This window comes from Micromonospora sp. NPDC000121 (assembly GCF_042899165.1).
Lineage (GTDB): Bacteria > Actinomycetota > Actinomycetes > Mycobacteriales > Micromonosporaceae > Micromonospora.
In genome coordinates this window covers 457,692-511,893 of sequence record NZ_JBIAZP010000005.1, presented here as the reverse complement: position 1 = coordinate 511,893, position 54,202 = coordinate 457,692, and the positions used below count along the sequence as shown (strand labels likewise).

Here is a 54,202-nt window from a genome sequence, read left to right as displayed (position 1 = left end):
TTGGCGGATGTGGCGTACACGTTGCAGGTGGGTCGTCGGCATTTCGAGCGGCGGCGGGCGGTGGTCTGCCGCGACGCCACCCAGGCCGCGGCGGCGCTGACCACGCCCCCGACCGGCGCCGTCGACTTCCGGCCCGGCCGTAAGGTCGCCTTCCTCTTCCCCGGCGGCGGCAGCCAGTACGTCGGCATGGGCCGCCAGCTCTACGCCACCGAGCCGGTCTTCGCCGAGCACCTCGACCGCTGCGCCGACCTGGCCCTCGCCCGGCTCGGTTTCGACCTGCGCGACGTGGTCCGCGCCCCCGACGGCGACCGCGCCGTCCAGGAGTTCCTCGGCACGTCCGCCGGGGTAACCACCGCGCTGTTCGCGGTGGAGTACGCGCTGGCCAAGCTGTGGGAGTCGTGGGGCGTGCGCCCGGACGCGATGCTCGGGCACAGCAGCGGCGAGTACGTGGCCGCCTGCCTGGCCGGCGTCTTCGACCTCGCCGACGCCATCGACACCGTGGCCCTGCGCGGCCAGCTCATCGACCGGCTGCCCGGCGGCGCCATGCTCGCCGTCTCGCTGCCCGAGGAGGAACTCGCCGCGCGGCTGGGGCCGGAACTCTCCATCGCCGCGGTGAACGCCCCCGGCCAGTGCACCGTCTCCGGCCTGGTCGAGCCCGTGCAGGAGCTGGCCGACCGGCTCGCCGCCGACGGGGTGGACTTCCGCCGGCTGCACGTGCAGACCCTCGGCCACTCGGTGGCCATGGAGCCGGTGCTCGACGAGTTCCGCGCCCACGTCGCCGGCCTCACCCTGCGCGAGCCGACGCTGTCGTACGTCTCCAACGTCACCGGCACCTGGATCACCCCGGCCGAGGCCACCGACCCCGGCTACTGGGTGCGGCACCTGCGCGGCACCGTCCGCTTCGCCGACGGGGTGCGGACCCTGCTCGCCGGCTCCGCCGACCGGATGCTGGTCGAGGTCGGCCCCGGCACGGTGCTCGGCGCGCTGGTGGGGGCGAACGGCGACGACGCGGCCCCGCCCGTCCTGCCTTCCGTCCGGCACCCCCGCGACTCGCAGCCGGACCAGGCGTTCCTGCTGGCGACCCTGGCGCGGCTCTGGGAGTCCGGCGTGGACGTCGACTGGGAGTCGTTCGCGGCCGGCCAGCCCTGCCGGCGGGTGTCCCTGCCGACCTACCCGTTCGAGCGTCGCCGCTACTGGATCGACGTGCCGGAGGACGGCCCCGTGCCGGTGCAGGACGACTCGCTCGCCCTGCGCCGGGCGCCGGAGCCGGTGGACGCCGGCCCGACGAGCCTCGACGTGGACCTCGGCAGCACCCTGCACCAGCGTCCCCACCTGACCACCGACTACGTCGCGCCCCGCGACGACCTGGAGGAGTCCATCGCCGCCGCCTGGCGCGAGCTGCTCGGCTTCGAGACCGTCGGCGTGCACGACAACTTCTTCGCCCTCGGCGGCAGCTCTCTGCTGACCACTCGCCTGGTCACCCGGCTGCGGGAACGCTTCGCGGTGGACCTGCCGCTGGAGGAGCTGTTCAAGGCGCACACCATCGCCGCCCAGGCCACCATCATCCGCGCCCTCCAGGACGCGGACCCCGCACCCGGGCCGGACGGCGGCGACCCCGACGGATCCCCCGGGGCGGACGGCACCCCGTCCTCCGCAGGCGACGGCGATGGGGCCGCGCGATGACCGTCGACGAGCAGCGCGGGGCGCGCCCCGCCCAGGCGTTGTCCCCGGCGAAGCAGGCGCTGCTGGCGGCCTGGTCCAAGGGGCGGCGCGGCAACCGCGACGAGATCCCCCGCCGGGGCGACGACGGCCCGGCCCCGCTCTCCTTCTCCCAGCAGCGCCTCTGGTTCCTCGAACGGATGGTGCCGGACAGTCCCGCGTACAACACGCCGATGGCGGTCGAGCTGCGCGGGCCGCTGGACGTGGCGGCGCTGCGGGACAGCGTGCAGCGCATCGTCGACCGGCACGAGGCGCTGCGCACCACCATCTGGGAGGCCGACGGCGAGCCGGTGCAGGTGGTCTCGCCGCCCGCGGCCGTCGACCTGCCGGTGACCGACCTGACCGGGCTGAGCGAGGCCGAGCGCGACGAGCGCGTACGCCAGGCCCTCCAGGAGGAGGCCCGGCGGATCTTCGTGCTGGCGGTCGGGCCGCTGGTCCGGTTCGGGCTGTTCCGGCTCGCCCCGGACCGGCACGTCTTCCTGGTCAACTGGAGCCACCTGATCGCCGACGGCTGGTCGGGCCGGGTGTTCTCCCGCGAGCTGGCCGAGTGCTACTCCGCGCTGGTCACCGGCGGCACGCCCCGGCTGCCCGAGCTGAAGCTCCAGTACGCCGACTACGCGGTCTGGCAGCGGGCCCAGATGTCCGGGCCCACGCTGGCCCGGCAGGTGCGCTACTGGCGGGACCGTCTCGCCGGAATCCCGGCGCTGCTGGAGCTGCCCACCGACCGGCCCCGGCCCACCGTGCAGAGCTTCCGCGGCGACACCCTCCGGTTCACGGTCGACGAGCGGCTCACCGGGCGGCTGCGCGCCCTCTGCGCCGGCACCGACAGCACGCTGTTCATGGTGCTGCTCGCCGCCTTCACGGTGGTGCTCTCCCGCTGGTCGGGGCAGCCCGACGTGGTCGTCGGCACGCCGGTCGCCAACCGCAACCGCCCCGAGCTGGAGGACCTGTTCGGCTTCTTCGCCAACACCCTGGCGCTGCGCACCACGGTGACCGGCGACCCGACCTTCCGGCAGTTGCTGACCCGGGTCGGCGCCGACGTGTCCGCCGACTTCGCCCACCAGGACCTACCGTTCGAGAAGCTGGTCGACGAGCTGCAGCCCGAGCGCAGCACCAGCCACAACCCGGTGTTCCAGGTGATGCTCGCGCTGAACAACACCCCGCCGCCGCGCGTCGACCTGACCGCCGACACCCAGCTCGTCGGGCTGGTCGAGGGCGACACCGGGTCGGCGAAGTTCGACCTGTGGCTGTCCCTGGCGGACGCCGGGGACACGCTGCCCGGCGGGCTGGAATACGCCACCGACCTGTTCGACCGGGACACCGTCGAGCGGATCCTGGCCAGCCTGCTGCGCCTGCTCGACCAGGTCTGCGCCGACCCCGACGCCCCGCTGTCCCGGCTGGAGCTGACCGACGACGAGGAACGCGACCGGGTCCTGCGGGCGTGGAACGACACCGCCGCCCCGGAACCCGCGCCGCGCGTCCTGCACGAGCTGATCGCCGAGCAGGTCCGGCGCACCCCCGGGCACGTCGCCGTCCGGCTCGACGACCGGTCGCTGACCTACGCCGAGCTGGACCGCCGCGGCAACCGGCTGGCCCACCGGCTGCGGCGGCACGGGGTGGGACCGGACAGCCGGGTCGCCGTCTGCCTCGACCGCTCGCCGGAACTGCTGGTGGCGCTGCTGGGCGTGCTCAAGGCCGGCGGCTGCTACGTGCCGCTGGACCCGGAGCACCCGCCCGCGCGGCTGGCGTACCTGCTCGCCGACTGCGGCGCGGAGATCGTGCTGACCGGCGACGGCGGGCGGGACGTGCTGCCCGCCGACGCGCCGCCCGTGATCGACCTGCACCGCGACGACTGCGCCGACGAGCCCGAGCACGCCCCGACCAGCGGCGTCACCGAGGACGACCTGACGTACGTCATCTACACCTCCGGCTCCACCGGCATGCCGAAGGGGGTGATGAACAGCCACCGCGCCGTGGTGAACCGGCTGCGCTGGATGCAGCGCCGCTTCGAGCTGACCGCCGGCGAGGCGGTGCTGCAGAAGACCCCCGCCAGCTTCGACGTCTCGGTGTGGGAGTTCTTCTGGCCGCTGCTGGTCGGCGCGACCGTCACCATGGCCCGCCCCGACGGGCACCGCGACCCCGGCTACCTGGTCGACCTGATCAACGACCAGCGGGTCACCACCGTCCACTTCGTACCGTCGATGCTGCGGCTCTTCCTCGACGAGCCGCGCTCGGCCACCTGCACCGGGCTGCGCCGGGTGGTGTGCAGCGGCGAGGCGCTGCCCCGCGACCTGGTCCGCCGCCTCCAGGAGCGGCTGCCCGCCCGGCTCGACAACCTGTACGGCCCGACCGAGGCCGCCGTGGACGTCACCGCCTACCGGTGCCCGCCGGGGGAGGACACCACCGACGTGTCGATCGGCGCCCCCGTCGACAACACCAGCATCTACGTGCTGGACCCGGCCGGCCGGCCGGTGCCGGTCGGCGTGCCCGGCGAGCTGTGCATCGGCGGCATCCAGGTGGCCCGCGGCTACCAGGGCCGGCCCGCGCTGACCGCCGAGCGGTTCGTCCCCGACCCGTTCACCGACCGCCCCGGCGCCCGGATGTACCGCACCGGCGACATCGTCCGGTGGCGGCCCGGAGGCACCCTGTCCTACCTGGGGCGGGAGGACCTCCAGGTCAAGCTCGGCGGCATCCGCTTCGAGCTGGGCGAGATCGAGGCGGCCCTGCGGGAGCACCCGACCGTGCGGGACGCGGTGGTCACCGTGCGCCGCGACGCCGCCGGCGGGGAGGCCGGCGAGGGCCAGCTCGTGGCGTACGTGGTGCCCCGCTCCGCGGAGCACCCGGAGCCGGCCGCGCCGGCGACCCCGGACGGGTCCCCGGCGACCGGCGACGCCGACGGCACCGTGCAGCAGTGGGCGCGGGTCTTCGACGACGCGTACACCGAGCCGGAGAGCGCCGACGCGGCGGACAGCAACTTCTCCAGCTGGAACAGCAGCTACACCGGCGACCCGATCCCGGCCGACGAGATGCGGCGGTGGGTCGACGAGACCGTCGCCCTGGCCCTGGCGGAGCCGCCCGGCCGGGTCCTCGAGGTGGGCTGCGGGCTCGGCCTGCTCCTGCTGCGCATCGCGCCGCACGCCGCGTCGTACCACGGCACCGACATCTCCCGGTTCGCGCTCGGCCAGGTCCGCGCCGAGGTCCGGGCCCGCGGCCTGGCGGGCGTGACCCTCGACGAACGGGCCGCGCACGAGCTGGCCGACCTGCCCGCCGGGTCGTTCGACACCGTGCTGTTGAACTCGGTCGTGCAGTACTTCCCGGACGTCGACTACCTGCGGGAGGTGCTCGCGCAGGCCCGCCGGCTGGTCGCCCCGGGCGGCCGGATCGTCGTCGGCGACGTCCGTAGCCTGCCCCTGCTGGCCGACTTCCACCGCTCGGTGGAACTGCACCGGGCGGACCCGGACGCCGACCCGGCGGTGGTGCTCGCCCGGGCGGCCGCCCGGACGTGGCAGGAGGAGGAGCTGGCGCTCGACCCGGCGCTGTTCGCCTCCCTCGGTGACACCCTGCCCGGCGTCGCCGCCGTCGAGGTGCGGCTCAAGCGCGGCGGCTACGACAACGAGCTGAGCCGGTTCCGCTACGACGTGGTCGTCCGCGTCGCCGCCGACCCGGCGGCGGACGGCCCGGCCGCGCCGGAGCCGGCCGCCGACCCCCTCGGCTGGGAGGGCGACCTGGCCGGCCGGCTGCGCGACCGGCTCCGGGAGGAACCGGTGGTCGCGGTGACCGGGATACCCAACGGCCGGCTTCGCGAGATCGCCGCCCTGCGGGCCGGCGACGGCGCCTGCCGGACGGTGGGCGAGCTGCGCGCCCGGGTCGACCGGGAGCCGGCCGGCGTCGACCCCGACGAGCTGTACCGGCTCGCCGACGAGCTGGGCGTGGGCGTCGTCGTCGCCCCGTCGGTCGCCGACCCGACCCGGATCGACGCCCTGTTCCACCGCGCCGACGTACGCCCGTCGTGGCCCCCCGCGCCGCCCGCGCGCGGCGGCGCGCTCGCGAACTGGCCCCGCCAGGCCCGGCTGATGGGCGAACTCGGCCCGCGCTGGCGGGCACACCTGAAGGACCGGATCCCGCGCTACGCCGTGCCGGCGGTGTTCGTCCCGGTGACCGGCATCCCGCTGAGCCTCAACGGCAAGGTGGACTGGTCGGACCTGCCGGCGCCGCCGCCGGCGGCGGCCCGGGACCGGGGAGCGCACGTCCCGCCGGCCGACGGCACCGAACAGCTCGTCGCCGACATCTGGGCGTCCGTCCTCGGCCTGGAACGGGTCAGCGCCACGGCCAACTACTTCGAGCTGGGCGGCGACTCGATCCGGGGGATCCGGGTGATGGCCCGGGCCAACGGGGCCGGCCTGCCGCTCGTGCCCCGCGACCTGTTCGCGCACCCGACGGTGGCGGAACTCGCGGCGGTCGCCGACGCCCGGCTGGCCGAGGGCGGCACCGTCGACGGGCCCGCCCCGGAGTCGCCGGGCGACTGGGGGCTGTCGGAGCGCGACCGGGCCCACCGGGAGCGGCTGCTGGCCGACGCCGACGTGGAGGAGGTCTTCCCGCTGGCCCCGTACCAGGCGCACATGCTGCGCCGGCTGGTCGCCGACCCGCGACCCGGCGAGTTCCTGGTGCAGCGCGTCGACACCCTGCGCGGCCCCATCGACGTGGACCTGCTGCGCCGCTGCTGGGCGGGGCTGGCCCGCCGGTACGCCCTGCTGCGGACCATGTTCGTCTGGGCCGACCTGGACGAGCCGCTGCAGGTGGTGCGGCGCGACGTCGAGCTGCCCTCCCGGTACGAGGACTGGACCGGGCTCACCGCCACCGAACAGGACGCCGCGCTGGCCCGCTTCCTGCGCGAGGACCAGGTGGTGGGCTGCGCCCCCGACGACCCCGCCGGCATCCGGCTGTTCCTGGCCAAGGTCGACGAGGACGCCTACCGGACCGTGTTCAGCTTCAGCTACCTGCGAATGGAGGGCTGGAGCCTCAGCGTCTTCCTCAGCGACGTCATCGGTGAGTACCATCGCCTGCTCGCCGGCGAGACCCCGCAGGCCGGCACGGACGTGCCGTTCAGCCGCTACGTCGACTGGCTGCGCCGCCGCGGCGTACCGGCCGACACGCCGGCGTTCTGGCGGGACATGTTCGCCGGCGGGTGGTCGCCGACCCCGCTGGCCGCGTCCGCCCCCGACAACCGGCCCGGAGACCGGCACGGCTACGCCCGGCAGCACCTGCACGTGGACGCGCGCGTCACGGAGGCGCTGCGGGACACCGCCCAGCGGCTGCGGATGCCCCCGAACACGCTGGTCCAGGCCGCCTGGGCGGCGCTGCTCGCCCGGTACGCCGGCCGCGACGAGGCCACCCTGGGGGTCTTCTTCAACGGCCGTCCGGCGGACCTGCCGGGCGTCGAGGACCTGACCGGCCCGACGATGAACGTGCTGCCGATGCGGGTGCGGCTGCCCGAGCCGGACCGGCCCGTCGTCGACCTGCTGTCGCACGTGATGACCGTCGGCGCCGACGCCGCCCACCACCAGTACGTGGCGCCGGAGCGGGTGGCGGAGTGGGCCGGCTGGCCGGCGGACGAGCCGATGTTCGACGCGTACCTGGTCTTCCAGAACCTCGACCCCACCCTGTTCGGCTCCACCGAGCGGGTCCCGACGTTCTTCAGCCGGCTGGCCGAGCCGTTCCGGCTCGACGTGATGCCGGGGGTGGAGCTGGGACTGATCCTGTCGTACCACCGCGACCTGCTGACCGACGAGGCCGCCGGCCGGGTGCTCGACGACCTCGTGGCGACGCTCGCGGCGATCACCGCCGACCCGAACCGGCCGGTCGCCGAGGTGCTCCGGCCGCCCGCGCCGCCCGCCGCCGCCAAGGTGCTGCTGGTGGAGGGCGAGCTGGGCGGCCACCAGATCAAGGACACGCCGTTCCCCGTCCCGGCGGCGGTGGAACCACGGTGACGGAGGTACCCATGTCCTGGATGGTGCCGATCGGCGCCGCCGACGCCGACGGGCTGCGCCAGCTGGCCGCCGAGGCGGCGGACCGGCTGGACGCCGGGGCGGAGCCGACCGCGCAGGGCGCGCCGGCGGGCGCCGCGCACCGGCTGGTCGCCACCGGAGGGGACCGGGCGGCGCTGGTGGCCGCCCTGCGCTCCGCCGCCGCCGGGGAGCACACCGACGGGGTACGCACGGCCACCGGCACCGACGTCCCGCGCCTGGCGATGGTGTTCTCCGGCGAGGGCACCCAGTGGCCCGGCATGGGCGACGGGCTGTCCGGATGCGCCCCGTACGCCGACGCCCTGGACCGGTGCGACGCGGCCGTCCGGGCGCTCGGCGGCTGGTCCGTCACCGAGGAGATCCGCCGGCCGGCCGGGGCGAGCCGGCTGACCGAGACCGCCGTCGCCCAGCCGGCGATCGTCGCGGTGGAGATCGGCCTGCTCGCGCTGCTGGACAGCCTCGGCGTACGGCCCGACGTGGTGATCGGGCACAGCCTCGGCGAGATCACCGCCGCGTACGCCGCCGGGGCGCTCGGCGTCGAGGACGCCATGGCGGTCGCGTACCACCAGGGCCGGATGTTGCAGCGGGCGACCGGCGGCGGCGGGATGCTCGCCGTCGGCCTCTCCGCCGACCAGGCCACCCGGCTGCTCGCCGACCTGCCCGCCGGGCTGTCGCTGGCGGCGGTCAACGGCCCGGCGAGCGTGGTGCTGTCCGGGGAGCGGTCCGCCCTGGACGCCGCCGTGGCGCGGCTGGCCGCGGACCGCGTGTTCCACCGCGACCTCGGCATCAACTACGCCTTCCACAGCCCCCAGATGGAGCCGTTCACCGACGAACTGGTGGCGGACCTGCGGCCGCTGCTGCGCCACGGGCCCACCACCACCGACATGGTCTCCACCGTCCACGGCGACCTGGTCACCGGCGACCGGCTGGGCGCGGAGCACTGGGGGATGCTGTCCCGCCGCCCGGTGCGCTTCCTCGACGCGGTGGGCCGCGCCGACGCCGCCGTCCACCTGGAGATCAGCCCCACCCCGGTGCTGCGCACGGCGTTGCTGCAGTGCCTGGGCGGGCGGCCCGGCACCAGCGTGCTGGGCTCGCTGCGCCCCGACCGGGACGCCGCCGAGGCGGTCCACGCGCTGGCCGCCGACCTCTACCTCGCCGGCCTGCCCGTCGCCTGGGACGCGCTGCCGGCCGTGACCCGGGCCGCCGGCACCCCGGCCGCCGAACCGGAGCGGGTGTCCGTCGGGTCGTCGGTCGTCGACCGGCTCCGCGCCGGCAACCCGGCCGGGCTCGGCCACCGGGTCCGGGAGTACGTCGTGGACCGCGCGGCGGAGGTGCTGGGCCGCCACCGCTCCGAGATCCCCGCCGACGCGGGCCTGTTCGCCCTCGGCTTCGACTCGCTGACCGCCGTCCGCCTCGCCGAGCGGCTCGCCGCCGAGCTGCGCCCGCACGTCCCGGTGGGGCCGACGGTCGCGTTCGACCACCCGACCGTCGCCGACCTCGCCGCCCACCTCACCGCCCGGCTCGGCGGCGGCGACGCGGACCGGCCGGCGACCGTTCCGGCGGCGGCCCCGGCCCGCACGGGCCGGGTGCCGGCGGCCGACGAGCCGATCGCCGTCGTCGGCATGGCCTGCCGGGTGCCCGGCGCCGACGGCCCGGACGAGTTCTGGCGGCTGCTGCGCGACGGCGTCGACGCCACCGGCCCGGTGCCCCGCGACCGATGGGACGTCGACGCGCTGCACGGCGACGACCCCCTCGAACCCGGCACCATCTATGCCCGCCGCGGCGGGTTCCTGCCCAGCGTGGACACCTTCGACGCCGACTTCTTCGGCATCTCCGCGGTGGAGGCGGAGAGCATGGACCCCCAGCAGCGGCTGCTGCTGGAGGTGGCCTGGGAGGCGCTGGAGCACGCCGGGATGCCGGCGGACCGGCTGCGCGGCACCCGCGGCGGCGTCTTCGCCGGTCTGTCCATCGACGACTACAAGGGACTCCAGATCGCCGACCCGGCCCGGATCGACGGCTACACCGGCACGGGGAACCTCTTCTGCGTGGCGGCCGGCCGGCTGTCGTACGTGCTGGGGCTGCGCGGGCCGTCGATGGCGGTCGACACCGGCTGCTCGTCGTCGCTGGTCACCGTGCACCTGGCCGCCCAGGCGCTGCGGGCCGGCGAGTGCGACCTCGCGCTGGCCGGCGGCGCGCATTTGATGCTTGCCCCGGACATCACCCTGTTCCTCTGCCGGGCCGGCGCGCTCGCCCCGGACGGCCGGTGCAAGACCTTCGACGCGGCGGCCGACGGCTACTCGCGGGGCGAGGGCGCCGGGATGGTGGTGCTCAAGCGGCTCTCCGACGCGATCGCCGACGGCGACGACATCCACGCCGTGCTCGCCGGGTCCGCCGTCAACCACGACGGCGCCAGCAGCGGCCTGACCGTGCCGAACGGCACCGCCCAGCAGGAACTGCTGACCGACGCGCTCCGCGCCGCCGGTCTCGCCCCGGCCGACGTCGGCTACCTGGAGGCGCACGGCACCGGCACCCCGCTCGGCGACCCGATCGAGCTGCGCGCCGCCGCGGACGTGCTGGGCCGGGACCGGCGCGAACCGCTGGTGGTGGGCTCGGTGAAGACGAACATCGGTCACCTGGAGGCGGCGGCCGGGGTGGTCGGCCTGATCAAGACGGTGCTGGCGCTGCGGCACCGGTGGATCCCCGCGCACCTGAACTTCCGCACCCCGAACCCCCGCCTGCCCTGGGACGACCTGCCCCTGTCGGTGGCCACCACCGGCCGACCCTGGCCGGCGGGCCCGGACGGTCGGCCCCGGGTCGCCGGGGTCAGCTCGTTCGGCATCGGCGGCACCAACGCGCACGTGCTGCTGGCCGAGCACCGCCCCGCGACCGCCCCGGCCGCCCTGGCACCGGCCACCCCGGCCGGTCCCGGCACGGCGGACCGGGCCGTCCCGGGCGACGCGGTCGACCACGCCGACCCGGCCGGGCCGGCTCGCCAGGCCGGTCCGGACGGCGGCGACGGCAGCGGCGACGCACTGTTGCTGCCGCTGTCCGCCGGGTCGCCCGCCGCGCTGCGGGCCCTCGCCGGCCGCTACGCCGCTCACCTCGACCGGCACCCGGAACTCCCCGCGCCGGCCGTCTGCGCCGCCGCGGCCCGGTTCCGCGCCCCGCTGCGGCACCGCCTGGCCGTCACCGGCGCCGACCGGGCGGAGCTGCGCCACCACCTCGACCGGTACGCCCGGGGCCGGGCCGACGACCTTGTCGAGGGCGAGGTTCGCGGCGTCCCCCGGATCGCGTTCGTCTTCCCCGGCCAGGGCTGCCAGTACCCGGGCATGGGCCGGGCGCTGTACGACACCGAGCCGGTGTTCCGCGCCGCCCTGCGCGAGTGCGCCGACATCCTCGGCGAGCACCTGGGCGACGACCTGCTCCGGGTGCTTCACGACGACGGTGAGCTGCTGCACCGCACCGGCTGGACCCAGCCGGCCGTCGTCGCCGTCGAGTACGCCCTGGCCCGGCTCTGGGGCTCCTGGGGCCTGGCGCCGGCGGTCGTCCTCGGCCACAGCGTCGGCGAGTACGCCGCGGCGTGCGTGGCCGGCGTGCTGCCGCTGGAGGAGGCGCTCCGGCTGGTGGCCGTACGGGCCCGCCTGATGGACGCGCTGCCCGCCGGCGGCCGGATGCTCGCCGTCGCGGCCGACGGGGCGGCCACGGAGGCCGTGCTGGCCCGGCACCCCGAGGTGTCCGTGGCGGCGTACAACGGCCCGGCCGAGACCGTCGTGTCGGGCCCGGCGAGTGCCGTCGAGAGCGTGGCGCGGACCCTGGACGACGCCGGTGTCCGGCACCGTGACCTGCGGGTGTCGCACGCGTTCCACTCGGCGCTGATGGACCCGGCCCTGGACGGTCTCGCCGCCGAGGCGGCCCGCGTCCGGCCCGCCGAGCCGCGCGTGGACGTGGTCTCCACGGTGACCGGGCGGCTGCTCGACGGGCTGATGGACGCCGACTACTGGCGCCGCAACGCCCGCGAGCCGGTCCGCTTCGCCGAGGCGGTGGGCCGCCTCGGCGAGCTGGACTGCGGGCTGGTGCTGGAGCTGGGCCCCGACCCGGTGCTGGGCACGCTGGCCCGCCGCGGGGCGCTCGTGCCGCGGGGCGCCCGGTGGGTGCCGGCGATGCGCCGGGGCCGCGCCGACCGCGCCGTGGCCCGGGACGCGCTGGGCGCCGCCTTCTGCGCGGGCGCGCCGGTGGCGTGGGAGCGGGTGCACCCGGACGCCCGGCGGGTGCCGTTGCCGACGTACCCGTTCCAGCGGCGTCGCTTCTGGCGCGACACCCGCCTCGGGGTGGCCCGGTCCGCCGACACCGGCCCGCTCGGGGAGCGGCTGCGCTCACCCGCTCTCACCGGGAGCGTCTTCGAGCAGGTCGTCGGCCCCGAGCTGCCGGAGCGGCTGACCGACCACGGCCTCTTCGGCGCCACCGTCGTCTCGGCCGCCAACCACCTCGCCGCGATCCTCGCCGCGACCGCCGCCGACGGGGAACCGACCGCCGAGGTCACCGACGTGGCCTTCCCCGAGCCGCTCACCCTGACCGCCGGCGAACAGGCCCGGGTGCAGGTGCTGCTCGGCGCCCCGGACGGCCCCGGGCGGACCGCCGAGGTGGTCAGCGCGACCGGGACCGACCCGGCGCGCTGGCGGGTGCACGCCACCGGCACCGTGCGACCGGCCGGCCCGCCGCCGGCCGAACCCGCCCGTCCCCGCGACAGCGCCGGCACCGAGGTGGTGGACCTGGAGGACCGGATGCGGGCCGCCGGCTACCGGCTCGGCCCGCGCTACCGGTGGCTGGAGTCGGTCGTACGGCACGGCGACGAGGTCGACGCCACGCTGCGCCGCCCGCGCGTCGTACCGCCGTCCACGCAACCGGAACCCGGCCTGCTCGACTCCTGCCTGCGCCTGGTCCTGGCGCTCGCCCCGCAGGCCCTGGCCGCCGACGGCGGCGGGCTGGCCGTTCCGGTCGGCGTCGACCGGCTCGCCTGGTACGCACCCGGGCCGACGGCCACCCTGGACGACGACCTCACCTGCCGGGCCCGGCTGCGGTCGGCCACCCCCGACGGCGACGACCTCGTCCTCGACGTCACCCTGCGCGCCGCCGGCCGGGTCCGCCTGGTCGTCGACGGCCTGCGGCTGCGCCGGGTCCGCCGGGACGCGCTGCTGCGCGGGGCCGAGAACGGCGACCGGCTGCGCCACCGGATCGACTGGCGTCCCGCCGACCCGGCCCCGGACCGCCCGACCGACACCACCGGCCGCTGGCTGCTCCTGGCCGACAGCGGGGGCGTCGCCGACCGGGTCGCGGCCGCCGTCCACGACGGCGGCGGGACCTGCCGGACGGTCGGGCCGGCGACGGTCGCCGAGCACCCCGGCGGCCTGCCCGCGCTGCTGGCGGAGCCCGAGCCGCTGCGCGGTGTCGCGCTGCTGTGGCCCCTCGACGACGGCCCCGGGGTGCCGGGCGGCGCCGGGGCGCTGCACGAGCGGCAGGCCCGCGGCGTGCACGCCGCGCTGCACCTGCTGCACGCCCTGGCCGACCGGCACCCGACGGCCCGGCTGGTGCTCGCCACCCGGGGCTGCCAGCAGACCGACGACACCGGACCGGTCGACCCCACCCACGCCGCCGTGTGGGGGCTGGGCCGGGTGGCGATGACCGAGCGGCCGGACGCCGACGTCGTCCTGCTCGACCTGGCGCCCGACGGCGACCCGGCCGCGGACGCCGCCGCCGTGCTCGCCGCGCTGGCCGCCCCGGCCCCGCCGCCGCAGCAGGCCGCCCGCCCGACAGGGACGCTGGTGCCCCGGCTCCTGCCGGCGCCGGCCGACGGGCCGGAGACCCTGCCCGTGCACCCGGACGGCAGCTACCTCGTCACCGGCGGCACCGGCGGCCTCGGCCGCCGGATCGCGGCCTGGCTGCTGGAACGGGGCGCGGGCCGGGTGTGGCTGCTGTCCCGGGGCGCCACGGCCGTCGAGGGCGCCGAGCCCCTTCCGGGGGAGGACGACCGGGTGCGGACCCTGGTCTGCGACGTCACCGACCCGGTCGCGCTGGACCTGGCGGTGGCCGAGGCGCGGCGCACCGGCCCGCCGCTGCGGGGCGTGGTGCACGCCGCCGGCGGCCTCGACGACGCCCCGCTCGGCGCGCAGACGCCCGACCGCCTCGACATCCCGCTCCGGCCGAAGCTGGCCGCCGCGCACCTGCACCTCGCCACACTCCACGACCAGCTCGACTTCTTCGTGCTGTTCTCGTCGCTGGCCGGGGTGGTCGGCACCGCGGGCCAGGCCGGGTACGCCGCCGGGAACGCCTTCCTCGACGCCCTCGCCGGCCACCGGCGCGCCCTCGGCCTGCCGGCGGTCAGCATCGCCTGGGGCCCGTGGGCGGAGACCGGGATGGCGGCGCGGCTGGGCGCCCGCGAGCGGGACCGGCTGACCGCGTTCGGGCTGCACCCCCTCGACCCGGCCGCCGGGCTGGACGTGCTGGCCCGCTCCGCGTCCGGGCCGCCGTGCCTGGTGGTCGCGGACGCCGACTGGTCCCGGCTCGCCGGGCACCTGCCGGAGCGGTGGCGGCCGGGCCTCTACGCCGAACTGGTCGACGCCACCCCGGCGGCGACCCCGGCCGCCGGGCCGGACACCGGCCGGCCCCACCAGGCCCCGGAGAGCCCGCGCGAGCAGATCCTCGCCGAGATCTGGGCGGAGATCTTCCGGGTCGACCGGGTCGGCGTCACCGACAACTTCTTCGACCTCGGCGGCGACTCGATCCTCAGCCTCCGGCTGGTCGGGGCCGCCCGCCGGGCGGGCCTGCGCATCGCCGAGGCCGACGTCTTCGCCCACCCGACCGTCCGGGACCTCGCCGCCGTCGCCACCGACGACCGGGACGCCGAGGGCGAGGGGGCCGGGGGCCGGGGGCCCGGCGGGCGCGCGGACGCCGACACCGCGCCGGGGCCCGGCCGGCCGGGCGGGGAGCGGGCGCCGGCCGGGAAGGGCCGCCGCACACCCGCCGATCTGGCGGCCTTCGCCGACGCCGAGCTGGACGCGAGCGACCTGACCGCGCTGGCCGCGCAACTGGCCGGGGCGAGTTCCGGCCGCCCGAACGGACGTCCCACCGCACCCGAGACGCTGAGGAAGGACAATCCGTGACCGTTCCCGGAGTCGACAACATCTACCGGTTGTCGTACATGCAGGAAGGGCTGCTGTCGCACAGCCTCGCCGACCCCCGGGCGGCCTTCTACGTCGACCAGGTCGAGTACCGGCTGCACGGGCCGGTCGACCCGGACCTGCTGCTCGCGGCGTGGCAGGCGCTCACCCAGCGGCACGCGGTGCTGCGTACGTCGTTCCACTGGGAGGACATCAAGCAGCCCGTCCAGGTGGTCCGGGACCACGTCGAGGTGCCCATGGAGACCCTCGACTGGCGGGACGTGCCCGCCGCGGACCTGCCGGGCCGGCTGGAGGAGCGGCTGCGCGCCGACCGGCTCCAGGGGTTCGACGTCCAGCAGCCGCCGCTGGTCCGGCTGACCCTCATCCGCACCGGCGAGGAGGACTACACGTTCGTCCTGCGCTACCACCACCTGCTGCTGGACGCATGGTCGGCGCTGATGGTGCTCGACGAGGCGTTCGCCAACTACGACACCCTGGCCGGCGGGCGGCCCCTGGAGACCAGGCCGGCTACCTCCTTCCACGAGTACGTCGGCTGGGTGCGGGCCCAGGACCTCGACGCGGCCGGGCAGGCGTGGCGGGAGGCGCTGCGCGGCGTCACCGACTCGACCACCCCGGCGTGGATCCGCCCTGCGGACGGCAGCGCGCCGGAGCCGTCGGGTCGGGACAACCCGGAGCAGGTGCTGCACGTGCCGGCGGAGACCGTGGCGGCCCTGCGGGAGCTGGGCCGGCGCCGCGAGGTCACCCTCGGCGCGCTGCTGCAGACCTGCTGGGCGCTGGTCCTGCGGGCGCACAGCGGGCGCGACGACGTCGTGTTCGGGGGCACGCTGTCCAGCCGCCCGTCGGACGTGCCGGGGGTGGAGCACACCGCCGGCCTGTTCATCAACACGCTGCCGGTGCGGGTCCGCTTCGACCCGGCCCGCTCGGTCCTCGCCACCGCCGTCGCCCTGCAACACGAACAGGCGGCGTTGCGCCGGTACGACTTCAGCCCGCTGGAGCAGGTGCAGCGGTGGAGCGAGGTGCCCCCGGGCCTGCCCCTGTTCGACACCATCATGACCGTGCTCAACCTGCCCGGGGTGGGTGTGCTGCACCGGCGCAGCGGCGCGGTCGAGATCCGCGACGGGCAGTACCGCTACCGGACCAACTATCCGCTGTCCGTGCTGGTGATCCCCGAGGGCGAGCGGCTCGCCGTCCGCGTCGGCTACGACCCCCGACGGGTCGGCCACGACGCCGTCGCCCGGCTGCTCGGGCACCTCGCGACGGTGGTCGACACCGTGGCGACGCGGCCGGACACGCCGGTGCGTGACGTCGACGTGCTGACCGGCGCCGAACGCGCCCTGGTGGCCGGCTGGAGCGGGACGTCCGCGCCGTACCCGGACGGGACGACGGTGCACGGGCTCGTCGAGGAGCAGGCCGACCTGGGCGGCGACCGGGTCGCGCTGCGCGCCAGCGGCGAGTCGGTCACCTACGGGGAGCTGGACCGCCGGGCCAACCAGATCGCCCGGCACCTGCGCGACCTGGGCGTGCGCCCGGACACGCCGGTCGGGCTGTGCCTGGGGCGTACCCCGGAACTGGTCGTGTCGATGCTCGCCGTGCTCAAGGCGGGTGGCTACTTCGTCGCGCTGGACCCCGACCACCCGCCGGCCCGGCTGGCCGACATCCTCGCCGACGCCGGTGTGGCGGTGGTGGTCAGCGACCGGCGCCACCGCGCCGGCCTGCCGCGCGCTGGGGTGGAGACCGTCCTGCTGGACGCGCACCGTAACCGGTACGCCGACCTGCCCGACGACCGGCTGCCCGCCGTGGCCGGCCCCGACGACCTGGCCTACTCCATCTACACCTCCGGGTCGACCGGCCGGCCCAAGGGTGTGCTCGTGCCGCACCGGGGGCTGTGCAACGTCATCGCGGCCCAGCGCGCGCTCTTCGGGCTGGGCCCGGACGACCGGGTGCTCCAGTGGGCGTCGCCGACGTTCGACGCGTCGGTCTTCGACGTGGCCATGGCCCTCGGCGCGGGCGCCACGCTGCACCTCGCCCCGGCCGAGCGGGTGGCCCCGGGGCCGGACCTGCGGGACCTGCTGGCCACCGAGCGGATCACCGCGCTGACCATCACCCCGTCGGCCCTGGCGGCCGTGCCGGTCGCGGCCCTGCCGGAGTTGCGCACCCTCGTCCTCGCCGGCGAGGCGCTGCCCGCGTCGCTGGTGCGGCAGTGGCGGGTTCCCGGGCGTCGGGTCTTCAACGCGTACGGCCCGACGGAGGCGACGATCTGGGTCTCGGTGCACGAGTGCGGCCCCGAGGACGAGGCGCCGCCCATCGGCCGGCCGATCCCGAACGTCACGGTCCGGGTGCTGGACGCCTCGGGCCGCCCGGTCGGCGTCGGCATCCCCGGCGAGCTGCACGTCGGCGGCGCCGGACTGGCCCGGGGCTACGCGGGTCGTCCCGAGCTGACCGAGCAGCGGTTCGTGCCGGACCCGTTCGGCCCGCCCGGTGCCCGCCTCTACCGCACCGGCGACCTGGTGCGCTGGACCGAGGACGGCGCGCTGCGCTTCCTCGGCCGCACCGACCAACAGGTCAAGGTGCGCGGCCTGCGGATCGAGACCGGCGAGGTGGAGGCGGTGCTGCGCCGGCACGACGACGTCGCCGAGTGCGCGGTGGTGGCCCGCGCCTCGGACGGCTCGGACGGCACGCCGGACACCCTGGTGGCGTACGTGGTGCCGGCCGGCGCGGCGCGGGTGGACGCGGAGAAGCTGCTCGCGCACTGCGCGCAGGTGCTCCCGGAGTACATGCTGCCCGGCGCCGTCGTGCCGCTCGACCGGCTGCCGCTGACCAGCAGCGGGAAGCTCGACGTGCGCGCGCTGCCGTCGCCGCGCGACCTGGCCCGCGAGCAGGAGGCGCAGGCCGAGATGACGGTCACCGAGCAGGCGGTGGCGACGCTCTGGGGCCAGGTGCTCCAGGTGGAGGGCCTCGGCCCCGACGGTGACTTCTTCGCGCTCGGCGGGACCTCGATCAAGGCCACCCAGGTGGTGTCGCGGGCCCGCCGCGCCTGGCAGGTCGACCTGCCGATCCGCAGCGTGTTCGAGAACCGCACGGTGACGGCGTTCGCCGCCGCCGTGGAACAGGCACTGGCCGCCCAGATGGATGACGACGATCAGGAGGTGCAGGATGGCGACGACCAAGGCGTGGGTGCTGCATGCCACTGAACCGGGGAGCGAGCCGACCCGGGGACAGCTGACGCTGGAGCAGATCCCGGTGCGCCGGCCCGAGGAGGGTGAGGTCCTCGTCGAGCCGCTGGTGGGCTGCTGGGAAGCCAACATGGAGCACGCGATCGCCCGGCACCCGGTGGACGTGGCCCGGCAGCGGGGCGACGACAAGATCGTCCTCGGCACCTGCGGGGTGGTCCGGGTGCTCGCGGCCGGGCCGGGCGTGCGGGGCCTGCGCGAGGGGCAGGAGTGCCTGTGGATCCCGTTCGGGGTGATCGACCGCAACGGCTACGCCGAGCGGATCTGCGCGTACGACGCCCCCGGCTCGCCGGGGCTGTTGTCCGGGCGGTTCGTCACGGAGGCGCGGCTGATGGTGCCGCTGCCCGAGCAGAGCCGCCACCCGATCGAGCGCTGGGCGCCGTTCGCCCGGTACTTCACCGCCTGGGACAACTGGCGGGTGGCCCGGCGCTGCTGGGAGGCCCAGGTCGACGACCACTGGGACGAGCCCCCGCTGGTCCTCGGCTGGGGCGGCGGCGTGGTCTGGGCACAGCTCGAGCTGGCCCGCCGGGACGGTTTCCGGACGGCCATGGTGTCCGGTCGGGACAGCCGGCTGGCCGCCATCGCCGCCACCGGCGCCGCCGCGATCGACCGGCGGGAGTTCCCGGACCTGGACTACGACGTGGCGAAGGCCTCCGGCGACCCGGACGCGCTGGACCGGCACAGGGACTCCAAGCGGCGCTTCGTGGAGCGCGTGATGGAGCTCAGCGGCGGCCAGGGCGTCTCCATCTTCCTCGACAACATGGGCGGTGGGCTGCACCGGGTGACGTTGCAGTCGCTGGCCCGGGAGAGCGTGCTCGCCACCGTCGGTTGGAAGCACGGCATGCGGCTGTCGAACCTGCGGGCGGTGGAGTGCATCGGCCGGCACATCCACGTGCACACCCACGCGTGGCGGTTCCAGGACTGCCGGCGGATCCGGGACGTGCAGGAGAGCACCGGCTGGTTGCCCGAGATCAACGAGCCGGTGGCCTCCTTCGACGCCATCCCGCAGTTGGCCGACGCCTACTCCCGCGACGCCTTCGACAGCTACTTCCCGCTGTACGAGGTGACGCCCCGGTGAGTCACGGCCGCCGGACGATCAGCCGGTAGGTCACCACCAGCCCGACGAGGCACCACGCGCCCATCACGAGGTACGGGGTGCCGCTGATGCCGCCGACCAGCGCCTCGCGTACGCCCTGCGCCATGTACTGGAACGGGAGCACGACGTGCACGGCCTGCAACCAGCCCGGTAGCCGGTCGACGGGGAAGTTGACGGGGGAGAACATCAGCGTGACGAAGACGACGAGCTGGGTCACCAGGCCGACCGCGGCCGGCGGGAGGGCGTGGGCCAGCCCGTAGCCGAGCGTGGTGGCGGTCAGGGCGACGAGCAGGGCGGCGGGGATCACCAGCGGACTCGGGTCCAGCCGCAGGTCGAAGCGGAACGCGGCGACCACCAGCGACAGCACGAGCCCGGGCAGCGCGCCCAGGATCCACACGGTGACCCCCGCCGCGACCGAGGCCAGCGGTGGGACGGGCAGCGTCTGGTCGAACTCGAAGCTGCCCTGCAACTTGCTCTGCGCCACCATGTTCGGGGCCATCACCAGCCCGACGGTGATCAGCCCGATGGTCGGGCCGCCGGTGGCGAGGAACGCGGCGCTGGTCGCGTCGACGTCGGGCAGCAGGTACGCGAAGCCGACGATGATGCCGACGGAGAGCCCGGCGGAGACGATCGCGAAGAGGGGGAGCAGGAAGCGCAGCCGCAGCGCGTTCCAGCGCAGCAGCAGGGCGTAGCTACGGAGCCACGACATCGTCGACCTCCTCGTGGGTCGGCTGGTGCTCTTCGAGGGCGAGGTAGATGTCCTCGACCCGCATCGGGTACAGCGAGAAGTCCTCGATCGTGCCGGCGGCCTGCATGCGGGCCGCCCACTCGGTGGCGGCCACCGCGTCGGCGGTGTCCAGGGCGTACGCGAGCCGTTGCCGGTCCCGGCGCGGGGGCTGCCCGGCGAACGGCGGTGGCGCGGGTTCGTCGCTGCCGGCCGACAGTCCGACGTCGAGCCGCAGCGCCGGGCCGGCGCCGGCGCGCAGGTCGGCCACGGTGCCCTCGGCGACCACCCGGCCGTGCGCCAGGACCGAGAGCCGGTCGAGGATCCGCTCGACCTCGGTGAGGTTGTGGGTGACCAGGAGGACGGCCGCCCCGTCGTCGGCCAACGACCGGACCTGCTGCCACAGCAACCGCCGGCGCACCGGGTCCACGTCGTTGCTGGGCTCGTCGAGCACGATCACCTGGCCCGGCCGCACCGCGGCCAGGCAGTACGCGGCGAGGCGGCGGACGCCGCCGGAGAGCCGCTCGGCCGGGGTGTCGGCCCACTCGGTGATGTCGAGGGCCTCGAGCAGCCGCTGGGTGGCGGCGGCCGCCTCGGCCCGGCCCGCCCCCCGGATCCGGGCCACCAGGGTGATGGCCTGGCGCGGCGTCACGCCCATCAGCGGCACCTGGGCCTGCGGCTGCACCGAGCAGACCCGGTGGGCGAACCCGGGGTCGGCGACCGGGTCGCCGTCGCCGATGCGGATCGTGCCGCTGGTCGGCCGGATCAGCCCGGCGACCTGGTTGACCAGCGTGGTCTTGCCGGCGCCGTTGTGGCCGAGCAGGCCGTAGACCTGCCCGGCGTTCACCCGGATGCTGATGTCGTCGTTGGCCCGCACCCCTCCGCGATACTCCTTGCAGACATGGTCCACGCGCAGCACCATGACATCTCCGATACTGGTCGGTATTCAGATACCGCCGAGTATGCGTAATGTGGAGATTCTGGTCAAGCGGAACGACGGGAGAGTCGCCTGATGGAACGGATGGGGCGCCAGGAGCGGCAGCGGCACAACCGGAACCGCCTGCTCGACGCGGCGCAGCGGCTGCTCGCCGAGCGCGGGCCGGCGGCCTCCCTGGACGACATCGCGGCGGCGGCCGGGCTGACCAAGGGCGCCGTCTACTCCAGCTTCCGCAACAAGGAGGACATCATCCTCGCCCTGCTGGACCGGCAGTTGGACATCATCGGCACCGACCTGACCCAGGTCAACGCCGGTGAGTCCGACATGGTGCAGGCGTTCGCCGCCCTCAGCTCGGCCAACTCGACCGGCGACCGGGCCGGGGAGAACGCCGACTTCGCGCTGCTGATGATGGAGTTCTGGATCGCCGCCATGCGCAATCCGCGGGTGCGTCCCCGCTACATCGAGGCGCTGCGCCGCACCCGCGCCGGGATCGCCGCCCACCTGGCCGCCCGGGCCGACGGGCCGGACCCCGCGCTGGTGGCGCGTACGGCGACCCTGCTCCTCGGCCTGGACATCGGGCTGAGCATCCAGCGCCTCGTCGACCCCGAGTCGGTGCCGGAGACGTGGTACGCCGAGGCGTTCGAGCTTCTCGTCCGGCCGCTGTCGGGCGACGCGCCGGACCCTGACGGCAGCGGGAGCTGAGCGTTGGCCCGCCCGGGCCGGGCTGCCGCCGGCGCCGGCAAACCGTGTCGCCGGCGGCGCCGGATCGAGTGAAGGTTGTCGTTGCCCCCGGCTGCGCCGGCTGGATAGGGTCGTGCGGTACCAGTGATCCACAGTGACCGGTTCGTGACGGGGAGACGCGGGATGAGTTTCGAAGCGGAGCAGTACGTCGTCGTCCGCAACGCCGAGGAGCAGTACTCGATCTGGGCGGCCGACCGGCCGGTGCCGGACGGGTGGCAGGCGCTGGACGTCCGCGGCTCTCGCGAGGAGTGCCTGACCCACATCGAGAGCGTCTGGACGGACATGCGCCCGGCCAGCCTGCGGACGGCCGGAAGCGCGGCCTGACCGGGCGCCGCCACCCCGGCCCGCCGACACCGGGTGTGCCGGGGTGGCGGCGAATCGCCGCAGTGCTTCCGTCGCGGTCGGGTCGGCCGTCGCCGACGAGTCGCCGTCAACTGGAGGTTGACGACCGAGGGTCGTCAACCTATCGTTGACGCATGACCGAACCAGTGCAGATGAGCAACCCGGTCCGGCTCGACGACCTCATCCAGGCGATCAAGAAGGCGCACACCGACGCCCTCGACCAGCTCGCCGACGCGGTCATCGCGGCCGACCACCTCGGCGAGATCGCCGACCACCTGATCGGCCACTTCGTGGACCAGGCGCGGCGCTCCGGCGCCTCGTGGACCGACATCGGCCGGAGCATGGGCGTCAGCAAGCAGGCGGCGCAGAAGCGCTTCGTGCCCAAGGCCGCCGAAACGCCGCTCGACCCGCAACAGGGCTTCAGCCGGTTCACCCCCCGCGCCCGCAACACCGTGATGGCCTCGCAGAACGAGGCGCGGGCCACCGGGCACGCCGAGATCCGCCCCGAGCACGTGCTGTTGGGGCTGCTCAGCGAGCCGGAGGCCCTCGCCGCGCAGGCGATCGTCGCGCAGGGCGTGCCGCTGGAGCGGGTGCGCGAGGTCGCGACGGCCGCGCTGCCGCCGTCCTCGGCCGAGGTCCCCGACCTGATCCCGTACGACGCGCAGGCCAAGAAGGCTCTGGAGCTGACCTTCCGCGAGGCGCTGCGGCTGGGGCACAACTACATCGGCACCGAGCACATCCTGCTCGCCCTGCTGGAACTGGAGAACGGCACCGGGGTGCTGGCCGACCTCGGCGTCGACAAGGCCACCGCCGAGTCGACGATCCTCGCGGCGGTCGCCGCCGCCGCGAAGAGCGTCCAGGGCTGACGGGAGAGCCGGCGCTCGTCGCGGCGGTCGGGGGACGCCGCGACGAGCGTCCGGCGCGGCGCGTCGGCGGCGACGTGCCGGCGCCCGCCGGCGGGCGCCGGCACGTCGGTTGCCGCGACGGCGACTCAGGAAGCGGTGGGGAAGCCGTACCGGGTGGCGTGCTCCGGGTCGGCGGGATCGATCTGGCGGATCCCGGCGTCGGCGAGGCGCTTGTTGACCTCGTCGAGTTGTTCGCGCACCAACCGGGCCTCCTCCTCGGTGACCCGGCCCCGGTGCGGCTTGCCGGCGTGCTCGATCGTGCCGTAGTCGACCTTCTCGGCGCTCTTGCGGGCCTTCGGCGGGCGGACCCGCTCGGCGGTCCGGAGCAACTGCGCCATCGGCACGTCGGTGGCCATCGCGTCGAACTCGCTCGCCGTCAGCACCACCCGCCGGGGCTCGCCGCCGCCGTGCCGGTCGTGGATCTCGACGACCGCGACGTCGAGCGCGGCGTCGTCGATGCTCTCCACCTCGACCGGGGTGGCATCCAGTTGCACGGGCCCGGCCACCAGGTCAGGGTGCTCCAGGACGACGACGCGGACCACCTCGTCGTCGGGCTGGATCACCGTGCCGCTGAAGTCGGAGACGTGGATCGTCTTCTTGCCCATGCGCGATGTTTCTCCTGTCGTGGGCCGGGTTCCGGACCACAAGAAATTACCCGACAGGTGTGCGAAAGCCATCGCTGGACCGCCCCGGGTGTGTCGTTGCCCCGGCGTGGGCGGTCGGGTCAGCGCGGGTTGAGGTTGCGGCGGGTGGAGGTCCCGGCCGGCAGCTTGTTCAGCTCTCCCCAGGAGAGCGTCTCGGTACGGGTGACGCCGCGGTTGCCCCGGTACGGCGGCTGCGCGGGAAACCGCCCGGCGGCCCCGGGCGCGCGCCAAAGCCGCTCGGTCTCCTGCTGGTACCGGTCGTTCGGCTGATTCGGCATGACGACTACCGTCCCAAACAAAGTTGTACATGTATGGAAATGAATATGACGGCCGATCGATGTCCCGGGTTCCCGCGCCCGCGAGCGATCTCGAGGCGGCCTCCATCGACGATGTCCTGCACCTGTACCCGCCCGCCCTGCGCTTGAACCGGCGTCGGCGCCCTGTGGTGCCGGAGCCCGGCGACGAGGTCGGCGGCCGGGTCGACCCGACGTCCCGCGGGCCGGGTGCGCGCCCGGGGCGCCCGCCGGGCGTCGCCGACCTGCGGCGCCCGGCACCGGTCGCGGGAGGGTGGTCGACACCCCTTGATGAGATACCCCCTGGGGGTATATGGTCGGGGCATGACGAACGCGAATCTCACCCGGCTGGCGATCACGGCGACCCTGCACTGCCTCACGGGCTGCGCCATCGGCGAGGTCCTCGGCATGGTCATCGGCACCGCCCTCGGCTGGTCCGACCTCGCCACGATCGCGCTCGCGGTCGGCCTGGCGTTCCTCTTCGGCTACTCGCTGACCATCCGGCCGGTGCTGCGTTCCGGCGTCCCGCTGCGCACCGCGATCAAGGTGGCGCTGGTCGCCGACACGGTGAGCATCGCGGTGATGGAGGTGGTCGACAACGGCGTCATGCTCGCCATCCCCGGCGCGATGGAGGCCGGCCTGACGAGTTGGGTGTTCTGGGCCAGCCTCGCCTTCGCCCTCGCGGTGGCCTTCGTGGTCACCGTGCCGGTCAACCGGGCGCTGATCGGGCGCGGTCGGGGCCACGCGGTTACCCACCGGTACCACGCCGGCCACGGCACCGGGGCGACCCACGCCGGCCACGGCACCGACGCCACCCACGCCGGCCACGACGCCGGGTCGACCCACGCCGGGCCTGCTGGGCACGAGGGCGGCTCCGTCGGCCACGCGGTGCACGAGGCCGGGGGCGGGGAGCACCGGCCGGGCCACGCCGGGCACGCGGGTCGCGCCCACCATTGATCGGATCCGTACGCCGGGCGGCAACCGTCCGGCGTACGGTGATCGGCGGACGGGCCGGGGTGCGAGCCGCGCCCCGGCGAGCGCGGCGAGCGGCCCCGGCGGCGTTCGCCCGGGCGGCTGCCGTGGGTCGGCCGCGGGGGAGGTGACTCGATGCTCGACCGGCGGCTCCACCTGCACCTGTCGACCTGGCTGGGCCAGTGGCCGGCGGGCCCGGGGCTGCACGTGGTCGGGTCGCACCGGCGGGCCCGGCCGGCCTGGGACGGTCGGCTGCGGCCGGCGATCGCGGTCGCGGCCGGGGCGAGCACCGTGCTCTCCGTACCGCCGGAGCGGGTGGAGGCGGTCCGCGAGTTGGCCCGCCGGCGGGTCGGGCGGTTGCTGCCCGGGCTGCCCGCGGCGGTCGGTCGGCCCGGCTGGGCGGTCCACGACGACGTGTTCCGGTGGAGCGTCGCCCCGGCCCCGCTGCCCGACGTGGGGGACTGGGTGTCCCCGGCCTCGCCGGGGCTGCCGTCCTGGCTCCGGCTCTTCGACCGGCCCGTGCTGGTGGTGCGCGACGAGCGTGGCCGGTACCTGTCCGGGGTGGGGGTGAAGCGGCACGACGCGTACGGCCACGAGTTGGCGGTGGGGACGGTGCCGGCGGCGCGGGGGCGGGGGCTGGCCCGGCGACTGGTCGCGCAGGCGGCCCGCCGGGTGCTCGACGAGGGGGCCGTTCCGACCTACCTGCACGACCGCGCCAACGCGGCCTCCGCGCGGGTCGCCGAGGCGGCCGGCTTCCCCGACCGGGGCTGGCGATCGTTCGGGGTGTACCCGCCGTGAGCAGGCGGTGGGGGGTGGGGCGCGGACCGTGGATCCCGGGCCGGATCCACGGCCCGCAGCCTCCCCCAGGTCCCCGTGCCCGCGACGGGCGTTGCGGGGCCGGTCGCCGTGCGTGTCGACTACGCTACGTATTGACGGGCGGTTCGGCAAGATGTCGCCGGGTGGTTGGGACTGTCCAGAAGTGGACTTGACCTGGGGCGGAGCGTGTCGAGGCGGCCCGACGGGTCAGTGACGCAGCGTGCGAATGAGGTCGAGCACCTGCCGGGTGACCGGGCGTAGCACCCGCAACCGGGACAGCCCCACCAGCCGGTCGACCAGCGGCACCGCGCCGTCGATGAGCTGTCGGGTCTTGGCCTGCCCGGGGGACCGGTCGTGGACCCAGTAGAGGACCACCCCCATGTACGCGAGCCACAGCAGCTCGGGCAGGTGGGGGCGCAGCTCGCCGTCCACCTTCGCGGTGGAGCCGTCGAGGACCTCGGCGAAGAGGCCGACGGCCGCCTGCCGGGGAGCGGACGACTCCGCGGAGAACGGGCTGAGCGGTGACGTCGGCTCCGCCGCCGTCTTGAAGAAGCTCGCCGCGAAGTCGTGCGAGGGGGTGAGCACGTCGATGCCGGCGTGCAGCACCCCGGCGAGCCGGGCGGCGAAGTCGGACTCCCGGTCGAGCACCGGCTGCGCCGCGGCCCGGTGCTGGACCTGCGCGCGGGCGTAGAACTCCTGGATCAGGTGGTCCTTCGAGCCGAAGTAGTAGTAGGCGTTGCCCACCGCCACCCCGGCCTCCTGGGCGATGGCGCGCATGGTGGTCCGGGCGTACCCCCGCTCCTGGAACAGCCGCATCGCCGTGTCCAGGATGAGCTGCCGCGTCTGCTCGCCCCGGGCGGTGGCCGGCTCACCCGCAGCGGTCGTCGGCGCAGTCTGCTCGGTCATCAGAGTTGCGGCGTGGATACCCGGCCGTTCAGGGCCGGGAGGAACGCCGCTGCCTCCCCTCAACGGGTCGTGTAACACAATGGACTGATAGCTTGTGAAATGTGGGTGGGGTGGTGAAGCGGGCATACAAGTACCGCTTCTATCCCACCGGTGAGCAGGCTGAACAACTCCACCGCACCTTCGGGTGTGTGCGTCTGGTCTACAACAAAGCCCTCGAGATGCGGACCCGCGCATACGCCACCCAACGCCGCTCGATCAGCTACGCGGAATCGTCGGCGGCCCTGACCGAATGGAAACGCGGAAAGGAGTTGGCGTTCCTCAACGAGGTGTCCAGCGTTCCGCTGCAACAAGCGCTGCGGCATCTGCACGCCGCCTACACCGCGTTCTTCGCCAAGCGCGCCGGATATCCCCGTTTCAAGTCTAGGAGGAAGTCCCGGGCCAGTGCCGAGTACACCCGGTCGGCGTTCCGCTGGCGGGACGGGCAGCTCACCCTGGCCAAGCAGGCGCAGCCGCTGCGCATCGTGTGGTCGCGTCCGCTGCCCGACGGCGCTGTGCCGTCCACCGTCACCGTGTCTCGAGACGCGGCGGGCCGCTGGTTCGTGTCCCTGCTCGTCGAGGACCCGACCGTCCAACCGCTCCCACCGGTGGACACGGCGGTCGGTGTCGACGCGGGGCTGACCAGCCTGGTGACCCTGTCCACCGGGGAGAAGGTCACCAACCCCCGTCACGAGCGGGCCGACCGGCGGAGGCTCGCCAGGGCCCAGCGGGAACACGCGCGCAAGGAGAAAGGCTCGGCCAACCGGGCCAAAGGCCGACTCAAGGTCGCCAGGATTCACGCGCGGATCGCCGACCGGCGACGGGACCACCTGCACAAACTGTCGACTCGACTCGTCCGCGAGAACCAAACGGTCGTGATCGAGGACCTGACTGTGCGCAACATGCTGCGCAACCACCGGCTGGCCCGCGCGATCTCCGACGCCGCCTGGTCGCAGTTGCGGGCCATGTTGGAGTACAAGGCCGCCTGGTACGGGCGCACCCTGGTGACGGTGGACCGCTGGTTCCCCTCGTCCAAGCTGTGCGCGGACTGCGGGCGACTGACCGAATCCCTGCCGTTGACCGTCCGTGCGTGGCAATGCTCCTGTGGTGTGACCCATGACCGGGACGTCAACGCAGCGAGGAACCTTCTGGCCGCCGGGCTGGCGGACAGGTAAAACGCCTGTGGAGCTGGTGTAAGACCTCAACGGACTCCCCTCCGGGCGGGCAGTCGGCGATGAAGCAGGAAACCTCACGGGCGACCGGGGGAATCCCGGCCCTTCAGGGCCGGGAGGATGTCAACGGGGTCACCGTATCCCGCCGCCGCCGGGGTCGTCGGCCGGCTCCGCCCACGGATCGCGGACGCGCTCGCGTACCGACGAGGCGGCGGCGACGATCCGGCGGGCGAGCGGCAGCAGGTGCGGGCGCGCCAGCCGCTCGGCGGTGCCCCGGTGGTCGGCCAGCGCCCACAGGCAGGCGAACCAGGCGCCGTCGCCCGCGTACACCTCGCCGGTGTCCGCGACCACGGTGAGGTCGCGCAGCGTCGCGTCGTGGTCCAGGGCGGGGAAGCGCCGCCGGGCCTCGGCGGAGCCGGCCGGCACGAACTCCAGGGGTACGAGTTGCGCGCGGGACGCCAGCCAGCGGCGGGCGGCCCGGCAGAGCGGGCACTGCGCGTCGTAGAGGACCGTGAACCCCCGGACGCCACCGTCCCCGTGCGCGGTGGCGTCCGGGACCCCGCCCGTCCCGTCGTGGGGCGGGACGGTCATCGGGCCGGCGGGGCGCCGGGGCCGGCCTCCGGCCGGGCGCCGGTCGGGCCGGCGGGGTGCTGCGGGCCGGCGGGGTGCTGCGGGCCGGCGGGGTGCTGCGGGCCGGCGGGCTGCGGGTTGCCGGGGTGCAGGCCGGTCGCGGCGGCCGGGTGGGGACCGCGGGGCGAAGGCGGCATCGGCAGCCGGCCGACCGGGGCGAGCGGCGGGTGGGTGGCGAGCTGGCGCAGCCGGCCCCGGCGGTACCGGCCGAGCGCGAAGACGTTGAAGAAGTGCAGCGCGCCCAGCACCAGCAGCACCAGGCCGATCTTGAGGGAAAGCTCCTCCATTGCCTGGGCGGTGGACCCGATCGGGTCGGGATGCTTCATCGCCACCGTGACGTAGCCGAGGTTGAGCAGGTAGAAGCCGACCACGAGCAGGCTGTTCACCGCCCGGGCCAGCCGCTCGTCGGCGAACACCTCCTCGAGGAAGACCAGCCCGTTGCGGGAGAGCGCCCGGGCCACCCACACGGTCAGCCCGATGCTGACCGCCAGGTAGACCAGGTACATCCAGACCTTGGTGTCCATCGCCGACGCCCTTCTTGAACGTGTTCAAGTTCCTCGCCCCGAGGGTAGGGCACTTTTTGAACGTGTTCAAGACCGAGTGGTGCGGCTTCCGCATGGCCCTGCCGGGAGGGGGCCGGTATGGTCGACCCCGCGCCGGTCTCGGTGCGTCTTCCTACGGTGAGGCGGGCCCATGGACCTGCATGTGCGGGACCCGGAGCCGGACCGGGTGGTCCTGTGCCCGGCCGGCGAGGTCGACATGGCCACCGCCGACGCGCTCGGCGCCGCCATCACCGACGCGCTGGGCCGGCCCGGCGTCCGGGAGGTCCTGGTCGACCTCGCCGACGTCGGCTTCCTCGACTCCAGCGGCGTACGCGTCCTCGTGCACGGCGTCGCCCTGGCCCGGGAGCGCGACGTGACGCTGCGGGTGGCGAACCCGCAGCCGGTGGTGGCGCGGGTCCTGCGGATCACCGCGGTCGGTGCGCTGCTCGGGCTGCCCGACGACCACACCGAACGGCCCGCCGCCCGGGGCAGGCGCGGGCTGGGCTGACCCGCTCAGGGTTCCGTGTTGACGGCCGCGTCGGCCGACCACTCGACGAGCATCAGGGTGGCGTCGTCCTGGTGGGGCCCCGCCTGGTGCTCGATCACCGCGTGGCTCAGCCGGCGCAGGATCTCCGGCGCGGGCAGGCCGGCGCCGATGTGCCGCTCGGCGAGGTCGGCCAGCCGGGGCAGCCCGAACATCTCGCCCGCCGGGCTGCGCGCCTCCGTCACGCCGTCGGTGTGCAGCAGCAGCCGGTCACCGGGCTCCAACCGGGTCCGTGCCACGTCGACCCGGCCGTCGGGCAGGCCGAGCGGGAGCCGCCGGCCCCCGTCCAGCGCCCGCACGGCCCGCCCCCGACGCAGCAGTACCGGCGGCGGGTGCCCGGCGTTGACGTACCGCAGCGACCCGGTGACGGTGTCGAACTCGGCGAGCACCGCGGTGACGAACCGGGCGTCCCGCCACTGCCCGGCGATCGCGGCGTCGACCGCCCGCACCAGGCCCGGCAGGTCCGCGCCGCCGCGCCGGGCCGCCCGCAGCGCGGCCAGCGCGACCGACGTCGTCACCACCGCGGGCAGGCCGTGGCCGACCCCGTCGAGGATCGCCAGCGCCACGATCCCGCCGTCCACCGCGTAGTCGAAAGCGTCCCCGCCGACCGAGTAGCAGGGTTCGAGCAGGGCGCTGACGGCGGCGTGCGAGGTGGCGAAGGTCAGCGGCGGGAGGAGCTGCCAGAGCAGCTCGGCGGAGACGGCCATCGGGCGGCTGCGCCGGGCCCGGTGCAGGATGTCCCCGTACGCGTTCTTGCTGGTCACCAGGTGGCCGACGAGGCCGCAGACGAGCCGGCAGCCGTCGCGGACCGCCTCGTCGGCGAGGTCGGTCCCGGCCGGCGGGAACACCTCCAGCAGCCCCAGCCGGTCGGTGCCGTTGACGATCGGCACCCACAGCCGGGGCGGCGGGCCGTGCCCGGCGTGCACCTCGACATGGGTGAAGGCGCGACCGGCCAGGCTGCTGTCGATCGGCAGCGGGTCCGGCGTCGGCCGACCCGGCTCCGGCAGCGGGCGCAGGTCGCGCTGCTCGGCGTCGACCAGGTACGTGGTGGCCGTCACGCCCAGCGGCCGGAGCGCGACGTTGACGGCGACCGGCAACTCGTCCGGGGCCAGCCGGTGCGACCGGGACACGAGGTCGGCCAGCGCCCGGAGCCAGGGGTCGGTGACGGTCATCCTGATGGCATACCCCGCGCCCGCCCCGTCAAGCCGCCGACCCGCGCCCGGGTGCCGCCGACCGGACGCCGGCCGGACCGGCGGCGCCCGGGTCGACCGGGACGGCGACGTCGGCTGGCGCGCGGCGTCCGGCCACCGGCGGCCCGAGCACCACCGGCGGCGGCCCGACCACCGGCGGCGGCCGGGCCGCCGGCGCGTGCCGCCCGCGTCAGCCGGCCAGACCGAGCACCTCGGCCGCCGCCCGGCCGTTGGCGTGGCTCGCGCCGTACGTGGTGACGAACGCCCGTACGCCCGCCGGCCGCCACCGGGCCGGCCAGCCCATCTCGACCACGGTCACCGGGTGCGCGGCGGCCAGCGCGGCGATCAGCTCGGGGCCACCCGGCAGGCGGTGCAGGTGGCGGCCGACCAGCACGATCGGCCGGTCCCCGGCGAGCCGGCGCAGGGCGGCAGGCTCGGCCTCGGCGGCGACCACGCGCAGCTCCTCCACGCCGTCGAGGTGCGGGCCGAGGCCCCACGGCACCCGTCCCTCGGCGATGGTCGAGGCGGTGTGCAGCTGCACGACCAGCGGGCGGTCCAGGTCGGACAGCGCCCCCTCCACCCGGACGGCCCGCCGCGCCGCGGCGTACCCGAGCTCGGCGGACGCGACCGAGGTCGCGCCGGTGGCCCGGGTCCACGCGGCGAGCGTCGCGACCCGGCCGGCGGCCTCCTCGACCCGGGCCCGGTCCAGCCGGCCGTCGGCGAGCGCGCCGACGATCTCCGTGACCACCCGCTCGACCAGCTCGGCGTCGACCTTGGCGCCGACGCAGAGCAGGTCGGCGCCCGCGGCGAGGGCCCGTACGGCGGCGGGCCCCACCCCGCCGGCGGCCACGGCGGCGCCCTTCATCTCCAGCGCGTCGGTGATGACGGTGCCGGTGAAGCCGTACTCGCCGCGCAACAGGTCGACCAGGACCGCCCGGCTGAACGTGGCGGGGCCGTCGCCGGTCAGCGCCGGCACCCGGATGTGCGCGGTCATCACGGCCTGCGCGCCGGCCGCCACGACCGCGGCGAAGGGCGGCAGGTCGCGCTCGCGGAGCACGTCGAGCGGCACGTCCACGGTGGGCAGCTCGTAGTGGGAGTCGGCGACCGTCGCGCCGTGCCCCGGGAAGTGCTTGGCGCAGGCGGCCACCCCGGCGGCCTGGAGGCCGGCCACCGCCGCGGCGGAGTGCGCGGCGACCCGCACCGGGTCGGCGCCGAACGAGCGCGTGCCGATGACCGGGTTCTCGTCGGCGCTGTTGACGTCCACGGTCGGCGCGAGGTCGACGGTGATGCCGAGGCCCGCCAGCTCCGCGCCGATGGCCTCGTAGACCCGGCGGGTCAGCGCCACGTCGTCGATCGCGCCGAGCGCGGCGTTGCCCGGGTACGGGCTGCCGGTGGCGTGCGCCAGCCGGGTGACGTCACCGCCCTCCTCGTCGATCGCGATCAGCACGTCCGGCCGGCCCGCGCGCAGGGCGGCGGTGCTCGCCGCCACCTGCCCCGGGTCGTGGACGTTGGTGCCGAACAGGGTGTGCCCGGCGAGCCCCTCGGCCACCAGGTCGACCGCCCAGTCCGGCGGGACCGGCCCCGGGTACGCGGCGAGCAGCGTGCCGAGCGCGAGCCGGCGCAGTCCTGGATCGAGCCCCACGTGATCTTCCCCTTTCGGTGCCCGAGGGCACGGATGTCGTACCGGCGGCGGTCGGCGACGTACCGGGTCGGCCGAGCGTCCCGGTCCCGGGCGGCCGATACGCTACGGCTACCCGTTTGCAGGTCCGTTTACAGTTAGCAAGGTTTAACAAAACTAGAGGACGTGGCATGAGTTCGACCCGGCTGCCCGGCACCCCCCGTCTGTTGCGGGCGCTCAACGACCGCGCAGCGCTGGAGCTGCTGCTGGAGCAGGGGCCGCTGACCCGGGCCCGGCTCGGCGAGCTGACCGGGTTGTCCAAGGTCACCGCCTCCCAACTGGTCGAGCGGCTGGAGGAGCGGGGGCTGGTCACCCGGGTCGGCGAGCAGGCCGGCGGGCGGGGACCGAACGCCCAGCTCTACGCCGTGCGGCCGGGCAGCGCGCACGTGGTCGGCGTGGACGTCGGCGCCGACCGGGTTGTTGCCGCCTGCGCGGACATCACCGGCGCCGTGATCGGCCGCGTCGAGCAGTCGACCCGGGACACCGACGACCCGGTCGGGGTCGTGCACAACGCGGTGGTCCAGGCCGCGAGCAGCGCCGGCGCGCAGTTGTCGAGCGTGCGGCGGGTCGTGCTGGGCACCCCCGGCCTGGTCGACCCGGGCACCGGCGACATCACCTTCGCCTTCAACCTGCCGCGCTGGCACAGTGGCCTGCTCGCCGCGCTCCGGGAGGACCTGCACACCCCGGTGGTCTTCGAGAACGACGTCAACCTGGCGGCGGTCGCCGAGGCGCAGTCGGGGGCGGCGCGGGGGCTGACGGACTTCGTGCTGGTCTGGGTCGGCGCGGGCGTCGGCCTGGCGATCGTGCTGGGCGGCCGGCTGCACCACGGCAGCAGCGGGGCCGCGGGCGAGATCGGTTACCTGCCGGTGCCCGGGGCGCCCATCCCGCGCGACGTCTCCCGCCGGGCGAAACCGGCGTTCCAGCAGCTGATCGGCGCGGAGGCGGTCCGCGAGCTGGCCCGGGCGCACGGCTACCCGGACGACAGCGGCGCCTCGGCCGTGCGGGCCGCGGTCGCCGACGGCACGGCCGGGGGCCCGATGCTCGACGAGGTGGCCCGCCGGCTGGCGCTCGGCGTGGCGAGCACCTGCGTGGTGCTGGACCCGCCGCTGGTGGTGCTCGCCGGTGAGGTCGGCCAGGCCGGTGGGGCGGCGCTGGCCGAGCGGGTGCAGCACGAGGTCGCGGCGATCACGCTGGTCCGGCCCCGGGTGGTGCCCACCGGCCTGACCGAGGAGCCGATCCTGCGCGGCGCGCTGCGTACGGCGCTGGACGCGGTCCGCGACGAGGTCTTCGGCTCGACGGTCGGCTGACCGCCGCCGACGGCGGGGTCGGGGTCGGCCGCGCGTCATGTGAAGGAATATTTCATCACCGGCCCCGGTGCTGCAAGGTCTTGACGCACCGGGGCCGGATGACGCCGCAGGTCACATCAGGTCGCGTCGACGGAACACGGCGAAGGCCGCCGCGGTCAGCGCCCCCGTCAGCCCGAGCAGCAGGATCAGCGACGGCTGCCAGGTCAGCGGGTAGTAGCCGCTGCACGACTCGGTGATCCCGCCCGGGCACGCCCGCATCTCCCAGAACTCCACCTTGCCGTTCAGCCAGGCGGCCAGGTAGCTGGAGAGCATGTACTGGTCCACCTTGACCACGTCCAGGATCTCCAACACCAGCCGGGCCCCCAGCTCCCACACCACCAGGTAGGCGGCGATCGCGCCGAGCGCCGCGGAGGTGTGCCGGCCCAGGGTGGCCAGGGCGAAGCCCGTCGCGGTGAACAGCAGCACCAGCACCATGCCGCGCCCCCACAGCGCGCCCAGCGACCCCCAGAACTCCCCGTCGAGCCGCCCGGGCCGACCGGCGAGCTGGGCGATCAGCCAGAACGCCGCGAGGTACGCCGCCGAGGCGACCAGCGACAGCAGCGCCGTCGCGCCGAGCAGCGTGCCCAGCTTGGCGCCGAGCACCGTCAGCCGCCGGGGCCGCCAGAGCAGCAGGTTGACCACCCCGCCGGAGTTCAGGTCCGCCCCGATGTAGGAGGCGCCGACCAGGAACCCGAAGAGCACCAGGAAGGCGATGAGGAAGTAGAGCAGCGGCCGGGCCTCCTCGGCGAAGGTGAACACCCCCGTCAGGTAGTCGCCGGCCACCGGCGCCCGCTCCATCCGGGCCGGGTCGACCTCGCTGCAGTCGTCCGGGAGGTATTCGTGCACCTCGTCCACCCGGATGACGCCGCGCTGCCGATCCAGGCAGAGCTGGTGGATGCGCTCCATCTCGGCGCGCGCCGCGGCGGCCTGCTGCTCGGCGTCGAGGATCTCCTGGGCGGTGGGCCGGTGGGAACCGGCGAGGGTGGTCGCCGCGGTGACGCCGAACGCGAGCACCAGCAGGACGACCATGAGCTGCACGAAGCGCCGGGCGCCCAGGCGCTCCAGCTCGGCACGGACCAGATTCACGCGTCCACTCCGCTCGCGTCGAGGTCGATCACCGGTTCCCGGGGCCCACGGTCGGGCAGCACCGAGTCGTCCACCTGGCGGGGGACCGTCGGGTGCGCCGCCGTGCCGGTCAGTTCGAGGAAGACGCTCTCCAGGTCGGGCCGCAGCGGGGTCAGCTCGCGCACCCACAGGCCCGCCTCGCCCAGCGTGCGGGTGACCGTGGCGGCGTCGTCCACGTCGCCCACCACCAGGTGGTCGTCGCGCCCGGTCACCACCATCCCCGCCGCCGCCAGCAGCTCGGCGGCCCGCTCCGGATCGTCCACCCGCACCAGCAACTCGTGCCGGTCGAAGCCGGCGAGCACCTCGTCGACCCGCCCGGCGGCCACCCGCCGGCCCTGCGAGATGATCGTCACGTGGTCGCAGATCAGCTGGATCTCGGCCAGGATGTGGCTGGAGACCAGCACCGTCACGCCGGCGTCGGCCAGCGAGCGCATCAGGTCCCGCATCTCCCGGATGCCGGCCGGGTCCAGCCCGTTCGCCGGCTCGTCGAGGATCAGCAGCTCCGGGTCCTTGAGCAGGGCCGAGGCCACCGCCAGGCGCTGCTTCATGCCCAGCGAGTAGCCCTTGACCCGCTCGTCGCCCCGGTCCCGCAGGCCCACCTGCTCCAGCACCTCGTCGACCCGGGCGACCGGCACGCCGCCGGCCCGGGCGAGCAGGCGCAGGGTGCGGTGGCCGGTGAAGTTGCCGAAGAACTGCGGGCTCTCCACGATCGCCCCGACCCGCCCGGACACCTGGGGCAGCTGCTCCGGCGAGTGGTGTCCCAGCACCGTCATCCGGCCGGCGTCGGCGCGTACCAGCCCGAGCAGGGCGCGCAGCGTGGTGGTCTTGCCCGACCCGTTGGGGCCGAGGAAGCCGTGGATCTGGCCGGACTCCACCAGCAGGTCGAAACCGTCGACCGCGACCCGGCGCCCCCGCCGCAGGCTGTGGAAGGTCTTGCGCAGACCCTCGATCTCGATGACCGCGCTCACCGGCGCGGCTCCGTGTTCCGTGCGGGCATGGACCGTCCTTCGGGTGTGGTGACCAACGACACGGCGCCTCACCCTACGACCGGGGCGCCGCCCGTGGGGGGCGCCGCGGCGCTGCGTGGTTGGATGGTCGGGTGACTGGTGACCTGATCCCCGGCGCCGGCGGCGCCGCAGCCGCGCCCGCGCCCGTGGACGCGGATCTGGTGGTCAGCCTCGACGGCGTCGGCGTACGCCGGTCCGGCACGGCCCTGCTGCACGACGTGGACTGGCGGGTCGAGCTGGACGAGCGCTGGGTGGTGCTCGGCCCGAACGGTGCCGGGAAGACGACACTGCTCAACCTCGCCGCCGGGCGGCTGCACCCGACCACCGGCACCGCCCACGTGCTCGGCGAGCGCATCGGCCGCACCGACGTCAACGAGCTGCGCATGCGCATCGGCCTCTCCACCGCCGCGCTCGCCGAGCGGGTGCCCGCCGACGAGCGGGTCAGCGACGTGGTCGTGACGGCCGCCTGGTCGGTGCTGGGGCGCTGGCGGGAGAGCTACGACAGCGGCGACGAGGCCCGCGCCCGCGCGCTGCTGAGCCAGCTCGGCATCGGCGGCCTCGCCGACCGCGCCTACGGCACGCTGTCCGAGGGGGAGCGCAAGCGGGTGCAGATCGCCCGCGCGCTGATGACGGACCCGGAGCTGTTGCTGCTCGACGAGCCCGCCGCCGGGCTCGACCTGGGCGGGCGCGAGGACCTGGTGGCCCGGCTGGCCGAGCTGGCGTACGACCCGGACGCCCCGGCGCTGGTGCTGGTCACCCACCACGTGGAGGAGATCCCGCCCGGCTTCACCCACGCGCTGCTGCTGCGCGACGGCCAGGTGGTGGCCCAGGGCCTGCTCGGCGACACCCTCACCGGGGACAACCTCTCCAAGACCTTCGGGCTGCCGCTGGTCGTCGAGCGCTCCGGCGACCGGTACACCGCCCGCGCCGCCTGAGGCGCAGAAGGAGGTCGGCGTGCGGCAGACCAGGGTCGTCGTCGTGGGCAGCGCCAACATGGACCTGGTGGGCACCGCTCCCGCCCTGCCCCGGCCGGGGGAGACCCTGCTCGGCAGCGGCTTCGTCATGGTGCCCGGCGGCAAGGGCGCCAACCAGGCCATCGCCGCGGCCCGCGCCGGCGCCTCCTGCGCCTTCCTCGGGGCGATCGGCTCCGACGCGTTCGGCGTCACCCTGCGGGCCCGGATCGCCGCCGCCGGGGTCGGCACCGACCAGCTCCGCACGACGTACGGCACGTCGGGGGTGGCGTTGGTGATGGTCAACGCCGAGGGCGAGAACGCGGTCCTGGTCACCCCGGGCGCGAACGCCTCGATGTCCCACCTCACCGAGCCCGAGCTGACGGCCGTACGCTCCGCGGACGTGCTGCTCGCCCAGCTGGAGATCCCGGTCGGCACGGTGACCCAGGCGGCGGTCGCCGCCCGGGCGGCCGGCACCCGGGTCGTGCTCAACGCCTCGCCGGCCGTGTCGGTGCCCCCGGAGCTGCTCGCGGCGACGGACCTGCTGGTGGTCAACGAGACCGAGGCACAGGCGCTCACCGGGCGGGGCCGGGACGACCCGTCGGCCCTGCTCGACCTGGTGCCCCGGGCGGTGCTCACCCTCGGCGCGCAGGGCGCCTGGTACGGCGACCGGGACGGCACGGCCGTGCACGTGCCGGCGGTCAAGGTCGACGTGGTGGACTCGACGGGGGCCGGGGACGCCTTCACCGCCGCGCTCGCGGTCGCCTGGGGCGAGGGCCGGGACCTCGTCGACGCGGTGCGCTGGGCGGCGGCGGCCGGGGCGGCCTGCGCCCGCCGGCTCGGCGCCTCCGTGGCGCTGCCCAGCCGGGCCGAGATCGAGGAGCTCTACACCCCGGCCTGACCTGGCTCTGGAACGTCGGCCGCCCCTGCGCTGCTACCTCCCCCGGACGTCGCAGCGGCCGGCTCCGTTAGGCGGGGTGCTTGATGCTCTCGATGATGCGGGCGAAGCCCTCCTTCCCGTGGCCCGCCTCGATCTGGCGGTGCAGGAGTCGCTGGACCGTGGCGACGACCTCCGTGCTGATGCCCTGCTCGGCGCTGGCCGCCAGGATGTCGCCGAGGTCGGAGAACTCCAGGCTCTGCTGTCCGTCGACGGTGTAGTCCCCGCCGTCGATGACTGCGGCGAATTCGTGGAAGGCGCCGGTCATGGCGGTCAACCAGGGCGCGGCCATGGTGGCGAACCTCGTCGCCGTCACGCCGGCCGGCGCGACCATGGCGGCGCCGTGCATGAACCCGGCGAACATGACGTACATGCCCGCGAGCAGGGCGAGGTCGTAGAGGGACGCCAGCCCGGGGTCCTCGCCGAGCCAGGTGCTGTCGCCCCACACGTCGAGCAGCGGCTGGTACCGGCGGAAGGCGTCGGCCGACCCGCTGTAGAGGATCGACGCTCCGGGCTGCCCGATCATGGACGGTACGGCCATGATGCCGCCGTCGAGGTACGCGATCCCCGCGTCGGCGGCCCAGGCGGCCAGCTCGCGGGACTGGTCCGGTGACGTCGTGGTCACGTTGACCAGGGTCCGGCCGGCCAGGTCGCCGGCGAGCGGGTCGAGCACCTCGTGGACCGACGCGTGGTCCAGCAGGCAGACGATCACCAGTCGGCTGGCCCGGACGGCGTCGCCCGCCGTGGCGGCGGCCTGCGCGCCCTGCGCGACGAGGTCGTCCGCCCTGCCCGGCGAGCGGTTCCACACCGTCGTCCCGTGTCCGGCCCCCAGCAGTGCGGCGGCCAGGGCGCTGCCCATCGCGCCCAGGCCGAGAACGCTCACCTGGACGCCGTCGTTCGTTGTCATGGTCGGGGCTCCCCCTCGCGAGTCGTCGTACGAGGAGATCCTCACCGCAGCCGGTAGAGTGCGCCAGTACCGACTAATTAGTCAGGTACTTACCTCCTGGTAAGTACGGTGGGGAGGGTGGCATGGCAACGCGGGCACGACGCGGTCCCTACATCTGCGGCATCGATGCCGCGATGGACGTCGTCAGCGGCAAGTGGAAGTCGCTGATCCTCTGGGAGTTGCACCACCACGGGACCCGCCGGTTCGCCGAGCTCCGCCGCGGCCTGCCGGGCGTCAGCGAGAAGATGCTGATCCAGCACCTGCGCGAGATGGAGGAGGACGGGCTGGTGCACCGTGAGGTGTACCGCGAGGTGCCGCCGAAGGTCGAGTACTCCCTGACCGAGCACGGGGCCTCCCTCAACGCCGCCCTGGCACCGCTGGGCGAGTGGGGCGCGGACCGCATCCGGCGCATCGGCGCCGACCGGGTCCCGGTGAACGGGGCCGTGACCGCCCCACGCTAGGTCGAGCCGCCGACCGCCGCTCACGCCTCCGCGTCGTCGCTGAGCTTCTCGCCCCGGCGGCGGAGCATGCCCAGCCCCGGGATGCCGGCGACGGCGAGCTTCAGGTCGCGGGTGACGTCGAGCAGGTCGTGCAGGTCCGGGCCGACCCGGTCCAGGGTGGCCAGGATCGGCAGGATGTCCGCCGTCAGGTGCTGCTTGAGCTTGGGCAGCTCGTCGACGAGCCGGATCGCGGCGGTCACCTCCTCGTGGCTGAGCTGCTCGACGAAGCGGTTCGCCATGGGTGCCGCCCGGCGCAGCGCCGGCTCGTACGCCCTCAGCAGCTCGGCGGCGGTGGCCGCCGCCTCCGCCGCGGTGCCCACGGCGGAAGCCGCCCGACCAGCCACCGACTCGGCCTCCCTGACCACGACGGACGCGGCGGCGGCCACCTCGGTCGCCGTCCCGACGGCGGTGGTCGCGGCGGCGCTGATCACGGACACCTCCCGCACCGCGGCGTCGGCGTCGGTGAGCACCCGGTCGGTCCGGTCGAGCGTCTGCGCGACCCGCTCCACCATCCCGTCGACCCGGCCCACCACGCCGTCGACCCGGTCCACCATCCCGTCGATCCGGTCGACCACGCCGTTGATCCGGGTCAGCAGCGCCTCCACCGAGTCCAGCACGGCGAACGCGCGGGCCGGCACGGCGGCGAACGAGGCCGCCGAGCCGAGGGCCTGGTCGAGGGCGGAACGGGTCAGGCCGACGACCGCGGCGGGTCGGGGGAGGGGAATCACCATGGCACCAAGTGTGCGTCGCCCGCGCCCGAACCGCCGGACGGCGTGGCCCCGGGCAGGGCTTCGGGTCAGCGCTCCGTGTGCTGTTCGACCGCGCGCTGGACCGCCCGGTAGATCTGCCCGAACCGCAGCGCGTCCGGCGTGCGCAGCAGCAGCACCTCGTGGCCGTGGTGCTGCACCCAGAGTTCGTGCACCTTGCTGCCCCGCTCGTAGGAGCGGTCGAGCCAGCCGAGCGGGATCTCCAGGAACGGGGCCAGGGCCAGCGCGCCGACCACGCACGCGGCGAGGATGACCAGTGCCAACTGCCACTCGCCCCGGTCGTGCGCCGACCAGGCCAGCGCGAGCACGCAGACCACCGCGACCAGCGGGGGCAGCGAGAGGAGCAGGACCAGGACGCCGCGGCCCAGCACCCGGCCGCGTACCGCCAGCGTCTTCGGCCCCTGCGCGTGCCAGACGTACGTCACGTCGGCGATCGCGACGGCGTGCCCTCCCGCCCGGATCGACTCCGAGGTCACCTGCACGGCGTCGTCCCGGTAATAGATGGTCATCACTAAGCCTAACCCGGCCCTCCAGGGCCGGTGCCGCGTGAATCCATTGGATACCGTCGGAGCGCATGAGCGGCCACGAGCACATGACCGAAGAGGAACGCCGGAACGAGGAGAACCGCAACGTCGCGACGGTTCGTCGTTACCTGCGGACGTTCGTCACCAAGGACCTGTCCGAGGTGCGCGCGGTGGTCGCCGAGGACGTGCAGATCTACGGGTCCGGCCAGCAGGTGCGGGGGCGGCACTTCGTCGAGCAGGCCGTCGCGTCGCCCGGGCTGACCGTGCTCGACCAGCGGACCCACGCCCTCTTCGCCGCCGGCGACCGCGTCGTTGTCTCGCTGGCACAGACCTACCGGCGGGACGCCACCGGGGAGACCGCGGTGCAGAGCGCCTGCAAGATGTACCGGCTGGCGGAGGGGCGGATCGTGCAGTTCTGGGGCGAGCAGGACCTCTACGGGCTGCTGCGGGGCCTCGGCATGCTGCCGGACGAGCCGATCGAGTTCTAGCGACGGCGGGGCGTCACCGGCTGGCCGGCCTCCACCGCCCGCTGTACCGCCCGGTAGATCTGCCCGAAGCGCAGCGCGTCGCCGGTGCGCAGCAGCCGCACCGGCTGGCCGCGCCAACGGGCCCAGATCTCCAACTGCCGGCTGCCGCGCGCGTACGAGCGGTCCAGGTGCTCGAAGAGGAAGTCGGCGACCGGCCCGACCGCGAGCCCGACGAGCACCGAGGCGCAGACGATGGCGACGGTGACGGTGAGGGAGCGGTCCAGCGTGAGCGCCAGCGCGATGCCGAGCGCGGCGGCCACCAGGGGGCCGGCCAGCGCCGCGCCGATCGCGCCCCGGCCGGCCAGCACCCGCCAGGACCGGCTGCCGCGCTGGTGCCAGACCATGCTGACGTCGGCCAGCCGGAACGTGCGGCCGTCCACGCGGACGGCGGTGGACGTGATCTGGACCGACCTGTCGTCGTAGTAAGTGATCATGGCTGCACTCCCGGTGGCGGGCCTGACACCACACTACTTACCCCACCGGCCCGCGCCGTAAGGTTGGCTCGCGACTTCGACGAGGAAGTGAGGGCCAGCGTGGGCGAGTTCGTGCGGCTGGAGACCAAGGACGGCATCGGCACCATCCGGCTGGAGCGGCCGCCGATGAACGCGCTGAACACCCAGGTGCAGGAGGAGTTGCGCGCCGCGGCCGCCGCGGCCACCGCAGACCCGGATGTCCGCGCCGTCATCGTGTACGGCGGGGAGAAGGTCTTCGCCGCCGGCGCGGACATCAAGGAGATGGCCGACATGTCCTACGTGGACATGGCGGAGCGGGCGGCCGACCTGTCCAGCGCGCTCGGCGCGATCGCCCGGATCCCCAAGCCGGTCGTCGCCGCGATCACCGGATACGCCCTGGGCGGCGGCTGCGAGCTGGCCCTCGCCTGCGACTGGCGGGTCGTCGCCGAGGACGCCAAGCTCGGCCAGCCGGAGATCAAGCTCGGCATCATCCCCGGCGCCGGTGGCACCCAGCGGCTGGCCCGCCTCGTCGGCCCGGCCCGCGCCAAGGACCTGATCATGTCCGGCCGGATGGTGGACGCCGAGGAGGCGCTGCGGATCGGGCTCGCCGACCGGGTGGTCCCGGCCGCCGAGGTCTACGACACGGCGGTCGAGCTGGTGCGCCCGTACCTCACCGGCCCGGTGCAGGCCCTGCGCGCCGCGAAGCTCGCGGTGGACGGCGGCCTGGACATGGACCTGAACTCCGGCCTGGCGTGGGAGAGTCAGCTCTTCGCGGCGCTCTTCGCTACCGACGACCGGCGTGAGGGCATGGCGGCGTTCGTGGCGAAGCGCAAGCCGGACTTCACCGGCCGCTGACCGGCGTGGGCCGGCGGCGCGCCCGCCGGCCCACGCGTCGAGCCGAGATCGGTTCACATTCCGCCTACCGGTGAGTAGCGTGTGACTCCGGTCATGCGGACGAAGGGACAGCGGCGATGACGGAGCGGATCGAAGGTCACGGCGGGGAACTCGCGCTCGCGGCGCTGCGCGCGTACGGGGTGCGGGAGATGTTCACCCTCTCCGGCGGGCACGTCTTCCCGCTCTACGACGCCGCGCACCGGACGGGCTTCCCCCTCTACGACGTCCGGCATGAGCAGTCGGCGGTCTTCGCCGCCGAGGCGGTGGCGAAGCTCCAGCGCCGCCCCGGCCTCGCCGTGCTGACCGCCGGCCCCGGCGTCACCAACGGCATCTCCGGGCTGACCAGCGCGTACTTCAACGCCTCGCCGGTGCTGGTGCTCGGTGGCCGGGCCCCGCAGTTCCGCTGGGGCTCCGGCAGCCTCCAGGAGATGGACCACCTGCCGCTGGTCGCCCCGGTCACCAAGCACGCCGAGACGGTCTTCAGCCCCGAGGACATCCCGCGCGCGGTGACCGCGGCGCTGACCACCGCGCTCACCCCGCACCGGGGCCCGGTCTTCCTCGACTTTCCCCTGGAGGCGGTCTTCTCGGCCGCCGACGCCGAGCTGCCCGCACCGCCGGGCATCGCGCCCGTCGAGCCCGACCCGGACGAGGTGTCGAAGGCGGCCACCCTGATCGCCGCCGCGGACCGCCCGGTGATCATCGCCGGTTCCGACGTCTACGCCGGGGACGCGGTCGACGCCCTGCGGGCCGCCGCCGAGGCGCTCCAGGTGCCGGTCTTCACCAACGGGATGGGCCGGGGGGCGCTGCCGCCCGAGCACCCGCTCGCCTTCGCCAAGGCCCGCCGGGTGGCGCTCAAGGGCGCCGACGTGGTCGTGGTGGTCGGCACCCCGCTGGACTTCCGGCTCGGCTTCGGCGACTTCGGCGACGCGAAGGTGGTGCACGTCGTCGACGCGCCCAGCCAGCGGGCCGGGCACGTCCAGCCGGCCGCCGCCCCCGCCGGCGACCTCCGGCTGGTCCTCACCGCGTTCGCCGACCACCCCGGCGACCGGGCCGACCACGCCGACTGGATCGCCGGGCTGCGCACCGCCGAGGACGCCGCGAAGGCCCGCGACGCCGAGGAGATGGCCGCCGAGACCGACCCGATCCGGCCCGCCCGGGTTTACGGCGAGCTGCGCCGGGTCCTGGCCCGCGACGCCATCACCATCGGCGACGGCGGCGACTTCGTCTCGTACGCCGGCCGCTACCTGGAGCCCGCCCAGCCCGGCACCTGGCTCGACCCGGGCCCGTACGGCTGCCTCGGCACCGGCATGGGCTACGCGATGGGCGCCCGGGTCAGCCACCCCGACCGGCAGATCTGCGTGCTGATGGGCGACGGCGCGGCCGGCTTCTCGCTGATGGACGTGGAGTCCCTCGCCCGGCAGAAGCTGCCCGTGGTGATCATGGTCGGCAACAACGGCATCTGGGGCCTGGAGAAGCACCCCATGCGCGCCATGTACGGCTACGACGTCGCCGCCGACCTCCAGCCGGAGCTGCGCTACGACCACGTGGTGAGCGCCCTCGGCGGCGCGGGCGAGACGGTGGCGAAGGCCGCCGACCTCGGGCCGGCCCTGGCCCGCGCCTTCGACGCCGGCGTGCCGTACCTGGTGAACGTGCTCACCGACCCGGCCGACGCGTACCCCCGCTCGTCGAACCTGGCCTGAACCACCGCCCGTCGCCGTCGCCGCGACCCGGCGACGGCGGCGGGCGCGTTCCACCACCAGCTAAATCACGCGTATGTCAGCGCCTGTCGTCGTAACGTCAGCCCGGGATCGGCGGAATGTCAGGGATGCCGGTCATGGTGGTTCGACCAGCAAGAACGACAGGAGTTGCGATGGATCACGCGATCCGCGCCGAGGGCCTGGTGCGCCGGTTCGGCGACACCACGGCCCTCGCCGGAGTTGACCTGGCCGTCCCCACCGGCACGGTCTTCGGCCTGCTCGGGCCGAACGGGGCCGGCAAGACCACCACCGTCCGGGTGCTCGCCACCCTGCTGCGCGCCGACGAGGGGCGGGCGACGGTCGGCGGGTACGACGTCGTGCGCGACGCCCACCGGGTGCGCCAGCTCATCGGCCTGACCGGCCAGTACGCCTCGGTCGACGAGACCCTCACCGGGGCGGAGAACCTGCTGCTCATCGGCCGGCTGCTCGGCTCCTCCCGGGCCGACGCCAGGGCCCGTGCCCGGCAGTTGCTCGCCGACTTCCACCTCACCGACGCCGCCGACCGGCCGGCCAAGACCTACTCCGGCGGCATGCGCCGCCGGCTCGACCTCGCCGCCAGCCTGGTCGGCCGGCCGCAGGTGCTCTTCCTCGACGAGCCGACCACCGGCCTCGACCCGCGCAGCCGCAACGAGCTGTGGGACATCGTGCGCGGGCTGGTCTCCGACGGGGTGACGGTGCTGCTCACCACGCAGTACCTGGAGGAGGCCGACCAGCTCGCCGGCGAGATCGCCGTCGTCGACCACGGCCGGGTGATCGCGCAGGGCACGCCCGAGGAGCTGAAGGCCCGGACCGGCGGCCAGGTCCTCGCCGTCCGGCCCTCGGACGCCGCCGACCTGCCGACCGTGGTGGCCATCGCCGGCGAGGCGGCCCGGGCCACCCCGGAGGTGGCCCAGAGCACCGTCACCGTGCCGGTGAACGACCCGGGCGTGCTGCCCGCCGTGGTGGGCCGCCTCGACGCCGCCGACGTCGCCGTCGCCGAGCTGGCCCTGCGCGGCTCCAGCCTGGACGAGGTGTTCCTCCAGCTGACCGGGCACCGCGCCGACGCCGACGCCGAAGCCCCGCCCGGGGCCGACCTGGAGAGGACACCGGCATGACCGCCGCCACCCTGACCGCGCCGGTCGCGCCGGCCCGCCGGCTCGGCCCCGCCGCCGGGCTGCGCCACACGCTCACCCTGGCCTGGCGCAGCCTGGTGCAGATCAAGCACAACCCGATGGAGCTGCTCGACCTGAGCATCCAGCCGGTGATGTTCGTGCTGCTGTTCACGTACGTGTTCGGCGGGGCGATCTCCGGCTCGCCCGGGGACTACCTGACCTTCGCGCTGCCGGGCATCATCGTGCAGAACGCCTTCTTCGCCACCATGACCACCGGGTTCGGGCTGAACAACGACCTCACCAAGGGCGTGTTCGACCGGCTCCGGTCGCTGCCCATCGCCCGCTGGGCGCCGCTGGCCGGGCGGATCCTCGCCGACACGGTCAAGCAGGCGTGGTCGGTGTCGCTGCTCGTCGGCGTCGGCATGATCCTCGGCTTCCGGCTGGGCAACGGCCTGCTCGGCCTGCTCGGGGCGTTCGCCCTGCTGCTCGCGTTCTCGCTGGCCGCGTCGTGGATCTCGGTGCTGGTCGGCGTGCTCGTCAACGAGCCGGAGAAGGTGCAGATCTTCGGCTTCATGGTGATCTTCCCGCTGACCTTCACCAGCAACGCGTTCGTGCCGACCGAGACCATGCCCGGCTGGCTCCAGTCCTGGGTGGAGGTCAACCCGGTCACGATCCTGGCCGACGCGCTGCGCGGCCTGCTGGTCGGCGGGCCGGTGGCCACGCCGGTGGTGCAGTCGCTGCTCTGGGCGGCGCTCCTCGCGGCGATCTTCGCCCCGCTCGCCGTACGCGGGCTCAAGCGTCGAGTGTGACCCGCCGCAGCCCGGCGGTCAGACCTCCGGGCGGTCCTCCTCGCGCGGCGGCTCGCCCTCGCGGCGGCGCAGGTCGTCCTGGCGCGGCGACTCGCCGTCGCGTCGGCGCAGGTCGTCCTCGCGTCGGCGCAGGTCCTCCTCCCAGCGGGTGAACAGCTCCTGGTCTTCCCGCCGGGTGCGCTCGCCGAGCGAGCGGAGGAACTCGGGGTCGTCGTCCGGGGCGACCGGGCGGGGCCGCTCGCGGGCCGGCAGGATCCGGCCCTTCGGCGCGTCGCCGGGGCGGCCCGGGGTGCGCTCGCGCCCCGCGGCGAACCAGGCGAGGGAGCCGAGCAGCGGGAAGAACAGGATGATCAGCACCCAGGCGATCCGGGGCAGGGCCTTGATCTGGCCTTCCTCGGCGGAGAGGCAACTGATCAGCGCGCAGACCGCGAGGACGATCTGCACCACGAAGAGGAGGACGTACAGCCGGGCCATGCGTCAATGATGGCGCACCAGGTCCCGTCAACCCAGCCCGCGCGCCGCCAGGAGCGCGCCGAGCAGCGCGTAGCCGGCGGTGGCCAGGGCGACCAGGGGCAGCGCCCGCCCGTAGCGGGGGGCCGGGCCCACGCCGGTCGCCCGCCGCCAGCAGACCGCCAGCGCCGCGCCCCAGCCCAGCACGGCCAGCCCGGCGCCGAGCGCGCCGAGCGTCCCGCCGCCGGGCGGGCCGGTGAGCGCCAGCCGCACGGTCAGCACCATGATCACGGTGAGCGCGAGCGCCGTGCGCCGCCAGGCCAGCCGGGTCCGCTCGGGTTGCAGCCCGGGGTCGCGCGCCGGGCGGCCCGGGGGCGTCCGCTCCGCGCCGGCGCTCACCGGCCGCCGATCGCCCGGGCGAGCACCGCCGCCACCAGCAGCAGCGCGCCGAGGCCGACGGCGAGGGCGAGCACCGCCGGGAAGCGGGAGGCCGGCAGCTCCTCGCCGAGCCGGATGGCCCGCTCCGTACGCGCCCAGTGGTCGACCGCCCGGACCGCCACCGTCCCGCCGAGCAGCAGCAGCCCGACGGCGATCACCTCGCGCAGGTGCGCCAGCGGCAGCGGCGGCAGGAACTGGGCGGCGGCGAGCCCACCCGCGACCAGCGCCAGTCCGGTACGCAGCCAGGCCAGGAAGGTCCGCTCGTTGGCCAGCGAGAAGCGGTAGTCGGGGGTGCTGCCGACCGAGCGCAGTTCGCGCGGGTCGAACCATCGCCTGATCGCCTGCCACACGTGCCGATTATCCGCTTCCGTCCGGCCGTAGCCTGAAGCGATGACGGATCTTGACGCGACGACGCTGCGGAACGCGTACGACCACCAGTTGCGGGCGTCGGTGCCCGACCCGCTGCCGGCCGGGGTGACGGTGGAACGGGACGGCCCGCTGGTCCGCCTCCTCGGCCTCGACCGCGGCGGCTTCCTCACCTACCGCGACCTCGACGGGCTGAGGGGCGCGGCGCTGGACGCGCTGATCGCCCGGCAGGTGGAGATCTTCCGGGAGCGCGGCGAGTCGGTCGAGTGGAAGTGGCACGGCCACGACGAGCCGGCGGACCTGCCGGAGCGGCTGCGCGCCGCCGGGTTCGTGCCGGAGGAGCCGGAGACCGTCGTGATCGGCCCGGTCGCGCCGCTCGCGGCCGCGCTCCCGGTCGTTCCCGAGGGCGTACGCCTGCGCGAGGTGACCGCCCGCGCGGACCTGGACCGGATCGCGGCGATGGAGGCGGCGGTCTGGAACGCCGACCGCAGCCACCTGGCGACCGGGCTGGAGAAGGAGATCGCGGCCGACCCGCAGGCGGTCACGGTGGTGGTGGCCGAGGCGGGCGACGAGGTGGTGAGCGCCGGCTGGGTGCGCTACGTGCCGGGGACGGGGTTCGCCACCCTTTGGGGCGGCTCGACGCTCGCCCCGTGGCGCCGCCGGGGCATCTACCGGGCACTGGTCACCTACCGGGCCCGGCTCGCCGCCCAGCGCGACCGGACGCTGCTCCAGGTGGACGCCTCCGACGAGAGCCGGCCGATCCTCCAGCGGCTCGGCCTCGTCCCGGTCACGACGACCATCCCGTACGTCTACACTCCGTGATCATGGAGCAGCGGTTGACGGCCGAGGAGCGGCTGACCCTCAAGACCGGCGCGTTCGGGGCGGTGTTCCTGGTGGCCAACGCCGACCCGGGGATGCTCGCCCTGTTCCGGGAGAGCTTCGTCGCCTCCGGCGCGATGGCCGACACCAGCGGGGTGGTGAAGGAGGCGCTGACCAGCGGGCCGCTGCCGAAGCTGCCCCGGGGCTCGGCGTCGGAGATCGAGGCGGCGGTGCTGCCGGCGCTGGGCCGTTCCGTCGAGATCCTGCGCGAGAAGTCGCCGCAGGACGTGGCGACCTACCGCGAGGTGGTGCTGTCGGCCGCCGAGCGGGTGGCCGGCGCGCACCGGGGGGTGACTCCGGCCGAGGCCGCGGTCATCGAGCGGATCAGGGGTGCGCTGGCTCAGTCGGCGTGAGCCGGTCCGTCGGCGCGGTGGCGCGCCGGGCCGGCGACCAGAGCGCCCGGACGGTGGCGCGTACGCACCGGTCGCGGACCCGGCCGCAGGCGCAGCGGTACGCCTCGGGGCGCGTCCGGCGGCAGGGGTGCCGCGGCGGGTCGTGCGGCGTGGCGCTGGAAGATTCTGACATTTCGCGACACCTCCCGATTTGCCAGATTACCCGCCCGGGCGGCTCGTGGTGAGCTGTGTCACCCTGAGGTCGCCCGAGGGCGATGCTACTGGCAGGTAACATTGCGCCGTGGGCAACTGCACAGCAGCCCGTGGTTGACCGATCGTTAAGTCACGCGGGAGGCTGCGCCCGTGACCGGGCGAGTGATCGCTACACCAAACAGGAGGGTCGTCGAAGCGCGATGAACATCGTCGTACTCGTCAAGCAGGTGCCCGACTCGGGCGCGGACCGCAACCTGCGCACTGACGACAACACCGTCGACCGCGGCTCGGCGAACAACGTCATCAACGAGATGGACGAGTACGCCATCGAAGAGGCGTTGAAGATCAAGGAGGCCCACGGGGGCGAGGTCACCGTCCTGACCATGGGTCCGGACCGGGCGACCGAGTCGATCCGCAAGGCGCTCTCCATGGGCCCCGACAAGGCTGTGCACGTCGTGGACGACGCCCTGCACGGGTCCTGCGCCGTGGCCACCTCGAAGGTGCTCGCCGCCGCGCTCGGCCAGCTGAACGCCGACCTGGTGCTCTGCGGCGCCGAGTCGACCGACGGCCGGGTGCAGGTGATGCCGCACATGATCGCCGAGCGGCTGGGCGTCGCGGCGCTGACCGGCGCCCGCAAGCTCACCGTCGACGGCTCGACCCTGACCGTCGAGCGGCAGACCGAGGAGGGCTACGAGGTGGTCACCGCCGCCACCCCCGCCGTGGTCTCCGTCTGGGACACCATCAACGAGCCGCGCTACCCGTCCTTCAAGGGCATCATGGCCGCCAAGAAGAAGCCGGTGCAGACGCTCTCCCTGGGTGACCTCGGCGTCGCCCCGGCCGAGGTGGGCTTCGAGGGCGCGACCAGCGCCGTGCTGGAGCACACCAAGCGCCCGCCGCGCTCCGGCGGCGCGAAGATCACCGACGAGGGCGACGGCGGCGTCAAGCTGGTCGAGTTCCTCGCCACCGAGAAGTTCGTGTGAGAGGTCTGGACATGTCTGAGGTTCTCGTCGTCGTCGAAGCCACCCGGGAATTCGGCGTCAAGAAGGTCACCCTGGAGATGCTCACTCTCGCCCGCGAGCTGGGCACGGCGAGCGCGGTCGTGCTCGGCGGCCCCGGCGCCGCCGAGGCGCTGAGCGCCAAGCTGGGCGAGTACGGCGCGGAGAAGATCTACGCCGCCGAGGGTGACGAGATCGACGGCTACCTGGTGGCCCCCAAGGCCACCGTCGTGGCCGAGCTGGTCAAGCGGGTGCAGCCCGCGGCCGTGCTGCTCGCCTCCTCGCAGGAGGGCAAGGAGATCGCCGCCCGCCTGGCCGTGAAGCTGGACAACGGCATCCTGACCGACGTGGTCGCCCTGGCCGCCGACGGCACCGCCACCCAGGTCGCGTTCGCCGGCTCGACCATCGTCAAGTCCAAGGTCACCCGCGGCCTGCCGCTGGTCACCGTCCGGCCGAACTCGGTCAACCCGGCCCCGGCGGCCGCGACCCCGGCCGTCGAGCAGCTCACCGTGTCGGTCACCGACGCCGACAAGCTGGCGAAGGTCGTCGACCGGGTCGCCGAGCAGAAGGGCTCCCGCCCCGAGCTCACCGAGGCCGGCGTCGTCGTCTCCGGCGGTCGCGGCGTCGGCAACGCCGACAACTTCAAGCTGGTCGAGGAGCTGGCCGACCTGCTCGGCGGCGCCGTCGGCGCGTCCCGCGCGGCCGTCGACTCCGGCTTCTACCCGCACCAGTTCCAGGTGGGCCAGACCGGCAAGACCGTCTCCCCGCAGCTCTACGTCGCGCTCGGCATTTCCGGTGCCATCCAGCACCGGGCCGGCATGCAGACCTCGAAGACGATCGTCGCGGTCAACAAGGACGGCGAGGCGCCGATCTTCGAGCTGGCCGACTTCGGCGTGGTGGGTGACCTGTTCAAGGTCGTCCCGCAGGCCGCGGAGGAGATCCGCAAGCGCAAGTGAGCAAACGCTCGCCCGCACGAGGGCCGGGAACCGCGCGGCGGTTGCCGGCCCTCGCCGCGTTGGCGGGACCGGGGAAGGCGGACCGCTGCTGGTCGTCGGGGCGCCGGCGCGAGGCTCTCGGCCAGTTCGCCGCCGGCTCCCGGCCGGTGGGGAGCTGATCGGCGGGCCGGGGAGCTGAGCCGGCCCGCCGATCAGCCCGTCAGGGGGCCCTCAGCGGGCTCTTGCCCGGGCGGGCCGGGTCCTTGTCGTGCGCCTCGGCGGAAACGTCGACACCCGAGTATGCCTGAAGGTCCAGGCGCGGTGGCAACGGCAGCGGCTCGTCCGACCCGTCGCCGTGCACGCCGACCGGGAACATCAGCGTGTCGCGCGGGTCGGTAGTACCCCACGACGTCCGGGAGATTCGTGACGGGCGGGGGCAGGCTCTCATGCCCGTGGGTTGGACGGCGTACTCCGGCCTCCGTCCGGTCCGGGGCCGGTCGTTAGGCTGAGCCGTGATGGCATACCTGGATCACGCGGCGACGACCCCGATGCTCGACGAGGCACTGGAGGCGTACGTCGCCACCGCCCGCGAGGTCGGCAACGCGTCCTCGCTGCACGCGTCGGGCCGCCGCGCCCGGCGGCGGGTGGAGGAGTCGCGGGAGCGGGTGGCCGCCGCGCTGGGCGCCCGGCCCTCCGAGGTCGTCTTCACCGGCGGCGGGACCGAGAGCGACAACCTCGCGGTCAAGGGCATCTTCTGGGCGCGGCGGGGGGCCGACGCCCGGCGGGACCGGATGGTCTCCAGCGCGGTGGAGCACCACGCCGTGCTAGACGCGGTGGACTGGCTGGCCGACCACGAGGGGGCCCGGGTCGGCTGGCTCTCCGTGGACGCCGTCGGCCGGCTCAGCCCCGACGAGCTGCGCGCCGAACTGGCCGAGCACGGCGACCGGGTCGCGGTGGTGACCGCGATGTGGGCCAACAACGAGGTGGGCACCGTGCAGCCGGTCGCCGAGCTGGCCGCGGTCGCCGCCGAGCACGGGGTGCCGTTTCACACCGACGCGATCCAGGCGGTCGGGCAGGTGCCGGTGGACTTCGCCGCGAGCGGCGTCGCCGCGCTGACCGTGACCGGGCACAAGCTCGGCGGGCCGACCGGGGTGGGCGCCCTCGTGCTGGCCCGCGACGTCCCGGCCACCCCGCTGCTGCACGGCGGCGGCCAGGAGCGCGACGTGCGCTCCGGCACCCTCGACACCGCCGGCATCGTCGCCTTCGCCGTCGCCGTGGAGGCGGCGGTCAAGGGCCAGCAGGAGTACGCGGCCCGGATCGCCGCGCTCCGCGACGACCTGGTCGAGCGGGTCCGGCAGGCGGTGCCCGAGGTGGTCTATAACGGCGACCCCACCGGCCGGCTGCCGGGCAACGCGCACTTCTCCTTCCCCGGCTGCGAGGGGGACGCCCTGCTGCTCCTGCTGGACGCCCAGGGCATCGCCTGCTCGACCGGCTCGGCCTGCTCCGCCGGGGTGGCCCAGCCGTCCCACGTGCTGCTGGCGATGGGCGCCGACGACGACCGCGCCCGCTCCTCGCTGCGCTTCACCCTCGGCCACACCAGCACGTCCGCCGACGTCGACGCCCTCATCGCCGCCCTGCCGGCCACCGTCGAACGCGCCCGCCGCGCCGCCGCCCTCCGTACCCCCCGGTGACCCCCACCCCTCCCTCCCCGGGTGGGGCGGGGAGGCCAGCGGGGGCGGGGAGGGCCAGCGCGGGCGGGGGCGGAGATAGGCTCGGTGGGGTGAAGGGAGTAGGCCGGTGAGGGTGTTGGCGGCGATGTCCGGCGGGGTCGACTCGGCGGTCGCGGCGGCGCGGGCGGTGGAGGCGGGGCACGACGTGACCGGCGTGCACCTGGCGCTGGCGCGCAACCCGCAGACGTACCGCACCGGCGCGCGCGGCTGCTGCACGCTGGAGGACTCCCGCGACGCCCGGCGGGCCGCCGACGTGATCGGCATCCCGTTCTACGTCTGGGACATGGCCGACCGCTTCCACTCCGACGTGGTGGACGACTTCGTCGCCGAGTACGCGGCGGGCCGTACGCCGAACCCCTGCCTGCGCTGCAACGAAAAGATCAAGTTCGCCGCGGTGCTGGACCGGGCCGTGGCCCTGGGCTTCGACGCCGTGGTCACCGGCCACCACGCCCGGCTCGGGGCGGACGGGCTGCTGCGCCGCAGCGTCGACGTGGCGAAGGACCAGTCGTACGTCCTCGCGGTGCTCACCCGCGAGCAGCTCGACCGGTCGGTCTTCCCGCTCGGCGACTCGACGAAGGCGCAGGTCCGCGAGGAGGCCGCCCGGCGGGGGCTGGCGGTGGCCGACAAGCCCGACTCGCACGACATCTGCTTCATCGCCGACGGCGACACCCGCGGCTTCCTCGCGCAGCGGCTCGGCGAGGCGCCCGGCGACGTGGTGGACGCGACCACCGGCGCCGTGGTGGGCAGCCACAGCGGCGCGTACGCGTACACCGTCGGGCAGCGGCGCGGCCTGCACCTGGACCGGCCGGCGCCGGACGGCCGCCCCCGGTACGTGCTCTCCATCACGCCGAAGACCAACACGGTGACGGTCGGCCCGGCGGAGGCCCTTGAGGTCTCCCGGGTGTGCGCCGAGCGTCCGGTGTGGACGGGCGGGCCCCGCCCGGACGCCCCGCTGGAGTGCGAGGTGCAGTTGCGGGCGCACGGCGACGTGGTGCCCGCGACGGTCGAGCTGACCGCCGACGGTCTCCGCGCCGAGCTGCGCCGCCCGGTGCGTGGGGTCGCCGCCGGCCAGGCGATCGTCGCCTACCGGCCGGACCCGGCCGGCGACGTCGTGCTCGGCTCCGCCACGATCGCCGGCTGAGCGGCCCGGCCGCCCGGCGGCCGGATAGTCTTCGGCCGTGACAGATCAGGCGTGGCCCTGGCCGGCCGGCGCGGCGACCGGCATCGGTTCCCTGCCCGGCACCGACATCGCCGAGGCGCAGCGGATTGTCCTCGGCGAGCTTCCCGCGCTGCCGCACCTGCCGGAGCTGCCGGCCCGGGGCCCCGGCGCCGACCTGGTCGGCCGGACCGCCGGCCTGCTGGTCGAGCTGCCGGTCGAGCTGTACGCCGCCCGCTGGCGGATCGCGCCCCGCCCGGGGCGGGACCTGCGCCGCGCCCGCGACCTGATGGAACGCGACCTCGACCAGCTCGCCGAGCAGGCCGAGGAGTACGCCGGGCCGGTCAAGATCCAGGCGGGCGGCCCGTTCACCCTGGCCGCGTCCCTGGAGCTGCCGATCGGGGGCCGGATGCTGCGCGATCCCGGCGCGGTCCGGGACCTCACGGGCTCGCTGGCGGAGGGGGTGCGCGCCCACGTCGCGGCGGTCGTCCGCCGGCTGCCGCGCGCCACCGTGCTGCTCCAGCTCGACGAGCCGTCGCTGCCGGCGGTGCTCGCCGGGCGGGTGCCCACCGAGAGCGGGTTCGGCGTGTACCGGGCCGTGGAGCCGGGCGTCGCCGGGTCGCTGCTGCGCACGGTCGTCGAGGCGGCCGGCGTGCCGGTCCTGGTGCACTGCTGCGCGCCGGACGTGCCGCTGGAGCTGATCCGCGCCGCGGGCGCCGTCGGCGTGGCCCTCGACCTCGACCTCGTCACCGACCTGGATC

At 75.0% G+C, this 54,202-nt stretch carries 47 protein-coding genes (1 of these 47 running past the window's edge); 28 read left to right on the top strand and 19 right to left on the bottom strand.

The window, feature by feature from the left end:
• From ACFY23_RS18275 to ACFY23_RS18255, 5 genes are all read left to right on the top strand, one after another.
• On the top strand, positions 1 to 1,683 hold a 1,683-nt coding region (locus ACFY23_RS18275; RefSeq protein WP_350685985.1), incomplete at its 5' end, for an acyltransferase domain-containing protein.
• Positions 1,680 to 7,706 (top strand): amino acid adenylation domain-containing protein, encoded by a 6,027-nt coding sequence (locus ACFY23_RS18270; RefSeq protein ID WP_350685986.1) that lies wholly within the window; start codon positions 1,680 to 1,682, stop codon positions 7,704 to 7,706. The genes ACFY23_RS18275 and ACFY23_RS18270, both read left to right, overlap by 4 nt.
• On the top strand, positions 7,703 to 14,899 hold the full coding sequence (locus ACFY23_RS18265; RefSeq protein ID WP_350819745.1) for an SDR family NAD(P)-dependent oxidoreductase: 7,197 nt from the start codon (positions 7,703 to 7,705) through the stop codon (positions 14,897 to 14,899). The genes ACFY23_RS18270 and ACFY23_RS18265 overlap by 4 nt, the downstream gene beginning before the upstream one ends.
• Entirely contained in the window at positions 14,896 to 18,108 is a 3,213-nt protein-coding gene (locus ACFY23_RS18260; RefSeq protein WP_350686363.1) for an amino acid adenylation domain-containing protein, read from the top strand. The genes ACFY23_RS18265 and ACFY23_RS18260 overlap by 4 nt, the downstream gene beginning before the upstream one ends.
• Positions 18,071 to 19,225, top strand: coding sequence for a hypothetical protein (locus ACFY23_RS18255; protein WP_350686361.1), 1,155 nt, complete (start codon positions 18,071 to 18,073; stop codon positions 19,223 to 19,225). Before ACFY23_RS18260 ends, ACFY23_RS18255 begins: the two co-directional genes overlap by 38 nt.
• 1 nt (position 19,226) lies before the next feature.
• On the opposite strand, the gene ACFY23_RS18250 is transcribed toward ACFY23_RS18255, so the two are convergent.
• Positions 19,227 to 19,952, bottom strand: a complete 726-nt coding sequence (locus ACFY23_RS18250; protein WP_350686359.1) for an ABC transporter permease — start codon at positions 19,950 to 19,952, stop codon at positions 19,227 to 19,229.
• Complete coding sequence (locus ACFY23_RS18245) at positions 19,936 to 20,889, bottom strand: ABC transporter ATP-binding protein (protein ID WP_350819747.1); 954 nt, start codon at positions 20,887 to 20,889, stop codon at positions 19,936 to 19,938. Before ACFY23_RS18245 ends, ACFY23_RS18250 begins: the two co-directional genes overlap by 17 nt.
• Positions 20,890 to 20,979: 90 nt before the next feature.
• Here ACFY23_RS18245 and ACFY23_RS18240 point away from each other — a divergent pair, with 90 nt between their 5' ends.
• The 3 genes from ACFY23_RS18240 (at position 20,980) to ACFY23_RS18230 (ending at position 22,853) form a co-directional block, all read left to right on the top strand.
• Positions 20,980 to 21,606 (top strand): TetR/AcrR family transcriptional regulator, encoded by a 627-nt coding sequence (locus tag ACFY23_RS18240; protein WP_350687376.1) that lies wholly within the window; start codon positions 20,980 to 20,982, stop codon positions 21,604 to 21,606.
• 162 nt (positions 21,607 to 21,768) lie between these two features.
• Complete coding sequence (locus tag ACFY23_RS18235; protein WP_350687378.1) at positions 21,769 to 21,969, top strand: MbtH family NRPS accessory protein; 201 nt, start codon at positions 21,769 to 21,771, stop codon at positions 21,967 to 21,969.
• 152 nt (positions 21,970 to 22,121) lie between these two features.
• Positions 22,122 to 22,853 carry a Clp protease N-terminal domain-containing protein gene (locus tag ACFY23_RS18230; protein WP_350687379.1) on the top strand — a complete coding sequence of 244 codons (732 nt, stop codon included), beginning with the start codon at positions 22,122 to 22,124 and terminating at the stop codon, positions 22,851 to 22,853.
• 125 nt (positions 22,854 to 22,978) lie between these two features.
• Here the strand turns inward: ACFY23_RS18230 and ACFY23_RS18225 are convergent, their stop codons facing one another.
• Both ACFY23_RS18225 and ACFY23_RS18220 read right to left on the bottom strand, forming a co-directional pair.
• A complete protein-coding gene (locus tag ACFY23_RS18225; protein WP_350687471.1) occupies positions 22,979 to 23,497 on the bottom strand; it encodes a hypothetical protein in 519 nt (172 codons plus the stop codon).
• 119 nt (positions 23,498 to 23,616) lie between these two features.
• On the bottom strand, positions 23,617 to 23,814 hold the full coding sequence (locus ACFY23_RS18220) for a DNA repair protein (RefSeq protein WP_350687473.1): 198 nt from the start codon (positions 23,812 to 23,814) through the stop codon (positions 23,617 to 23,619).
• A 339-nt stretch (positions 23,815 to 24,153) separates the two neighbouring features.
• On the opposite strand from ACFY23_RS18220, the gene ACFY23_RS18215 reads away from it, so the two are divergent.
• On the top strand, positions 24,154 to 24,786 hold the full coding sequence (locus tag ACFY23_RS18215; protein ID WP_350687475.1) for a DUF4396 domain-containing protein: 633 nt from the start codon (positions 24,154 to 24,156) through the stop codon (positions 24,784 to 24,786).
• Between the two features lie 150 nt (positions 24,787 to 24,936).
• Positions 24,937 to 25,599: a GNAT family N-acetyltransferase gene (locus ACFY23_RS18210; protein ID WP_350819144.1), complete on the top strand. Its 663-nt coding sequence runs from the start codon at positions 24,937 to 24,939 to the stop codon at positions 25,597 to 25,599.
• A gap of 225 nt (positions 25,600 to 25,824) precedes the next feature.
• Here the strand turns inward: ACFY23_RS18210 and ACFY23_RS18205 are convergent, their stop codons facing one another.
• The gene (locus ACFY23_RS18205) at positions 25,825 to 26,523 is read right to left on the bottom strand and encodes a TetR family transcriptional regulator (protein ID WP_350684305.1); all 699 of its coding nucleotides are present in this window, start codon (positions 26,521 to 26,523) and stop codon (positions 25,825 to 25,827) included.
• A gap of 101 nt (positions 26,524 to 26,624) precedes the next feature.
• Here ACFY23_RS18205 and ACFY23_RS18200 point away from each other — a divergent pair, with 101 nt between their 5' ends.
• Positions 26,625 to 27,734 carry an RNA-guided endonuclease TnpB family protein gene (locus ACFY23_RS18200; protein WP_350684304.1) on the top strand — a complete coding sequence of 370 codons (1,110 nt, stop codon included), beginning with the start codon at positions 26,625 to 26,627 and terminating at the stop codon, positions 27,732 to 27,734.
• A gap of 129 nt (positions 27,735 to 27,863) precedes the next feature.
• On the opposite strand, the gene ACFY23_RS18195 is transcribed toward ACFY23_RS18200, so the two are convergent.
• On the bottom strand, positions 27,864 to 28,322 hold the full coding sequence (locus ACFY23_RS18195; RefSeq protein ID WP_350819142.1) for a DCC1-like thiol-disulfide oxidoreductase family protein: 459 nt from the start codon (positions 28,320 to 28,322) through the stop codon (positions 27,864 to 27,866).
• A complete protein-coding gene (locus ACFY23_RS18190) occupies positions 28,319 to 28,885 on the bottom strand; it encodes a hypothetical protein (protein WP_350819141.1) in 567 nt (188 codons plus the stop codon). The genes ACFY23_RS18195 and ACFY23_RS18190 overlap by 4 nt, the downstream gene beginning before the upstream one ends.
• A 169-nt stretch (positions 28,886 to 29,054) precedes the next feature.
• On the opposite strand from ACFY23_RS18190, the gene ACFY23_RS18185 reads away from it, so the two are divergent.
• Positions 29,055 to 29,411 (top strand): STAS domain-containing protein, encoded by a 357-nt coding sequence (locus ACFY23_RS18185; RefSeq protein ID WP_350682376.1) that lies wholly within the window; start codon positions 29,055 to 29,057, stop codon positions 29,409 to 29,411.
• A 5-nt stretch (positions 29,412 to 29,416) separates the two neighbouring features.
• Here the strand turns inward: ACFY23_RS18185 and ACFY23_RS18180 are convergent, their stop codons facing one another.
• Positions 29,417 to 30,619, bottom strand: a complete 1,203-nt coding sequence (locus tag ACFY23_RS18180) for a PP2C family protein-serine/threonine phosphatase (protein ID WP_350682374.1) — start codon at positions 30,617 to 30,619, stop codon at positions 29,417 to 29,419.
• A gap of 208 nt (positions 30,620 to 30,827) precedes the next feature.
• Positions 30,828 to 32,279, bottom strand: a complete 1,452-nt coding sequence (locus ACFY23_RS18175) for a glycoside hydrolase family 3 N-terminal domain-containing protein (RefSeq protein WP_350682372.1) — start codon at positions 32,277 to 32,279, stop codon at positions 30,828 to 30,830.
• A 167-nt stretch (positions 32,280 to 32,446) separates the two neighbouring features.
• Here ACFY23_RS18175 and ACFY23_RS18170 point away from each other — a divergent pair, with 167 nt between their 5' ends.
• Positions 32,447 to 33,622 (top strand): ROK family transcriptional regulator, encoded by a 1,176-nt coding sequence (locus ACFY23_RS18170; protein ID WP_350682370.1) that lies wholly within the window; start codon positions 32,447 to 32,449, stop codon positions 33,620 to 33,622.
• A 111-nt stretch (positions 33,623 to 33,733) separates the two neighbouring features.
• On the opposite strand, the gene ACFY23_RS18165 is transcribed toward ACFY23_RS18170, so the two are convergent.
• Together ACFY23_RS18165 and ACFY23_RS18160 are read right to left on the bottom strand one after the other, a co-directional pair.
• Positions 33,734 to 34,747 (bottom strand): ABC transporter permease subunit, encoded by a 1,014-nt coding sequence (locus tag ACFY23_RS18165; RefSeq protein WP_350682368.1) that lies wholly within the window; start codon positions 34,745 to 34,747, stop codon positions 33,734 to 33,736.
• Positions 34,744 to 35,754, bottom strand: a complete 1,011-nt coding sequence (locus ACFY23_RS18160) for an ABC transporter ATP-binding protein (protein WP_350682366.1) — start codon at positions 35,752 to 35,754, stop codon at positions 34,744 to 34,746. The genes ACFY23_RS18165 and ACFY23_RS18160 overlap by 4 nt, the downstream gene beginning before the upstream one ends.
• A gap of 131 nt (positions 35,755 to 35,885) precedes the next feature.
• Between ACFY23_RS18160 and ACFY23_RS18155 the strand changes: the two genes are divergently transcribed.
• Both ACFY23_RS18155 and ACFY23_RS18150 read left to right on the top strand, forming a co-directional pair.
• Positions 35,886 to 36,728, top strand: coding sequence for an ABC transporter ATP-binding protein (locus tag ACFY23_RS18155; RefSeq protein ID WP_350682364.1), 843 nt, complete (start codon positions 35,886 to 35,888; stop codon positions 36,726 to 36,728).
• Between the two features lie 19 nt (positions 36,729 to 36,747).
• Positions 36,748 to 37,644, top strand: a complete 897-nt coding sequence (locus ACFY23_RS18150; RefSeq protein WP_350682362.1) for a ribokinase — start codon at positions 36,748 to 36,750, stop codon at positions 37,642 to 37,644.
• Between the two features lie 67 nt (positions 37,645 to 37,711).
• Here the strand turns inward: ACFY23_RS18150 and ACFY23_RS18145 are convergent, their stop codons facing one another.
• Positions 37,712 to 38,587, bottom strand: a complete 876-nt coding sequence (locus ACFY23_RS18145) for an NAD(P)-binding domain-containing protein (RefSeq protein ID WP_350682360.1) — start codon at positions 38,585 to 38,587, stop codon at positions 37,712 to 37,714.
• A 122-nt stretch (positions 38,588 to 38,709) separates the two neighbouring features.
• On the opposite strand from ACFY23_RS18145, the gene ACFY23_RS18140 reads away from it, so the two are divergent.
• The gene (locus ACFY23_RS18140) at positions 38,710 to 39,087 is read left to right on the top strand and encodes a helix-turn-helix domain-containing protein (RefSeq protein ID WP_350682358.1); all 378 of its coding nucleotides are present in this window, start codon (positions 38,710 to 38,712) and stop codon (positions 39,085 to 39,087) included.
• 20 nt (positions 39,088 to 39,107) lie between these two features.
• On the opposite strand, the gene ACFY23_RS18135 is transcribed toward ACFY23_RS18140, so the two are convergent.
• Together ACFY23_RS18135 and ACFY23_RS18130 are read right to left on the bottom strand one after the other, a co-directional pair.
• Complete coding sequence (locus ACFY23_RS18135; RefSeq protein WP_350682356.1) at positions 39,108 to 39,857, bottom strand: hypothetical protein; 750 nt, start codon at positions 39,855 to 39,857, stop codon at positions 39,108 to 39,110.
• Positions 39,858 to 39,922: 65 nt separating this feature from the next.
• Positions 39,923 to 40,402, bottom strand: a complete 480-nt coding sequence (locus ACFY23_RS18130) for a DUF6232 family protein (protein WP_350682354.1) — start codon at positions 40,400 to 40,402, stop codon at positions 39,923 to 39,925.
• A 65-nt stretch (positions 40,403 to 40,467) separates the two neighbouring features.
• Between ACFY23_RS18130 and ACFY23_RS18125 the strand changes: the two genes are divergently transcribed.
• Complete coding sequence (locus ACFY23_RS18125) at positions 40,468 to 40,905, top strand: nuclear transport factor 2 family protein (RefSeq protein WP_350682352.1); 438 nt, start codon at positions 40,468 to 40,470, stop codon at positions 40,903 to 40,905.
• Here the strand turns inward: ACFY23_RS18125 and ACFY23_RS18120 are convergent.
• Entirely contained in the window at positions 40,902 to 41,378 is a 477-nt protein-coding gene (locus tag ACFY23_RS18120) for a DUF6232 family protein (RefSeq protein ID WP_350682350.1), read from the bottom strand. The two genes, ACFY23_RS18125 and ACFY23_RS18120, sit on opposite strands and share 4 nt — an antisense overlap.
• A 99-nt stretch (positions 41,379 to 41,477) precedes the next feature.
• Here ACFY23_RS18120 and ACFY23_RS18115 point away from each other — a divergent pair, with 99 nt between their 5' ends.
• The 4 genes from ACFY23_RS18115 to ACFY23_RS18100 all read left to right on the top strand — a co-directional run bounded on the left by ACFY23_RS18115 (position 41,478) and on the right by ACFY23_RS18100 (position 45,947).
• Positions 41,478 to 42,251: an enoyl-CoA hydratase-related protein gene (locus tag ACFY23_RS18115; RefSeq protein ID WP_350682348.1), complete on the top strand. Its 774-nt coding sequence runs from the start codon at positions 41,478 to 41,480 to the stop codon at positions 42,249 to 42,251.
• 116 nt (positions 42,252 to 42,367) lie between these two features.
• The gene (locus tag ACFY23_RS18110; RefSeq protein WP_350682346.1) at positions 42,368 to 43,990 is read left to right on the top strand and encodes an acetolactate synthase; all 1,623 of its coding nucleotides are present in this window, start codon (positions 42,368 to 42,370) and stop codon (positions 43,988 to 43,990) included.
• A 170-nt stretch (positions 43,991 to 44,160) separates the two neighbouring features.
• A complete protein-coding gene (locus tag ACFY23_RS18105) occupies positions 44,161 to 45,141 on the top strand; it encodes an ATP-binding cassette domain-containing protein (protein WP_350682344.1) in 981 nt (326 codons plus the stop codon).
• Entirely contained in the window at positions 45,138 to 45,947 is an 810-nt protein-coding gene (locus tag ACFY23_RS18100; protein ID WP_350682342.1) for an ABC transporter permease, read from the top strand. The genes ACFY23_RS18105 and ACFY23_RS18100 overlap by 4 nt, the downstream gene beginning before the upstream one ends.
• A gap of 18 nt (positions 45,948 to 45,965) precedes the next feature.
• On the opposite strand, the gene ACFY23_RS18095 is transcribed toward ACFY23_RS18100, so the two are convergent.
• From ACFY23_RS18095 to ACFY23_RS18085, 3 genes are read right to left on the bottom strand one after another with little or no spacing between them, the layout of a single operon-like run.
• Positions 45,966 to 46,421, bottom strand: a complete 456-nt coding sequence (locus ACFY23_RS18095) for a PLD nuclease N-terminal domain-containing protein (protein ID WP_350682340.1) — start codon at positions 46,419 to 46,421, stop codon at positions 45,966 to 45,968.
• Between the two features lie 27 nt (positions 46,422 to 46,448).
• On the bottom strand, positions 46,449 to 46,796 hold the full coding sequence (locus tag ACFY23_RS18090; RefSeq protein ID WP_350682338.1) for a DUF202 domain-containing protein: 348 nt from the start codon (positions 46,794 to 46,796) through the stop codon (positions 46,449 to 46,451).
• Positions 46,793 to 47,185: a DUF202 domain-containing protein gene (locus tag ACFY23_RS18085; RefSeq protein ID WP_350682336.1), complete on the bottom strand. Its 393-nt coding sequence runs from the start codon at positions 47,183 to 47,185 to the stop codon at positions 46,793 to 46,795. Before ACFY23_RS18085 ends, ACFY23_RS18090 begins: the two co-directional genes overlap by 4 nt.
• 40 nt (positions 47,186 to 47,225) lie before the next feature.
• Between ACFY23_RS18085 and ACFY23_RS18080 the strand changes: the two genes are divergently transcribed.
• The 4 genes from ACFY23_RS18080 to ACFY23_RS18065 all read left to right on the top strand — a co-directional run bounded on the left by ACFY23_RS18080 (position 47,226) and on the right by ACFY23_RS18065 (position 50,576).
• Positions 47,226 to 48,023 (top strand): GNAT family N-acetyltransferase, encoded by a 798-nt coding sequence (locus ACFY23_RS18080; protein ID WP_350682334.1) that lies wholly within the window; start codon positions 47,226 to 47,228, stop codon positions 48,021 to 48,023.
• A 2-nt stretch (positions 48,024 to 48,025) separates the two neighbouring features.
• Positions 48,026 to 48,433 carry a hypothetical protein gene (locus ACFY23_RS18075; RefSeq protein WP_350682332.1) on the top strand — a complete coding sequence of 136 codons (408 nt, stop codon included), beginning with the start codon at positions 48,026 to 48,028 and terminating at the stop codon, positions 48,431 to 48,433.
• A 392-nt stretch (positions 48,434 to 48,825) separates the two neighbouring features.
• On the top strand, positions 48,826 to 49,605 hold the full coding sequence (locus tag ACFY23_RS18070; RefSeq protein ID WP_350682331.1) for an electron transfer flavoprotein subunit beta/FixA family protein: 780 nt from the start codon (positions 48,826 to 48,828) through the stop codon (positions 49,603 to 49,605).
• Positions 49,606 to 49,616: 11 nt separating this feature from the next.
• Positions 49,617 to 50,576, top strand: a complete 960-nt coding sequence (locus ACFY23_RS18065; protein ID WP_350682329.1) for an electron transfer flavoprotein subunit alpha/FixB family protein — start codon at positions 49,617 to 49,619, stop codon at positions 50,574 to 50,576.
• A gap of 199 nt (positions 50,577 to 50,775) precedes the next feature.
• On the opposite strand, the gene ACFY23_RS18060 is transcribed toward ACFY23_RS18065, so the two are convergent.
• The gene (locus ACFY23_RS18060; RefSeq protein WP_350682327.1) at positions 50,776 to 51,003 is read right to left on the bottom strand and encodes a hypothetical protein; all 228 of its coding nucleotides are present in this window, start codon (positions 51,001 to 51,003) and stop codon (positions 50,776 to 50,778) included.
• A gap of 67 nt (positions 51,004 to 51,070) precedes the next feature.
• Between ACFY23_RS18060 and ACFY23_RS18055 the strand changes: the two genes are divergently transcribed.
• The 3 genes from ACFY23_RS18055 to ACFY23_RS18045 form a co-directional block, all read left to right on the top strand.
• Complete coding sequence (locus ACFY23_RS18055) at positions 51,071 to 52,246, top strand: cysteine desulfurase family protein (protein ID WP_350682325.1); 1,176 nt, start codon at positions 51,071 to 51,073, stop codon at positions 52,244 to 52,246.
• Between the two features lie 106 nt (positions 52,247 to 52,352).
• A complete protein-coding gene (mnmA, locus tag ACFY23_RS18050) occupies positions 52,353 to 53,426 on the top strand; it encodes a tRNA 2-thiouridine(34) synthase MnmA (protein ID WP_350682323.1) in 1,074 nt (357 codons plus the stop codon).
• A gap of 37 nt (positions 53,427 to 53,463) precedes the next feature.
• Positions 53,464 to 54,202 carry the 5' portion of a methionine synthase gene (locus ACFY23_RS18045; RefSeq protein WP_350682321.1) on the top strand. Its footprint extends 266 nt past the window's final position, so the window shows 739 of its 1,005 coding nt (coding positions 1–739); the start codon lies at positions 53,464 to 53,466; its stop codon lies beyond the right edge, outside the window.

What these genes read in the sequence shown, in the direction of transcription:
- ACFY23_RS18065 (WP_350682329.1), top strand. Translation starts at nt 49,617, where the DNA reads ATGTCTGAGGTTCTCGTCGTCGTCGAAGCCACCCGGGAATTCGGCGTC.
- ACFY23_RS18130 (WP_350682354.1), bottom strand. Translation starts at nt 40,402, where the DNA reads ATGACCATCTATTACCGGGACGACGCCGTGCAGGTGACCTCGGAGTCG.
- ACFY23_RS18145 (WP_350682360.1), bottom strand. Translation starts at nt 38,587, where the DNA reads ATGACAACGAACGACGGCGTCCAGGTGAGCGTTCTCGGCCTGGGCGCG.
- ACFY23_RS18170 (WP_350682370.1), top strand. Translation starts at nt 32,447, where the DNA reads ATGAGTTCGACCCGGCTGCCCGGCACCCCCCGTCTGTTGCGGGCGCTC.
- ACFY23_RS18230 (WP_350687379.1), top strand. Translation starts at nt 22,122, where the DNA reads ATGACCGAACCAGTGCAGATGAGCAACCCGGTCCGGCTCGACGACCTC.
- ACFY23_RS18205 (WP_350684305.1), bottom strand. Translation starts at nt 26,523, where the DNA reads ATGACCGAGCAGACTGCGCCGACGACCGCTGCGGGTGAGCCGGCCACC.
- ACFY23_RS18070 (WP_350682331.1), top strand. Translation starts at nt 48,826, where the DNA reads ATGAACATCGTCGTACTCGTCAAGCAGGTGCCCGACTCGGGCGCGGAC.
- ACFY23_RS18210 (WP_350819144.1), top strand. Translation starts at nt 24,937, where the DNA reads ATGCTCGACCGGCGGCTCCACCTGCACCTGTCGACCTGGCTGGGCCAG.
- ACFY23_RS18185 (WP_350682376.1), top strand. Translation starts at nt 29,055, where the DNA reads ATGGACCTGCATGTGCGGGACCCGGAGCCGGACCGGGTGGTCCTGTGC.
- ACFY23_RS18105 (WP_350682344.1), top strand. Translation starts at nt 44,161, where the DNA reads ATGGATCACGCGATCCGCGCCGAGGGCCTGGTGCGCCGGTTCGGCGAC.
- ACFY23_RS18080 (WP_350682334.1), top strand. Translation starts at nt 47,226, where the DNA reads ATGACGGATCTTGACGCGACGACGCTGCGGAACGCGTACGACCACCAG.
- ACFY23_RS18215 (WP_350687475.1), top strand. Translation starts at nt 24,154, where the DNA reads ATGACGAACGCGAATCTCACCCGGCTGGCGATCACGGCGACCCTGCAC.
- ACFY23_RS18055 (WP_350682325.1), top strand. Translation starts at nt 51,071, where the DNA reads ATGGCATACCTGGATCACGCGGCGACGACCCCGATGCTCGACGAGGCA.
- ACFY23_RS18220 (WP_350687473.1), bottom strand. Translation starts at nt 23,814, where the DNA reads ATGCCGAATCAGCCGAACGACCGGTACCAGCAGGAGACCGAGCGGCTT.
- ACFY23_RS18225 (WP_350687471.1), bottom strand. Translation starts at nt 23,497, where the DNA reads ATGGGCAAGAAGACGATCCACGTCTCCGACTTCAGCGGCACGGTGATC.
- ACFY23_RS18135 (WP_350682356.1), bottom strand. Translation starts at nt 39,857, where the DNA reads ATGGTGATTCCCCTCCCCCGACCCGCCGCGGTCGTCGGCCTGACCCGT.
- ACFY23_RS18250 (WP_350686359.1), bottom strand. Translation starts at nt 19,952, where the DNA reads ATGTCGTGGCTCCGTAGCTACGCCCTGCTGCTGCGCTGGAACGCGCTG.
- ACFY23_RS18235 (WP_350687378.1), top strand. Translation starts at nt 21,769, where the DNA reads ATGAGTTTCGAAGCGGAGCAGTACGTCGTCGTCCGCAACGCCGAGGAG.
- ACFY23_RS18255 (WP_350686361.1), top strand. Translation starts at nt 18,071, where the DNA reads ATGGCGACGACCAAGGCGTGGGTGCTGCATGCCACTGAACCGGGGAGC.
- ACFY23_RS18125 (WP_350682352.1), top strand. Translation starts at nt 40,468, where the DNA reads ATGAGCGGCCACGAGCACATGACCGAAGAGGAACGCCGGAACGAGGAG.
- ACFY23_RS18095 (WP_350682340.1), bottom strand. Translation starts at nt 46,421, where the DNA reads ATGGCCCGGCTGTACGTCCTCCTCTTCGTGGTGCAGATCGTCCTCGCG.
- ACFY23_RS18180 (WP_350682374.1), bottom strand. Translation starts at nt 30,619, where the DNA reads ATGACCGTCACCGACCCCTGGCTCCGGGCGCTGGCCGACCTCGTGTCC.
- ACFY23_RS18270 (WP_350685986.1), top strand. Translation starts at nt 1,680, where the DNA reads ATGACCGTCGACGAGCAGCGCGGGGCGCGCCCCGCCCAGGCGTTGTCC.
- ACFY23_RS18190 (WP_350819141.1), bottom strand. Translation starts at nt 28,885, where the DNA reads ATGGACACCAAGGTCTGGATGTACCTGGTCTACCTGGCGGTCAGCATC.
- ACFY23_RS18240 (WP_350687376.1), top strand. Translation starts at nt 20,980, where the DNA reads ATGGAACGGATGGGGCGCCAGGAGCGGCAGCGGCACAACCGGAACCGC.
- ACFY23_RS18195 (WP_350819142.1), bottom strand. Translation starts at nt 28,322, where the DNA reads ATGACCGTCCCGCCCCACGACGGGACGGGCGGGGTCCCGGACGCCACC.
- ACFY23_RS18245 (WP_350819747.1), bottom strand. Translation starts at nt 20,889, where the DNA reads ATGGTGCTGCGCGTGGACCATGTCTGCAAGGAGTATCGCGGAGGGGTG.
- ACFY23_RS18140 (WP_350682358.1), top strand. Translation starts at nt 38,710, where the DNA reads ATGGCAACGCGGGCACGACGCGGTCCCTACATCTGCGGCATCGATGCC.
- ACFY23_RS18120 (WP_350682350.1), bottom strand. Translation starts at nt 41,378, where the DNA reads ATGATCACTTACTACGACGACAGGTCGGTCCAGATCACGTCCACCGCC.
- ACFY23_RS18060 (WP_350682327.1), bottom strand. Translation starts at nt 51,003, where the DNA reads ATGAGAGCCTGCCCCCGCCCGTCACGAATCTCCCGGACGTCGTGGGGT.
- ACFY23_RS18110 (WP_350682346.1), top strand. Translation starts at nt 42,368, where the DNA reads ATGACGGAGCGGATCGAAGGTCACGGCGGGGAACTCGCGCTCGCGGCG.
- ACFY23_RS18100 (WP_350682342.1), top strand. Translation starts at nt 45,138, where the DNA reads ATGACCGCCGCCACCCTGACCGCGCCGGTCGCGCCGGCCCGCCGGCTC.
- ACFY23_RS18075 (WP_350682332.1), top strand. Translation starts at nt 48,026, where the DNA reads ATGGAGCAGCGGTTGACGGCCGAGGAGCGGCTGACCCTCAAGACCGGC.